The organism is Pseudomonas lundensis (assembly GCF_001042985.1).
Lineage (GTDB): Bacteria > Pseudomonadota > Gammaproteobacteria > Pseudomonadales > Pseudomonadaceae > Aquipseudomonas > Aquipseudomonas lundensis.
Genome location: NZ_JYKY01000033.1, coordinates 1 through 42936, shown reverse-complemented (window position 1 = coordinate 42936; position 42936 = coordinate 1). Strand labels below are relative to the sequence as shown.

At 54.2% G+C, this 42936-nt stretch carries 48 protein-coding genes, 5 pseudogenes and 1 riboswitch; of the genes and pseudogenes, 28 read left to right on the top strand and 25 right to left on the bottom strand.

What is annotated here, in order from left to right; genetic code table 11:
• From TU74_RS20420 to TU74_RS20400, 5 genes are all read right to left on the bottom strand, one after another.
• Positions 1 to 1169, bottom strand: a 1169-nt coding sequence (locus tag TU74_RS20420; protein ID WP_193790973.1) for a hypothetical protein, incomplete at its 3' end; no start/stop codon positions are given.
• A 16-nt stretch (positions 1170 to 1185) separates the two neighbouring features.
• Positions 1186 to 1455, bottom strand: coding sequence for a WXG100 family type VII secretion target (locus TU74_RS20415; protein ID WP_048377498.1), 270 nt, complete (start codon positions 1453 to 1455; stop codon positions 1186 to 1188).
• Positions 1455 to 2192, bottom strand: coding sequence for a vWA domain-containing protein (locus TU74_RS20410; RefSeq protein ID WP_048377497.1), 738 nt, complete (start codon positions 2190 to 2192; stop codon positions 1455 to 1457). The genes TU74_RS20415 and TU74_RS20410 overlap by 1 nt, the downstream gene beginning before the upstream one ends.
• Positions 2193 to 2377: 185 nt before the next feature.
• Complete coding sequence (locus TU74_RS20405; RefSeq protein WP_048377502.1) at positions 2378 to 3388, bottom strand: helix-turn-helix transcriptional regulator; 1011 nt, start codon at positions 3386 to 3388, stop codon at positions 2378 to 2380.
• A gap of 873 nt (positions 3389 to 4261) precedes the next feature.
• Positions 4262 to 5716 (bottom strand): tyrosine-type recombinase/integrase, encoded by a 1455-nt coding sequence (locus tag TU74_RS20400; protein ID WP_048377496.1) that lies wholly within the window; start codon positions 5714 to 5716, stop codon positions 4262 to 4264.
• A gap of 442 nt (positions 5717 to 6158) precedes the next feature.
• Between TU74_RS20400 and TU74_RS20395 the strand changes: the two genes are divergently transcribed.
• Together TU74_RS20395 and TU74_RS20390 are read left to right on the top strand one after the other, a co-directional pair.
• Positions 6159 to 6509: an ArsR/SmtB family transcription factor gene (locus TU74_RS20395; RefSeq protein WP_048377495.1), complete on the top strand. Its 351-nt coding sequence runs from the start codon at positions 6159 to 6161 to the stop codon at positions 6507 to 6509.
• A 36-nt stretch (positions 6510 to 6545) separates the two neighbouring features.
• Positions 6546 to 7604 (top strand): flavin-containing monooxygenase, encoded by a 1059-nt coding sequence (locus tag TU74_RS20390; protein WP_048377494.1) that lies wholly within the window; start codon positions 6546 to 6548, stop codon positions 7602 to 7604.
• 41 nt (positions 7605 to 7645) lie between these two features.
• On the opposite strand, the gene TU74_RS20385 is transcribed toward TU74_RS20390, so the two are convergent.
• Positions 7646 to 8848: an MFS transporter gene (locus TU74_RS20385; RefSeq protein WP_048377493.1), complete on the bottom strand. Its 1203-nt coding sequence runs from the start codon at positions 8846 to 8848 to the stop codon at positions 7646 to 7648.
• A 138-nt stretch (positions 8849 to 8986) separates the two neighbouring features.
• Here TU74_RS20385 and TU74_RS20380 point away from each other — a divergent pair, with 138 nt between their 5' ends.
• The 14 genes and pseudogenes from TU74_RS20380 to TU74_RS20315 form a co-directional block, all read left to right on the top strand.
• Positions 8987 to 9484, top strand: coding sequence for a MarR family winged helix-turn-helix transcriptional regulator (locus TU74_RS20380; RefSeq protein WP_048377492.1), 498 nt, complete (start codon positions 8987 to 8989; stop codon positions 9482 to 9484).
• 64 nt (positions 9485 to 9548) lie between these two features.
• Complete coding sequence (locus TU74_RS20375; RefSeq protein WP_048377491.1) at positions 9549 to 10052, top strand: arsinothricin resistance N-acetyltransferase ArsN1 family A; 504 nt, start codon at positions 9549 to 9551, stop codon at positions 10050 to 10052.
• A gap of 11 nt (positions 10053 to 10063) precedes the next feature.
• Positions 10064 to 11419: an FAD-dependent oxidoreductase gene (locus TU74_RS20370; RefSeq protein ID WP_048377490.1), complete on the top strand. Its 1356-nt coding sequence runs from the start codon at positions 10064 to 10066 to the stop codon at positions 11417 to 11419.
• 321 nt (positions 11420 to 11740) lie between these two features.
• Positions 11741 to 12154, top strand: a complete 414-nt coding sequence (locus TU74_RS24810; RefSeq protein ID WP_046056646.1) for an arsenate reductase ArsC — start codon at positions 11741 to 11743, stop codon at positions 12152 to 12154.
• 9 nt (positions 12155 to 12163) lie between these two features.
• Entirely contained in the window at positions 12164 to 12535 is a 372-nt protein-coding gene (locus TU74_RS24805) for a metalloregulator ArsR/SmtB family transcription factor (protein WP_048377489.1), read from the top strand.
• 27 nt (positions 12536 to 12562) lie between these two features.
• Complete coding sequence (locus TU74_RS20355; protein ID WP_048377488.1) at positions 12563 to 13033, top strand: arsenate reductase ArsC; 471 nt, start codon at positions 12563 to 12565, stop codon at positions 13031 to 13033.
• Between the two features lie 17 nt (positions 13034 to 13050).
• Positions 13051 to 14124, top strand: coding sequence for an ACR3 family arsenite efflux transporter (gene arsB, locus TU74_RS20350; protein WP_048377487.1), 1074 nt, complete (start codon positions 13051 to 13053; stop codon positions 14122 to 14124).
• A complete protein-coding gene (gene arsH / locus TU74_RS20345) occupies positions 14117 to 14833 on the top strand; it encodes an arsenical resistance protein ArsH (protein WP_048377486.1) in 717 nt (238 codons plus the stop codon). The genes arsB and arsH overlap by 8 nt, the downstream gene beginning before the upstream one ends.
• A 12-nt stretch (positions 14834 to 14845) precedes the next feature.
• Positions 14846 to 15358: a phosphatase domain-containing putative toxin gene (locus tag TU74_RS20340; protein WP_048377485.1), complete on the top strand. Its 513-nt coding sequence runs from the start codon at positions 14846 to 14848 to the stop codon at positions 15356 to 15358.
• Between the two features lie 23 nt (positions 15359 to 15381).
• The gene (locus TU74_RS20335) at positions 15382 to 16386 is read left to right on the top strand and encodes an ArsJ-associated glyceraldehyde-3-phosphate dehydrogenase (protein ID WP_048377484.1); all 1005 of its coding nucleotides are present in this window, start codon (positions 15382 to 15384) and stop codon (positions 16384 to 16386) included.
• 9 nt (positions 16387 to 16395) lie between these two features.
• Positions 16396 to 17616 carry an organoarsenical effux MFS transporter ArsJ gene (gene arsJ / locus TU74_RS20330; protein ID WP_048377483.1) on the top strand — a complete coding sequence of 407 codons (1221 nt, stop codon included), beginning with the start codon at positions 16396 to 16398 and terminating at the stop codon, positions 17614 to 17616.
• Between the two features lie 81 nt (positions 17617 to 17697).
• On the top strand, positions 17698 to 18153 hold the full coding sequence (locus TU74_RS20325) for a hypothetical protein (protein ID WP_048377482.1): 456 nt from the start codon (positions 17698 to 17700) through the stop codon (positions 18151 to 18153).
• A gap of 178 nt (positions 18154 to 18331) precedes the next feature.
• Positions 18332 to 18393, top strand: a riboswitch (Fluoride riboswitch).
• A gap of 140 nt (positions 18394 to 18533) precedes the next feature.
• Positions 18534 to 18917, top strand: coding sequence for a fluoride efflux transporter CrcB (gene crcB, locus TU74_RS20320; RefSeq protein ID WP_048377481.1), 384 nt, complete (start codon positions 18534 to 18536; stop codon positions 18915 to 18917).
• 10 nt (positions 18918 to 18927) lie between these two features.
• Positions 18928 to 19122 (top strand): annotated as a pseudogene (locus tag TU74_RS20315) (DUF190 domain-containing protein); the annotation flags it as partial.
• On the opposite strand, the pseudogene TU74_RS24800 reads toward TU74_RS20315, so the two are convergent.
• From TU74_RS24800 to TU74_RS20300, 5 genes and pseudogenes are all read right to left on the bottom strand, one after another.
• A pseudogene (locus TU74_RS24800) lies at positions 19117 to 19236 on the bottom strand (LysR family transcriptional regulator); the annotation flags it as partial. The pseudogenes TU74_RS20315 and TU74_RS24800 overlap by 6 nt on opposite strands.
• A 43-nt stretch (positions 19237 to 19279) precedes the next feature.
• Positions 19280 to 19462: pseudogene (locus TU74_RS24955) on the bottom strand (YHS domain-containing protein); the annotation flags it as partial.
• 3 nt (positions 19463 to 19465) lie between these two features.
• The gene (locus tag TU74_RS20310) at positions 19466 to 19717 is read right to left on the bottom strand and encodes a DUF2933 domain-containing protein (protein ID WP_048377480.1); all 252 of its coding nucleotides are present in this window, start codon (positions 19715 to 19717) and stop codon (positions 19466 to 19468) included.
• A gap of 124 nt (positions 19718 to 19841) precedes the next feature.
• Entirely contained in the window at positions 19842 to 20240 is a 399-nt protein-coding gene (locus TU74_RS20305; protein WP_048377479.1) for a hypothetical protein, read from the bottom strand.
• Positions 20241 to 20339: 99 nt separating this feature from the next.
• Positions 20340 to 20732 carry a hypothetical protein gene (locus tag TU74_RS20300; protein ID WP_048377478.1) on the bottom strand — a complete coding sequence of 131 codons (393 nt, stop codon included), beginning with the start codon at positions 20730 to 20732 and terminating at the stop codon, positions 20340 to 20342.
• A 286-nt stretch (positions 20733 to 21018) separates the two neighbouring features.
• On the opposite strand from TU74_RS20300, the pseudogene TU74_RS24790 reads away from it, so the two are divergent.
• Positions 21019 to 21145, top strand: a pseudogene (locus TU74_RS24790) (hypothetical protein); the annotation flags it as partial.
• Between the two features lie 272 nt (positions 21146 to 21417).
• On the opposite strand, the gene TU74_RS20295 reads toward TU74_RS24790, so the two are convergent.
• The gene (locus TU74_RS20295) at positions 21418 to 22065 is read right to left on the bottom strand and encodes a hypothetical protein (protein ID WP_048377477.1); all 648 of its coding nucleotides are present in this window, start codon (positions 22063 to 22065) and stop codon (positions 21418 to 21420) included.
• A gap of 12 nt (positions 22066 to 22077) precedes the next feature.
• Positions 22078 to 22815: a HupE/UreJ family protein gene (locus tag TU74_RS20290; protein ID WP_048377476.1), complete on the bottom strand. Its 738-nt coding sequence runs from the start codon at positions 22813 to 22815 to the stop codon at positions 22078 to 22080.
• A 514-nt stretch (positions 22816 to 23329) separates the two neighbouring features.
• Here TU74_RS20290 and TU74_RS20285 point away from each other — a divergent pair.
• The gene (locus TU74_RS20285) at positions 23330 to 23629 is read left to right on the top strand and encodes a metal-sensing transcriptional repressor (protein ID WP_048377475.1); all 300 of its coding nucleotides are present in this window, start codon (positions 23330 to 23332) and stop codon (positions 23627 to 23629) included.
• A gap of 357 nt (positions 23630 to 23986) precedes the next feature.
• Here TU74_RS20285 and TU74_RS20280 read toward each other — a convergent pair whose 3' ends face one another.
• Positions 23987 to 25294: an MFS transporter gene (locus TU74_RS20280; protein ID WP_048377474.1), complete on the bottom strand. Its 1308-nt coding sequence runs from the start codon at positions 25292 to 25294 to the stop codon at positions 23987 to 23989.
• Positions 25295 to 25653: 359 nt separating this feature from the next.
• Here TU74_RS20280 and TU74_RS20275 point away from each other — a divergent pair, with 359 nt between their 5' ends.
• From TU74_RS20275 to TU74_RS20260, 4 genes are read left to right on the top strand one after another with little or no spacing between them, the layout of a single operon-like run.
• A complete protein-coding gene (locus TU74_RS20275; RefSeq protein WP_028621219.1) occupies positions 25654 to 25929 on the top strand; it encodes a metal/formaldehyde-sensitive transcriptional repressor in 276 nt (91 codons plus the stop codon).
• An 11-nt stretch (positions 25930 to 25940) separates the two neighbouring features.
• The gene (dmeF, locus tag TU74_RS20270) at positions 25941 to 26900 is read left to right on the top strand and encodes a CDF family Co(II)/Ni(II) efflux transporter DmeF (protein WP_048377473.1); all 960 of its coding nucleotides are present in this window, start codon (positions 25941 to 25943) and stop codon (positions 26898 to 26900) included.
• A gap of 43 nt (positions 26901 to 26943) precedes the next feature.
• Entirely contained in the window at positions 26944 to 27315 is a 372-nt protein-coding gene (locus TU74_RS20265; RefSeq protein ID WP_048377472.1) for a hypothetical protein, read from the top strand.
• A gap of 3 nt (positions 27316 to 27318) precedes the next feature.
• Complete coding sequence (locus TU74_RS20260; protein ID WP_048377471.1) at positions 27319 to 27516, top strand: DUF1289 domain-containing protein; 198 nt, start codon at positions 27319 to 27321, stop codon at positions 27514 to 27516.
• Positions 27517 to 27663: 147 nt separating this feature from the next.
• Here the strand turns inward: TU74_RS20260 and TU74_RS20255 are convergent, their stop codons facing one another.
• From TU74_RS20255 to TU74_RS20240, 6 genes are all read right to left on the bottom strand, one after another.
• On the bottom strand, positions 27664 to 28131 hold the full coding sequence (locus TU74_RS20255) for a DUF411 domain-containing protein (RefSeq protein ID WP_048377500.1): 468 nt from the start codon (positions 28129 to 28131) through the stop codon (positions 27664 to 27666).
• Positions 28121 to 28936: a c-type cytochrome gene (locus TU74_RS23720; protein WP_082149907.1), complete on the bottom strand. Its 816-nt coding sequence runs from the start codon at positions 28934 to 28936 to the stop codon at positions 28121 to 28123. Before TU74_RS23720 ends, TU74_RS20255 begins: the two co-directional genes overlap by 11 nt.
• A gap of 9 nt (positions 28937 to 28945) precedes the next feature.
• A complete protein-coding gene (locus TU74_RS20250; protein ID WP_048377470.1) occupies positions 28946 to 29917 on the bottom strand; it encodes a copper resistance protein B in 972 nt (323 codons plus the stop codon).
• Positions 29889 to 30137, bottom strand: a complete 249-nt coding sequence (locus TU74_RS24275; RefSeq protein WP_175441898.1) for a hypothetical protein — start codon at positions 30135 to 30137, stop codon at positions 29889 to 29891. The genes TU74_RS20250 and TU74_RS24275 overlap by 29 nt, the downstream gene beginning before the upstream one ends.
• Before the next feature lie 12 nt (positions 30138 to 30149).
• A complete protein-coding gene (locus TU74_RS20245; protein ID WP_070414634.1) occupies positions 30150 to 32183 on the bottom strand; it encodes a copper resistance system multicopper oxidase in 2034 nt (677 codons plus the stop codon).
• A 218-nt stretch (positions 32184 to 32401) separates the two neighbouring features.
• On the bottom strand, positions 32402 to 32608 hold the full coding sequence (locus TU74_RS20240) for a co-regulatory protein PtrA N-terminal domain-containing protein (protein ID WP_046056971.1): 207 nt from the start codon (positions 32606 to 32608) through the stop codon (positions 32402 to 32404).
• A gap of 383 nt (positions 32609 to 32991) precedes the next feature.
• Between TU74_RS20240 and flgB the strand changes: the two are divergent.
• A pseudogene (gene flgB, locus TU74_RS23715) lies at positions 32992 to 33404 on the top strand (flagellar basal body rod protein FlgB).
• Positions 33405 to 33522: 118 nt separating this feature from the next.
• Here the strand turns inward: flgB and TU74_RS20235 are convergent.
• Positions 33523 to 33723, bottom strand: coding sequence for a heavy-metal-associated domain-containing protein (locus tag TU74_RS20235; RefSeq protein WP_048377469.1), 201 nt, complete (start codon positions 33721 to 33723; stop codon positions 33523 to 33525).
• Between the two features lie 452 nt (positions 33724 to 34175).
• Here TU74_RS20235 and TU74_RS20230 point away from each other — a divergent pair, with 452 nt between their 5' ends.
• The gene (locus TU74_RS20230; RefSeq protein ID WP_048377468.1) at positions 34176 to 34835 is read left to right on the top strand and encodes a carbonic anhydrase; all 660 of its coding nucleotides are present in this window, start codon (positions 34176 to 34178) and stop codon (positions 34833 to 34835) included.
• Between the two features lie 285 nt (positions 34836 to 35120).
• On the opposite strand, the gene TU74_RS20225 is transcribed toward TU74_RS20230, so the two are convergent.
• From TU74_RS20225 to TU74_RS20215, 4 genes are all read right to left on the bottom strand, one after another.
• The gene (locus TU74_RS20225) at positions 35121 to 37478 is read right to left on the bottom strand and encodes a heavy metal translocating P-type ATPase (RefSeq protein ID WP_082149906.1); all 2358 of its coding nucleotides are present in this window, start codon (positions 37476 to 37478) and stop codon (positions 35121 to 35123) included.
• Positions 37479 to 37480: 2 nt separating this feature from the next.
• Complete coding sequence (locus TU74_RS23710) at positions 37481 to 37732, bottom strand: DUF2933 domain-containing protein (protein WP_082149905.1); 252 nt, start codon at positions 37730 to 37732, stop codon at positions 37481 to 37483.
• 93 nt (positions 37733 to 37825) lie between these two features.
• Entirely contained in the window at positions 37826 to 38362 is a 537-nt protein-coding gene (locus TU74_RS20220) for a cupredoxin domain-containing protein (protein WP_048377466.1), read from the bottom strand.
• 161 nt (positions 38363 to 38523) lie between these two features.
• On the bottom strand, positions 38524 to 38877 hold the full coding sequence (locus TU74_RS20215; protein WP_048377465.1) for a co-regulatory protein PtrA N-terminal domain-containing protein: 354 nt from the start codon (positions 38875 to 38877) through the stop codon (positions 38524 to 38526).
• A gap of 205 nt (positions 38878 to 39082) precedes the next feature.
• Between TU74_RS20215 and TU74_RS20210 the strand changes: the two genes are divergently transcribed.
• From TU74_RS20210 to copD, 4 genes are all read left to right on the top strand, one after another.
• Positions 39083 to 39772: a heavy metal response regulator transcription factor gene (locus TU74_RS20210; protein WP_024078225.1), complete on the top strand. Its 690-nt coding sequence runs from the start codon at positions 39083 to 39085 to the stop codon at positions 39770 to 39772.
• Positions 39769 to 41157, top strand: coding sequence for a heavy metal sensor histidine kinase (locus tag TU74_RS20205; protein ID WP_048377464.1), 1389 nt, complete (start codon positions 39769 to 39771; stop codon positions 41155 to 41157). The genes TU74_RS20210 and TU74_RS20205 overlap by 4 nt, the downstream gene beginning before the upstream one ends.
• Positions 41158 to 41526: 369 nt before the next feature.
• Positions 41527 to 41910 carry a copper homeostasis periplasmic binding protein CopC gene (copC, locus tag TU74_RS20200; protein ID WP_019821291.1) on the top strand — a complete coding sequence of 128 codons (384 nt, stop codon included), beginning with the start codon at positions 41527 to 41529 and terminating at the stop codon, positions 41908 to 41910.
• A gap of 3 nt (positions 41911 to 41913) precedes the next feature.
• Positions 41914 to 42864, top strand: a complete 951-nt coding sequence (gene copD / locus TU74_RS20195) for a copper homeostasis membrane protein CopD (protein WP_048377463.1) — start codon at positions 41914 to 41916, stop codon at positions 42862 to 42864.
• Positions 42865 to 42936 lie beyond the last annotated feature (72 nt).

Genomic DNA, 42936 nt, shown 5'->3' with positions numbered 1-42936 from the left:
TGCGATTCTTCATGTACTACAACCGCACCAGGCTCCACAGCTACAACAACTACCTGTCGCCAATAGCCATGGAGCAAAAAGCGGCATAAGCACCGTAAATGGTGTCCGGGATTACTTGACCAGTTCAGCGAGCCTCCCACAGGAGCTCCCATGCCCTCGCCACGTCCCAAAATGATCGGGACTCGTAAGTCGGTTATCAGTAGATCTGTTTTTGTGTAGCGTCCATCGTCGCCAACGAACGTGCGACCTTGTGTCTCGATTCGTCCGCCCAGAGGTGCAAGTGCGTGCCGCGCTATTTGCTCCCCAAATTCACCACTCAGATGTATACGAGCCTTGCGTGCGACGATGTTGCGCTCGGCGTCGCCCTTCGCGTCTGCCCATTGGCCGCGATAGCGGTCAACCAGTTTCCGATACCCAGGGTTGCGGTCGTATAGATAGTCCTGAAGCATCCGTTGATGTTCTGACGACAGGTTCATCCGGTCTCGCAATATGTCCGGTGTGATGGGGCCGCCCTGTTGAGTGGGGTCCCATTTCAGCCAGGCATGAAACTGTCCAGCGGACGGATTCGTCGCCAGGTATGCATTCAGTGCCTGTTGTGCGGCAGTCAACCGAGCAGTGCCAACTTCAACAGCCCGGCCGACAGATGCCAGCCGTGCATTGCATTCCTGTTGAGCCTGTACCAGCGTTTGTTCCGCCATCGCTTGCGCCTGTCTCGCGAGTTCCAGGCGCTGTTCCATCGCTTGACGATTTTCCGTGGCTAGCTCGAAATCTGCTTTTGCTTGTTCCAGCATGCCTTGAGCCTGCTCGACATCGGCTTCGAAGTCAGCAACGCAAGCGTACTCATCGGAGCAGTCGGGATGAGTTTCATCATCATCACTCGGTTGAGAAAGGCAGGCCGACAGCGAATATTGGGCGGAATCGAGCGCACTTTGACTGCTGGCCAACGCCTCCTGAGCGTCATCAACTTCTTGCTGCACTGCCTGCTCTTGCCGGGTGGCACTGTCCAACAAGCTCTCGCTGTTCTGTGTTTCGTCGCGAGCTTCTTCGGATTTCTGTTCCGCAAAAGCGATCTGTTCGCGGCATGAGGATTCCAGTACCTCGAGTACGGACTGCAATCCGCGCACGAGGTCTTCCAGATTCTCCACTTGTCCAATTGAAACCTGTGCCATTGCGACTCCCGCGCCCCTAGCTTTGCAAGTAATCGCGCAGGCGTGAGGCAAGTGCGTTCAAGTACGGAACCTGCTCTGTCACGTTGGCATCGAACTGATGCAGCTGCTGGAGGAGCGCGTTGTACTCTTCTTCAAACTGCGCTCGTTTATCGTCCTGCCAAGTGTCACCGAGCGAAGCGAATGCACCGTTAAGGCTGCTGACGGCATCGTTGAGTGAATCAGTGAACTGTTGCAACGAATACGCAAAGCGCTCGAGTTCGTCCGGGTCTGCGATTGCCTGTGCCATTACCAATATCCTCCATCTTCATCCGAGGATTTCGGTGTCACCGATTTCACATGCTCCTGCCGAGCGTCGATCGTGGCTGGCTGGATATCAATGACGCTCGCATCAGGCAGGATATTCGGCGTCTGTGACTTTGTGCGAATGGTCACCGACATGGTGACGAACTTGAAGAAATCCCGTAGCTGTTTAGCGTTCTCGGAGTAGAAGAGAACGTTCGCAGTACCTTCAATGAATTTTCCGAGTACAGCCTCGTCTGCACCGGCACCGATGGCCATCGCCATGCGGTCGCATTTTGCGGAGCGTCCATCGTTGACGAACGCATTCAACGGGCCTTCCCAATCGTCGCTCGGCTGCCCATCGGAGACCAACACAACCGTGGGGCGATAGGCGCGTGATGGCACGACATCCTTATCCTCAATCATCGCTTTCGCCATCTTGAGGGCGACACCGAGCGGCGTCATCCCACCCGCTGAAAGGTCCTGCCAACGGATGTCGCCAGCACTGATCAGCGGCTGATGCAGCTCGACTTGTGCACCGAAAGTGATGATCGAAACCCAGATTTCAGTCTCACCGCTCTCTGTGTCCTGGAACACATTGAGCATATCGCGTACAGCATCATTCAAACTGTGGATTTTTCCTTCGCTCTCCATGCTGCCGCTGATATCGAGCAACAGAATTACCGGCACCGGTTTGGCTTTCGGTACCGTGAATTTCGACGGATCGAATGGGGTGTTGCTCATAGACAAGACTCCTTGAGAATTAATGAAATGGGTTGGCTGGTCGCCATGCCGCCACGTTGTTCACTGCCAGGCACCCAGAGAAACAAGTAACGGTAGGATTTCCCGAGGCTTATCCATGGGGATTGCTCAGGTGTAATCCTTGAAGCGTTATCGGATGAGCAACGATGGTGTCCAATGCGGGTCAACTAGGCCTCCCGATAGAGCGTCAGCATCGCGCTCACTCGTTGACGGATTTCCTCGACCCAGACCTGCGGGGCATGGACACGAATGTTGTCGTTCAAGCCGAAGATCCACCACAGCGTTTCGCGATCCAGTGGTACCCACGCGTGCAGGCGTTTCCAGGTGTTGGAAGGAATATCGCTGAGCGTCTGTCTGTGACTCAGTGGTGTCTCGTCGAGGAGGAAGGCAATCTGCGGATGAACATCCGCAACCAACTCCACCTGGGTGTCGGTCTGGCGATGGCTGAATATGCCACTCGCGATGTAATCGTCGACATCGAAGCCAGCGTGCAGCACCGCGGGTTCGTCGAGCACGTGCATATGCTGGATACGATGCAGCGCGAATTGACGCAGGTCGTCATAGCCATCCACGGATGCCAGCAAGTAGCTGATGGCATGCCGCGATACCAAACCGGCGGGATGCAAGCGAAACTGCTTGAGTTCGCTTTTGCTTCGGCTCCGATAGGAAACCTCCAGTTGCCTTCGCTCCAGTAAGGCAGCAGACACCTGCGCCCACACCTCGGGAGCAATCGCAGCAGGCAGTAAGGTTTTTCCGTTGGGGATCGCTCGAACCCGTCGCGCCCAATCGGCCAATCCGTTGTGGCCGAGATCACCAAGGAAATTACGCGCTCGTCTGAACTGTGGACCTAGCTGGGCCAAAACAGTCTGGGGCAGCAGGTTGTTCAAATGACTTTCCGAGAGATACAGCGCCAATGCCGTGGAGGCATCCATGTCTTCCAGCTTCAATGGCGCATCACGGGTGAAGCTCCAGCGGAAAGGAACCTCGCTGTCGTTGCACTGTAACGAGAAGGGGATCGACAACCGGTTCAAGTCGCGCTGAATTGAACGCAGGGTCACGGAAAAGCCCCGTTCTCGAAGCTTTTCGAGCAGGGTAGGTGTTGCAATACGCTGCGGCTCGGTGGGGATCAGGCGCAATAATGCGAATAGCCTGAGTAGCGTGTCTTTCGCTTGGGACATGATGACTTCCTTGTTCTGCATCTCCATTGACGAACATCAAACTGGCGTCGATGCTACTCACTTGGATAGCTATGTGCCATCTATATATGGGTTGCATAAGACCAAAGTCTTTCAGCAGCGGCGTATGGAACTTGAGAATGATCGTGGCCCGGTGCCTTGACTCAAGAGGCCGAAGACGGGGCCGTTGCCTGTCGCGCTTGAGTTCGCTGTACTCCCGGTAAAATTCGTAGCTTTTCTTCAGCACCACACACAATCCGATGACAGCAAACAGGTTTTTCATAGTCGGCTTCCCCTAGGCTTTTTTGCTCATTTTCCACGATGGAGCGAAAATCTGTGTCGCGACATTCAAGCTTCACTTGTTGAGGATGAGAAATTCATCGAGGCGGGTTCTGAGAACTTCATGACGGCTCGCCTCTCGGCGCTCAAGCGAAGGGTTGCGGCACTCGGGGCAACTCATACATGTGTCTTGGCTGAGCGCTGCCAAATGGCTATGAGGCAGGATAGTTTCCTTCCAAGAGCAGCAAGCACAGACGAGGGTGAACGGACGCGGAGAGACTGGCATAGCGTTATCCTGCTGGTGACCAATAGCGCTAGGTTGCCGAGTGGGTGCGTCAAAGTGTGTCGCTTGGATTGACTTTCAGTGGGTAGATTGTCGGTGCCGACGCCAAATTGGCCTGGTTGCCGAGATTCACTGACCCAGTCTGATTCCTCGCACCGTTACCTCTTCCAGATTAATGCTGATTTTGAGGTGGGTTCGTCTCACATAGCCACGTGGGGCAATTCGGCATTGGCGTCAACAGGCCGGGATCGATCTGAAGAAAACGCTCGGCGATTTCCACGAAACTATAAGGACTCAGCACTAAAGACACCGACTTATGAAGGCGGTAGGGATCCGGTCGCGGTACACGCTGGAAAAGACATCATCGACACGATCGGTGGGTGCTCGTAGGTTGAGGAAAGAACGGCACTGAGTCGATCGCCCAACAGGTTCCAGGCGAGCTTCTTCTCTTCGGCATAATCGTGATGCAGATAGTGGCGTCTCACCCGGGAGCCAGCCAGCACATGGTTTTGACAGCGATCGATAACATCCAAGCTAACGCCCAAGGCCTGCATCATGGTCGCGCCGGTGCGGCGCAGGTCATGCGGCGTCCAGTCACCGTTCTGGCCGTCGGCTAGCACCAGCGTATCGTCATGGCGCCGTCTTGAAAGGGCTTTGCGGTTTTTAAACCGGGCCTGGCGGTCGCCCACCTGCTTGCTCACCACTTTCACGTCCACATGCCCATCATCCTGCTTGTTGGGAAAGCACCACTGTGAATGTCCTGTCAGGGTCTTGAGTTCCTGAAAGAAATGCAGGGCGAAGGGCGAGAGGAAGACATGGTGGTCTTGTTTCTTGCCTCGGGTACCTTTGACGTTTTCACTGGGTAGGAACCAGGTCTGCTGGTCCAGATCGACATTTTTCCATTCGGCTTGTAGCAACTCACCAATCCGGCACAACGTGCCCAGGCTAATCCAGAGCGCGAGCTGCGTTTCCTTCTTTAGCGGTCGAATGCCGTCGTATTTTTGGCCCGCGGGGAGGGCGTCGTAATCGGCGGTCATTTGCTGGAAGCGGTTGTGCAGTTCCAACAGCTCAGCCGGGGAAAGGATGCGGCTTCTTTCCGCTTCGTAGCTGGCAGGGATCAATGGGGAGATGTCGACCAGCTCAGTCGGATCGCCCTCGATCAATAAGGCCCTCCAGGGCTGACGCTTTCTGGCCCAGTTGAACATCTGAGTGAGGTCGGCGAAGAAACTGATGGCTTGCCGGTGAGCGCCGCGGTTGACCACGGCGCGGATCAGCGCCCGAACATCGTGTTCGGAGACGCTGCTCACCGCGGTCTTGCCGAGTGCTGGCAAAAGGTCCTTGTTAAAGCGTCGTTGCAACTCGGCATTGCCGTCTTTCCGCGCCACGCCATCCAACAGCCAGGCCTTGACCAGATCCTGGACGGTCAGCGTTTGCACCTTCGTCGTTTTTACTTGTTCGGCCTCTACGTTAGCAGCGGCGTATGCCTGTGCCTTGGCGGTTTTCTTTTGCTCGTTGGGATTGACCTGCTCATCAATGAGCGCCCTGGCCTGGTTACGCGCCTTGCGGATGTCCGTCAGGGATTTGCGCGGCCAGGTTCCGCAGGCGTACTCTTTGTTCTGGTCGCCCCAGCGATAACGATAGAAAAAGCTGACCGACACACCGTCCTTGCGGGCTGAGATTCGACCGGCCAGATTGCCATCCTCCCGGAGGATTCGGCCGGCATCGTTGGGAGTCAGCGACTCGAGTTCTTTGATGGTAATTTTGGCCATGAAACGGACTCCCCCTACTTTTACCCCCACAAAAACGTCGGCTCTTGATGGACGTTACTGGATTCTCGTAGCGCAGAACACCGCTGGAGCTCAAGTAAATACTAGCTTAGAAAAATCCAGAGTAAAATTTTGGAAGCTTTCAAGAAGTATGAAAAAGGAGATGGGGTGCTAGGGGTCGAGTGTTCGAATCACTCCGTCCCGACCATATAAATCAAGGGGTTGCGAGACTTTATCTCGCGACCCCTTTTTATTTTCGAGCGTTTTTACCCCTACAAAACGACTGGCTCTCGGTGGAATCTTTACCAACACCACCTGGGGTTACACCCTAAATTGTTGGCTTTCTCGGTGAGTTGGTTACCTTCACGGCACAGCTTTTAGCCTTAGGAGAGGTGCAATTGCAGAGTGTTGACGTGTGCATGGATATGCACATATAGTCGGTTGCATGACTAATCGAATCCTTAACCGAACCCGCGCAATTGACGCTGCAATCGAGTCTCTCGATGGCGCTTTCTTCAAGGCGCTTTGCGAGCCTTCGCGTGTAGCTGTGCTCAAGCGCGTGATGCAACTGGGGCGCGCCGACATCGGAGAGATTGCGGAAGCACTGCCCCAGGAACGCTCAGTTGTTTCCCGGCATCTGCAAGTACTGTTAGAGGCAGGTATCGTCCGCGGTACCAAGGTCAGCAGGCAGATGTTCTACGAGGTGGATGGTCCGGCAGTGGTGACACGCCTCGAAGCCATTCTTCAGCATATGAAAAGCCTCGCCCCATTCTGCTGCCCAGGTACGTCCGGATAGTTTTTTTTGCTCTGTAGTGTGCATGAGTGTGCATATATGAATGTAATAAATGAAATCTTGGATGTCATTGTGATCGGTGCAGGCCAGGCAGGATTAGCGTGCGGTTGGCACTTACAGCAGCAAAACCTTAGGTTCCTGATTTTGGATGCTGAGCGGTCACCGGGAGGGAATTGGCGCAATTACTACGACAGTCTGAAGCTTTTTTCTCCAGCTGCTTACTCGTCATTGCCAGGCATGCGCTTCCCGGCAGAACCTGATCATTACCCGCTTCGTGATGATGTCGTACGCTATCTGGAAGACTATGCAAAGGCATTCAGATTGCCAGTTCGTCAGTACACCCGCGTGCAGCATGTACGAAGAGCGCGCGGGCTGTTTCAGCTTCAAACGGACGATGGAGAAATTTTCTGCTCCAGGGCGCTGGTCGTGTGTACGGGGGGATTCAATCAGCCGTTCATTCCAGATATTCAAGGGCTTCAGGGCTTTCTCGGGCGCAGTTTGCACAGCGCGGAATATCGAAATGCCGAAGGCTTTGGTGATCAACGAGTGGTTGTGGTCGGTGCTGCGAACTCGGCTGTTCAAATTGCTTATGAACTGGCCCATGTGAGCAAAGTCGTGCTGGCAAGCAGGGAGCCAATTCGGTTTTTTCCACAAAAGATACTGGGTCTGGATTTTCATGCGTGGTTGAAATGGTCGGGGTTGGAAAAGACCCGTTGGTTGAATGACCAAAGTACGCCGGTGCTTGATGACGGGATCTATCGTCGAGCCCTTAAGAAAAAGTTGTTCGAGCGTAAGCCGATGTTCGAGGCGATAACACCAACCGGCGTGATCTGGGCTGATGGGCAGCACACTGAAGCCGATAGCCTGGTGTTTGCTACCGGATTTCGCCCGAACTTGGAATTTTTGAGCGGGTTGGAATGCCCAGGCGATGAATATTGGGCTCATCGTAACGGGCAGGCCGAGCACCTACCTGGGCTGTATTTTGTCGGTCTGCCGAAGCAACGGAACTTTGCTTCAGCGACCCTCAGAGGTGTCGGCCAGGATGCGTCTTACATCATGCCCAGCTTGATGCGATTTGTCCGCGGTATGCCTGTTTAGAAGACAACTTGGCAGTTGACGAATCTCAACCGCAGCAACGTTTAGTCAGTGCGTCGAGTCGTTGGAAGGCGCCAGCTGGCGATGAAGCACAGCAAAACCAAACCGCACATAACGACAAGCAGTGCCGAGGCTCCAAAGTTCTGCAAAACAAATGCGGCGGCTATCGGGCCGCCGGCCTGGGCCACGAGTACCGGCCTGGCGAGAAGCCCCATTCTCGCTCCGTAGCCTTGCGGGGCAAACAGCGCCAAGGGGAGGGTGCCGCGAGCGATCGTTAGGATGCCGTTGCCTGCGCCGTAGAGTGCGATCGCCACGAAGGCCATCCAGGGCATCCCTGAGATCAATAATCCCAACCCGACCAGGCATAGAAACACACCGACCCGCGCTGACCAGGTCGGGTGGAGATTTCTGCCTATGGAAAACTCTGCCACCCGTGCCAAGACTTGCGAGGGACCAATCACCATGCCGATGGCCAAGGCCACAGCGGTCGCGATTCCCAGCTGCTTGAGGACATTAAGCAGGTGTACTGAGATACCTGATACGACCAGCGCTAGAACCGTCAGCATGGCGCCAATCAATAAGAATAGATAATTGGTGGTCTTGGGGTGAAGCTCGGACGCGCTGGGTGATTCTGTTATGACGGGGTGGGGTGGTTGTTTTGTGCTTCCAGGAATCAACAGCGAGTGGATGGGTAGCCCAATCAAGAGATGAGCAGCCGCGAGAACAAAGCAGGCGTTTCTCCAGCCGATCCAACTTTCCAGTCCTGCGATCACCGGCCAACCTATGGTACTGGCGAACCCACCTAACAAGGTCAGCCCGGTAATTGACGTTCGAGCCCCTTCGCCGAACAGTCGTCCCAGGGTTGAGAAGGCTGCGTCGTATAAACCCGCCGCCATGGCAACACCGATCAACGTCCAGGCGACATAGTAAGTGGCAACGTTGCCCGCCAGTCCCATTAGTAGCATGCCGAGAGCCAGCAGCAGTGAACTGGCCGCTAGGACAGAGCGTCCGCCGTGGCGGTCAATCTGACGACCAACGGCCGGCGAGGAGGCTCCCGCTACCAAAAGTCCCCAGGACAGACCGCCCACCACATTGGTGATGGACCATCCCGTCTCTTTGGCTATCGGAGACGCAAGCACTGCGGGCAAGTAGTAGGTCGAACCCCAGGCGAGAATTTGAGTAAAACCCATCGCCCATACGAGTCTGGAGCGATTGATCGGGGGATGGATCTGTTCTGGAAGTGTCATGACCGACGTGCTCATTTTTTTGTTGTCAGTAACAACAAGCTATCGCCTTCCTTTGGTTATCGTCAACCGAGAGATCGGTGTTGACGCTTTCGGGATACCAGGATTATTGTTGCAGCTAACAACTAATTTGTGACGGTTATGACGAAGCGTAAAAACGATCAGTTGACTCAGGATTCCGAGGACCTATACGAAGCGTTGAATCAGTTGGTTCGCGTCCATCAGTTCCGTGATCGTGATCGGATTTGCTGTTACGACGTATCGGTCACCCAATGCTATGCCGTCGAGACGCTGGTCAAAAGGGGCGCACTGCGCCTTCAGGTTTTGGCCGAAGAAATGTTCTTGGACAAGAGCACGGCGAGTCGAGTGATCGATACCCTGGAACGCAAGGGGTATGTGTCACGTGTTGAGGATGATGAAGATCGGCGTGCAGTACGAATCCAGGCAACGGATGCTGGGCGTGAGCTATACGCGAAAATCAGAGCTGACCTGATTGCAGAGGAGCGAGCGATGATCGAGAACCTCTCAGCTGAGGCTAGGCAGGGAGCGCTGAGTTTACTCAGACAGATTACGCGGGCCACGGAGATTCGCTGCGGGCTCGTGAATGAGTGCTGCCCAGCCGTGAAGAGCAAGGAATGAAAGGGAAGAACTTCCCTTTTTTTGCCAATAATGTTGTTACTACCAACGTAATGGGGCTCCAACAATGCGAGTTCGTTTAGCTGAAACTAAAGACACTGTTTCAATAGCCGCCATCTACAACCAGGGGATCGAGGAGCGTAGCTCTACGTTTGAAACGACTCCTCGAAGCCCGGCAGACATGCTTGATCGCATCAAATCAATGGAGCGCTATCCAGTGTTGGTCATGGTCGATGAGACGGATCAGGTTGTTGGATGGGCAGGACTCAGTAGTTATCGCGCTCGTGCCTGTTACGACGGCATTGCGGATTTTTCCATTTACCTAGATCGCAGTGTTCGCGGCCAGGGGCTAGGCAAACAGTTACTTCAGGCACTGCTGAAAGAAGCCGAAGCTCGCGGATTCTGGAAAGTCCTTTCACGCATTTTTACCTTCAATCACTCCAGCCTCGCATTGTGCGAAGCCTGCGGTTTCCGCCAAGTGGGGGTATATGAAAAACACGCCTGCCTAGAAGGACGTTGGCTCGACTGCGCGATTGTCGAGCGCCTGTTCGCGAACAATCAGCCAACCTGAAGGAGTCGATCATGGATAACACTCACCTTCCCGTCGCCATAATCGGTGCAGGCCCAGTGGGCCTCGCCACAGCCGCTCACCTGCTGGCCAGAGGTATCACTCCGCTGATCCTGGAAGCTGGTCCGGAGGCTGGGGCCAGCATTGAAGAATGGGCGCATGTGAAGATGTTCTCTCCGTGGCAGTTCAATGTGGACAAGGAGGCGGCCAATCTTCTGCTGGCCGATGGTTGGACTCCACCACCGGAGAACGAGTATCCAACGGGTCGTGAACTGCTGGACCGGTTTGTTCGACCTTTCGCCGACCTCGAACAGATCAAGCGTCACTTGCAGTTCAATACCCGTGTTCTGGCAGCCACTCGCGTCGGTCAGGATGTGATGAAGACCCAGGGCAGATCGGCAGCTCCTTTTTTACTGCGTGTCGCAGGGCCGGCGGGTGAACAGGATGTGCTTGCCAGTGCTGTCATTGATGCCTCGGGCACCTACCTGACACCAAACTGGATGGGCGCCCATGGCATCCCTGCATTGGGCGAGATCGAGCATGCAGCGCACATTGCGTACGGCATTCCGGAGGTGCTGGGTCGTGCGCGGAATCGCTATGCCAACAAAAGAGTGCTGGTGGTGGGTGGTGGTCACTCCGCGTTTAACGCCCTACAGGATCTGGTGCGTCTGATTCAGGAGGCACCGCAAACCAAAGTGCTATGGGCGATCCGGGGTAATTCTCTTGAGCGCATTCTGGGTGGTGGTGCGAATGATCAATTGGAAGAGCGCGGAAAGCTCGGCCTGAAGATTCGCCAATTGCTGAATGACGGCGTGATCGAGCTGTTCAAAAACGTCGCTATTGATCAGGTTGTAGGCAATGGCCAAGGGTTGGTTGTGAAGGCGGGAGACCAGATACTTCCACCTGTGGACCAAATCATTGTGGCGACCGGATTCCGACCTGACATGAGCCTGCTCGCCGAGTTGCGTATCGCACTTGATCCCGCAACTCAAAGCGCAGTGTTGCTCGCTCCAATGATCGATCCCAACGAGCACAGCTGCGGTACGGTCAGACCTCATGGCGCGATAGAACTTGCCCATCCTGAGGAAGGTTTGTTCATTGTTGGGATGAAGAGCTATGGTCGGGCGCCTACGTTCTTGTTGATGACTGGGTATGAGCAAGTTCGCTCTGTCGTCGCGGCGCTGGCGGGTGATTGGGATGCGGCCAAAAGGGTTGAGCTGATCCTCCCGGAAACGGGCATTTGCAACTCGGATTTCGATGAAGTCGATGATCGCTTGAAGGCTTCGGCAAGTCAGACGTCTTGTTGTGGCACCGGAGAGACAATCCTTGAGGCCGCGCCTCGTACCTCGCCGGGTTGTTGCAAAGCCTAGTGCGCAGTAACCGAACCCGCCCTCGATGACCGGGGCGGGTTAGGGGCGACCTTCTTATTTTCTTTTGCACGTCCAGGTAGTCCTTGAACCAAGGAGCGACCTATTTCTGGGTGAGTAACAGATTCATTACAGAAACCATATATGCACCGCCGCAGATATTTGAAGAGACACGGAAGGCTGGCTAGCGCCTTAATACACAGCTTTCATTGAAGGTGCTCGGCGGAGTCCAATCGTTTTGATGGATTAATGGGTCGTTGACTCTTTATCTTGCATGCGGAAAAACATATATTCGTTAAACCGCATATGAGCTGAGGCTTCACAATGACCAGCAAAGCCCGTGTCCTGTTCGTCTGTACTGCCAACGCTGCACGCTCCCAGTTGGCCCAAGCGTTGCTGAGGCATACCGATTCGGAGCATTTCGAGGCGTTCAGCGCCGGCACAACTCCAACTCAGGTAGATCCGCGCACCTTCGAGGCGCTTTCACACATCGGTGTGAGCACCGAAGGATTACGTAGCAAGTCGATAGACGAATTCCGTGGTGAGCGTTTCGATTACGTCATCACCTTGTGTGATAAAGCCGCAGCGGAATGCCTGTCTTTACCTGGAGCGGGTGAGGCATTGGCCTGGAGTTTTGAAGACCCGGTCACCAGCACCAAACCCGATGCCTTCCGTCACACCCTTCACGAAATTCATGAGCGCATCAAGATGTTCGTCTTGGTCAAAAACAAACACTGAGAAAACGATATGGCTGACCATCTGACACCGACCACTGTTTTCAAATGCCTTGCTGACGACACTCGGGTCCGCACGATGATGCTCATCACCCGTGAAGGAGAGTTTTGTGTTTGCGAGCTGACCTGCGCGTTGAACGAGAGTCAGCCGAAAATCTCCAGGCACCTAGCGCAACTGCGTACTTGCGGCCTGTTGTCGGACCGTCGGCAAGGCCAATGGGTGTATTACCGACTGCACCCGAATCTCCCTGATTGGGTTCATCAAGTGCTGACCACCGTGCTGGAAAGCAACAAGCACTGGTTGAGCCCTGATGCCAAACGCCTTGATGAAATGGGTGACCGTCCTGAACGGGCAGCCGTGTGCTGTGAAAGCAAAATCGCCTGATTCCGCCTTCGACTACGAGATCGCTCGATGAAAATCCTGTTCCTCTGCACTGCCAATAGCTGTCGCAGCATCCTTTGTGAGGCGGTTTTCAATCACTTGGCACCGGAAGGCATGAAAGCCTACAGCGCTGGCAGTCAGCCCAAAGGGGGAGTGCATCCGCTGAGTCTAAAAACGTTGGAGAAAGCAGTTATTTCGACAGACGGATTGTTCAGTAAGTCCAGCGATGTCCATGTGAACCTGGCTCCCGATTTTGTCATCACGGTGTGCGACAAGGCTGCCGGTGAGGCCTGCCCGGTATTTTTCGGACCGGCCACCAAGGCCCACTGGGGGCTGGCTGACCCTTCGGAATACCACGGAACTCAAGCAGAGATCGAGGCGGCTTTTGAAGCCACGTTGGAGCAGATCAGAACCCGTATTGAAGCCTTCCTGGCTTTACCGCATTCCCAACTGAATGCCGAACAGCTCAAGGCAGAGCTGGCCCTGATTAGCACGCTGTAACCACAGGAGCAATGATCATGAGTAAAAGCCGCCTTTCCTTCCTGGACCGATACCTGACCCTGTGGATTTTTCTCGCCATGGCCTTGGGCATCGGTTTGGGGAGCCTGTTCGAAGGCAGGCCGCAGTGGCTCAACAGTCTTTCCGTGGGCACAACCAACATACCCATCGCTATTGGCTTGATCGTGATGATGTATCCGCCTCTGGCCAAGGTTCGTTATGAGGAGCTGCCGGAAGTCTTCAAGGACAAGCGCATCCTCGTTTTGTCCTTGGTCCAGAACTGGGTCATCGGCCCGGTGTTGATGTTCGCGCTGGCGATCATCTTCTTGCGGGACCAGCCGGAATACATGACCGGCCTGATCCTGATCGGCTTGGCTCGTTGCATCGCGATGGTGCTGGTCTGGAATCAGATCGCAGGTGGCAACAATCAGTACGTCGCCGGATTGGTGGCGTTCAACAGCATCTTCCAGATCCTGTTTTTCAGCGTGTATGCCTGGATCTTTCTGGGGCTATTGCCGCCGCTGTTCGGGCTGGAAGGCAGTGTGATCGAGACCAGCTTTGTCACCATTGCCGAGTCGGTTCTGATCTATCTGGGTGTGCCGTTCCTGGCGGGATTTCTTACCCGCAAGATTCTCATCGCCCGTAAAGGCGAGGCTTGGTTCCAGGAACGCTTCATTCCCAAGATCAGCCCGCTGACGCTGGTGGCGCTGCTGTTGACCATCGTGGCCATGTTCAGCCTCAAGGGGGATGTGGTGCTGCAATTGCCGTTGGATGTATTGCGCATCGCGATCCCTCTGACGATCTACTTCGTGGTGATGTTTTTCATTAGCTTCTGGATGGGCAAGCTGCTCAAGGCTGACTACCCGCGCACCACCGCATTGGCTTTCACAGCCGCGAGCAACAACTTCGAACTGGCAATTGCCGTGGCCATTGCCACCTTCGGCCTGGCTTCTCCGGTCGCTTTTGCCACGGTGATTGGTCCGCTGGTGGAAGTACCGGTACTTATTTCTCTGGTCGGTGTGGCCCTTTGGTTGAAACGCCGCTGGTTCGATGAATCCAAGAGCGCCATTGCGCAGGACAAAGACTATGTTTGATGACCCTATCCCCCAACTCGATACCGAACTGGTTGATCTCCCATCGACAGACAAACTCGGTATCGAAAAGACCTCCATCCACAAGCCGCGCATTTTGCTGCTGTACGGATCGACCCGTGAGCGCTCCTTCAGTCGCCTTTTGGTAGAGGAAGCGGCTCGACTGCTGGAGCATTTCGGCGCCGAGGCGCGGATTTTCAATCCGTCAGGTTTGCCGCTGCCAGATGACGCACCCGACGATCATCTACGTGTGAAGGTGCTGCGCGAGCTGATGCTGTGGTCCGAGGGGCAGGTCTGGTGCTCTCCAGAGCGTCACGGTTCCATGAGCGCAGTGTTCAAAGCGCAGATTGATTGGGTGCCACTGGCGATGGGCGCGGTACGCCCGACCCAGGGAAAAACCCTCGCGGTCATGCAGGTATGCGGTGGCTCGCAGTCGTTCAACGTGGTCAATCAGCTGCGAGTGCTGGGACGTTGGATGCGCATGTTCACCATCCCCAACCAGTCCTCCGTGCCGAAGGCCTATATGGAGTTCGACGATAACGGCCGGATGAAACCTTCTCCGTTCTACGACCGTGTCGTTGATGTGATGGAAGAGTTGGTGAAATTCACGCTGCTGCTTCGCGACCGCCAGGACTATCTGGTGGATCGTTATTCCGAGCGCAAAGAGTCGGCGGAAGAACTTATGAAACGTGTCAATCAGCGCTCCATCTGAGGATTTTTAGCCGTGCAACAACACCCATATTCCGTACTGTCGCTGGCACAGTTCAATGGTCAATTGATCTTCACCCCGTGTCCAGGCACGAAGGGCACCAAGCCTTTCGAGGCGCTGCAAACCCTCAAGGAAGCGGGGGCCTCGGCCTTGCTGACGCTGATGCCGACCGAAGAGTTGCTTCAAAACGAGATCGACCTGCTGCCGGAAGAATGCCAAATGCTAGGCATCGAGTGGTTTCACCTGCCAGTAGAAGACGATCAAGCGCCTGGCGAAGCATTCAAAGCCGCATGGGAACAGCATCATCCGCGACTCCAGCAGTTGCTGACCGAAGGGAAAACCATTGCCATCCATTGCAAGGGCGGCTCGGGCCGTACCGGTTTGATCGCGGCTCAACTGTTGATCGAAAGCGGTGTGCCATTCAGCGATGCCATCCGCGATGTTCAGTCGTTGCGTCCGCGGGCCATCCAGCATCCAGCCCACATTGAATACATCGGCCAGTTCGACACTCAGTCGAACTCTCACTGACAACAGATACAGAGCACAACAACATGACTATCAAAGTTGGCATCAATGGTTTTGGCCGGATCGGTCGCCTCGCTCTGCGAGCCGCCTGGAACTGGCCGGAGTTTGAGTTCGTGCAGATCAACGATCCGGCAGGCGATGCAGTAACCCATGCGCACCTGATCAATTTCGACTCGGTGCATGGTCGTTGGCACAACGAAGCCAGCGCTGAAGGCGATCAGGTGGTCATTGGCGGCAAGCGCATCAAGGTCACCGCGAACAAAGCGATTGCGGACACCGACTGGTCGGGCTGCGATCTGGTGATCGAGGCCAGCGGCAAGATGAAAACCGTGGCGGTGTTGCAGGCTTACCTCGACCAAGGCGTGAAGCGTGTGGTGGTCTGCGCTCCGGTGAAGGAAAAAGGGGCATTGAACGTCGTCATGGGCGTCAACCATCAGCTGTTCAAGCCGGCTGAACATCGAATCGTCACCGCTGCTTCTTGCACCACAAACTGTCTGGCGCCAGTGGTGAAAGTGATCCACGAAAAGCTGGGCATTCGCCACGGTTCGATCACCACCATCCACGACCTGACCAACACCCAAAGCATTCTCGATCAGCCGCACAAGGATCTGCGTCGTGCGCGTGCTTCGGGGATGAGTTTGATTCCGACCAGCACCGGCTCGGCCACCGCCATCGCCGAAATTTTCCCGGAGCTGCGTGGACGACTGAATGGTCACGCCGTACGCGTGCCGCTAGCCAACGCTTCGCTGACTGACTGTGTCTTCGAGGTCGAGCGCGCCACGACCGTCGAAGAAGTGAATCAACTCCTCAAGCACGCTGCCGAGAACGAGCTGAAAGACATCCTCGGTTTCGAGACGCGTCCGTTGGTGTCCATCGACTACCGTACTGACCCGCGCTCATCGATCATCGATGCGCTGTCGACCATGGTTATCAATGGCACCCAGGTCAAACTTTACGCCTGGTACGACAACGAGTGGGGCTATGCCAACCGTACCGTCGAACTGGCCAAAATGGTTGGTCTGGCAGTCTAAGGAGCGGTCATGAAAGCGTTGTCAGCCCTCGCTCCGGAAGTGCGGCAGTACCTGCTCGTGACGGGCAACTACTGGGCATTCACCCTCACCGACGGCGCCTTGCGCATGTTGGTGGTGCTGCATTTTCACGCGTTGGGCTACAGCCCACTACAAATCGCGGCGTTGTTTCTGTTCTACGAACTCTTTGGCGTGATCACCAACCTGGTGGGTGGCTACCTAGGCGCTCGGTTGGGGCTGAACCGAACCATGAACATCGGGCTGGGCATCCAGGTCGCGGCGCTGCTGATGCTGACGGTTCCGGTAGCCTGGCTGACCATCCCATGGGTGATGGGCGCTCAGGCGCTGTCGGGGATTGCCAAAGACCTTAACAAGATGAGTGCCAAAAGCTCCATCAAGCTTCTGGTCCCTGATGGGCAGCAGGGCAAGCTCTACCAGTGGGTGGCGATCCTCACCGGCTCGAAGAACGCACTCAAGGGTGTCGGCTTCTTTCTCGGCGGAGCCTTGCTGGCACTCATCGGCTTCAAAGGCGCCTTGCTGGCCATGGCGGGTGTCTTGGCGCTGATCTGGATCAGCAGCTTGATTCTGTTGAAGAAGGACTTGGGCAAAGCCAAAGCCAAGCCAAAGTTTCGCGACATTCTGTCCAAAAGCCGGGCGATCAATATCCTCTCAGCGGCGCGGATGTTCCTGTTCGGCGCCCGCGATGTCTGGTTTGTAGTGGCCTTGCCGGTGTACCTGAGCAGTGTCTTCGGCTGGGACTTCTGGAAGGTCGGTGGATTTCTGGCGGTCTGGGTGATTGGCTACGGCATCGTGCAGTCCTTCGCGCCCAACATCACTGGAAAGAAACGGGGGCACGTACCGGATGGTCGTGCGGCGTTTTTGTGGGCACTTGCACTGGCGGGCCTGCCCGCGGCCATTGCTCTCGCTCTGAACACCGGGCTGTCGCAACAGGTGGTGTTGCTCGGCGGACTGATGGTTTTTGGCGCTCTGTTTGCGGTGAACTCGTCGTTGCACAGCTACCTGATCGTGTCCTACGCCAAGGAAGATGGCGTGTCGCTGGATGTGGGTTTTTATTACATGTCCAACGCCATGGGACGGTTGATCGGCACGGTACTCTCCGGCTGGGTTTATCAGGTGTATGGGTTAGGCGCGTGCTTGTGGATATCGAGCGCCTTTGTGCTGCTCGCAGCACTGATTTCTATCGGGTTACCGAGGCATGCCGAGGCGATGTGAAGCCGCTCTGAAAGGCTTGCAGCCAATCGCTACCAGCAGCCAGGCATTTGAGGTAAGGCAGGCAAGTGTTGGAGGCAAGTCATGAACCGGTTCACAAGTGTCTTAACTGTTTCACCCGTTTTGCTCGCAGTGTTGCTAGGCAGTGGCTGCGATCAAAAAGAGTCATCCCCTAAGCAATCGTTTGAAATGGATAAAACGGTTGTTGGGACTTGGGCTGAAGGTGAATGGACCACCTCCGAATCTCAGAATCAGGCGCCCCTTGCCTTCAAGATTTCAGGGGAAAAGCTGATTCTGAGTGGGTGTTCCTTCTCCACCCAGAGCCTGCTAAGCCCAATTGAAAAACATGCGTACCTTGTACTCAAGCAAGAGGGCTCTTGTTCGGTAAGCCCAGTGCCTCACAGCATAACCCTGAACCGAAAAGGAAATTGTCAGGCACAGGTCGAGTTGTACGCCTCATTGTCGAGTGTCAACAAAGGTGTCCCGGAGCAGTCGGGTGTATACACCAAAGCGGGTTGTATTGATGCCTCGACTCAATGATCAATTGGAAAACGATCCATTTCTTGAACGGCAATGCGAGGGGCGTGGGGTATTCTGGTCGGCGTTGTGGATGCGAAACCTGTTCAGTCGATAACCGCCTGGTCACAACTGCTAGTCTTGAAAAGTACGTGCCTATCAACATTTGGTGGCTTGAAAGTCTTAGCGCCGCTGCTATAGGATAAAAACAGGAGATGGCATTCCTCCTTTAATCGCCTTCGTGCTGATGATGCCTACGTGAACCCTGGACAGGGTGCGTAGGTGTGTCCCTGTCCTCCAATTTAGGACAGGATCGTGACTTCAAATCTCATATCAGCCCCCTCTCGTACTGTGCGGTTATCAGCACCTCCTCGGCTAAATCAGCCCAGAGGAGACATGCAACCATGATGAAATCACTACTAGTTATCGCTATCGGCGCATCGCTTGGTGCCTGGTTACGTTGGCTCCTAGGTATAAAGCTAAACGCGTTGTTCCCGACAATTCCCCCTGGGACTGTGGTGGCAAACATGGTCGGGGGCTACATCATTGGCTTGGCCCTCGCATTCTTGGCCGCATCCCCCTCCCTAAGCCCTGAGTGGCGCCTGCTGATCATCACGGGGTTCTGTGGGGGGCTTACTACTATCTCCACGTTTTCAGCCGAAACAGTTGCCCTGATTCAGGAGGGCAGACTGCTCTGGGCGTTCGGCTCAATTTCATTACACGTCGTAGGCTCGTTGGTAATGACCGCTGCCGGGCTTTTGTCCTATCAAATGATTGGCACGCGCTGAGGAGATGAACATGAAAGGTTTTCTAGTGGTTTTCTTTACTCAACAGAATCGTCGCTATCAAGGGAAGATGCTCGGCGAATGGATTGTTGATTTGGCCAAAGAAATGGGCCTGCGTGGTGCGACCCTGTCTACGGGTATCGAGGGTTTTGGACACACCGGTAGGCTGCATTCCGCGCACTTTTTTGAGCTGGCGGATCAACCAACTCCCCAGTTCCAAGGGTTTGAAAATGACATTGGCGGGCAGCGCCCGCCCGGCATGGGCGGGTAGTAACCCGACGCCGAGTCCGGCGGAAACCAGCGCGAGCATCGTGGTGAATTTGGACTTGTTCGATTTTCAGTTGAGATATTCGATAACGCTTGGGCGCTGCCCTGATGGTCGTTTGGCATTTCTGGCTGCAGAACCGGTAGTTTTGCCCCTCATATTCCGTGCTGAACTGGCTGTCGTTACTGACGGTCATGCCACATACCGGATCATGGGAGCCGGTGAGTTGGGGTTCAGACTTCTGTAATGGGTCGTGCTCTGAACGAAGCTCAGGGGTGGGCATGAGCTAACTCCTGTTCGCATCCTTGGTTGAGGCTGAGGTTTCGCCGTGATGACGGTGACCACCGTGGTGGTGCCCGAAAAAATGCATCAGCGGGCACAACAGCAAAATCATGTAAGGCAGTAAGCCCAGCATATGGCCGTAGTGTTCTCTTGCCAGATAGAACAGCACGATCACCAGCAGCATGCCGAGTGCTATGCCGGGTTTGCTCCTCCAAAATGTTGGGGAGGTGTTAGCGGAATGTGGTGAATTCATCATGGTTCTGTACTCCTGAGGGAAGTGCTGTTAGTGATGCGTCGTATAGGTCAACGGGCGGCAGTTTTACCCTTGGCATATTGGCAAAGGTAAAACCGCCGTTGCATTGCCTACAGGCTTGTACGCGTCACTTGCTCATCGGCATCTTCATCATGCTCGATTGCTGATCCATCATTTTCATCATCATGTTCATCATTCCCATCTCCATGCCGTCTTTGTTGCCGGCCATGCCCATGCCATGACAGTTCTTATGCATCATGGCCATGCTGTCCTTCATCGTCTTCATGCTCTCCTGCATGGCGGCGTGTCGCTCGGCAGGGGTCTTGGCGGCGGCTGCCTTGTCATGTGCAGCCTGCATTTTTTGCATTTGCTCGGTCATGACATTGTTTTGCATCGGTGTAGCTGCTTCGCTTGTCTGGGCGGGCGTGGTCGGCGCCTGCTCCGGGTGATGCTCATCGACTGCCGAGGCCATGAGTGGGCTGCTCACGAGCAGGGTGGCGAGGATAAATTTCAATGAGGCATGCATGGCAATCTCCAAAGGGTGAGGACAACTCAGGTAATACCAAGCCGCACCGGGTTGGCGCAGTCAGACAGTGCGCCGAAGATCGGCGCGCAGAAGGTCGGATTAATCGTTGGAACGGACGAAAATCAAGCGGGCAGGCGGTCTGGCCGGTACAGGGCGCCGTAATGCAAGAAAGGCAAAAGCGGAGGGGTTGGCGGGATACGAAATCAGCAACGCCGGGATCAGGAACAGAAACGTCCAACTGGACAGGTTAAATATTTGAAGATGGAGCGAAGGACTTACAGCTATCGCCGCATCGGCGCAGTGCTGAAGGCAACCGAGGGCATGGGTGTCGTGGCTATCGTGATCTTGCGCGGTGTTCAGCGAGACATGAGTTGCCGGATTGTGGCTGGGCTGTACCAGACATCCCTGGGTCGCTGCCAGACCAAACGCTAACACCCACAGCACGATGGCGAGGCGTATGAACGTTGGTTGACGATGGCGAAACCAGAACATGGAGAATCTCCGGTACTGATTAGCGGGTTTTGATTTTTCAACATTACAGCACATCGAAGTGCCACGGTTGATCCACATCAATTTATGCAGCCGGGTGTCGGCTCTTGTGGTGTGGTCAAATTGTAAGGTCTACGTCGACCTTTCAAAGGTTTACCCCTCTTTGCCGTTCTTTACTAGCAGCTTGTGGGGCACCGCCTCTTCATTGCCCTTTTTATTAATGGTGAGTTGAGTGCAAGCGGTCGCAGTGACTGAAGCTGCTTTTTGAATCAAATAATCTGAGCTGACCTCAACTGATGACTATCAGACGCTCGCGGGGTTGGTCATGAGTTGGGGATAAGCTCAAGTGGCAGGAGTGGAGCATGACGGTTGTAGAGGTTGAAGAGTACCGGGTGAGGAGGGTGTTGTTGAGTTAAGAATAAATGTAGAAACGAAGGCCGCATTTGCGGCCTTGTTTTTTAGGGTGTTACTCGTGTGAATGGCCGTGCTCAGCGCTTTCGGAGGTTGCGCCTTTCTCTCCACCACCGCATGCCGTCATCAGACCAAGGAAGCAGATCAGGACCATCGAACGAATCAGCGTTGTTGGGGGGGGGCATGGGAAGACTCTTCAAAAATGGATGAAATAAATGGGCTGTGGTAAGGCTGAGCGCTGCATTTTCGGCAGTAAAACAGCCATCGCCGCTTCGAGTTACTGTTTGACGCTCAAGTAATCGCCGGTCGTTTTCAGTGAGATGGTCACATCGTTGTTGCTGCGATTACGCCAAAACCAGCCGTGGGTGCCGTCAAAAATGGCGGTGAATTCACCTTTATCACTTTTGACCTGCTTGCCCTTGTTGTAGCTGTGGAAGTAACCCTTTTCTCCGTTGTAGGGCTCGCCATGCGTGTCGTAGTTCACAGGCCCACCAACCGCTGTCCATTCATAGCTAACAGTCTTGTTCTTCAGCACTTCCAGTTTGATTTCTGTCCCTTCACCTGGCTTGAGCGTGACGGTCATTTGATTGGTCTTCAAAGCTGGGGCAGTTGCCGCCGCTGGTTGGGTCGCAGGTAACGCAGCAGGTTGTATTTGCGCAATCTGCGGAGCTGGAGCTGGAGCTGGAGCTATTGCTTGCGGCGGCGCTGCATCTGCCAGCGCCTCTTGCGCGAGGATGATCTTCAACTCGCCCATTTGGGTCAGACCCAGTGCGCGGCCCACGCCTGTAGGATCAACGGCATATTCCGAAGGCATGACCACGGTTACCAGCAGGCCGATCGCAGTCAGCAGTGCAATGACAGTCGAGCGCACCAGTTTGCGAGTGCTGGGCAATTCATTAACAGTTGGAAGCGGAGTATTGAACATGGTCAGAATTCCTTACGCGGAGACAAATAGGCCGGTGATCTGGTAACCCATCAGGAGGAAACCGGCACTCATCATGGCGACGTTGACGGTATAGGCGTGGCGCCAGAAACTGCCGGTGCGCCGCCAATACCCCATCAGAATGAGAATCGCGCTGAGGGCCAGCAATTGGCCGATCTCGACACCAACGTTGAAGGCGACCAGGTTCGGAATCAGGCCGTCAGGCGAGATTTCGTACTCCTGGATCTTGGTGGCCAAACCGAAACCATGGAGCAGACCGAAGATCAGCGTGGCCACCTTGGTGTTGGGTTGGAAACCGAACCAGCGCTGGAATGCGCCCAGATTATCGAGCGCCTTGTACACCACCGAAAAACCGATGATGGCGTCGATGATGTAAGAACTGATGCTGATCTCAGTCAGTACACCCAGCAGCAGCGTGACCGAGTGGCCTATGGCGAATAGCGTGACGTAGAGCCCAACATCTTTCAGGCGGTAGAGGAAGAAGATCACCCCGAACAGAAACAGCAAGTGGTCGTAGCCCGTCATCATGTGCTTGGCGCCCATGTAGATGAAGGGCAGCAACATGACGCCGGAGCTTTCCTGGATGAATCCCTTGTCACCTTCGGCGACGGCATGAGCCATCGCCTCGGGCATTGCAAGGAAAAGTGATGCGACAAATAAAAACAGCAGCGGTAGCAGGCGACGCGAAGGCGCAGTAAATGCGTCAACGCCGCTCATCGAGTGCGAATACATAGATCAATCCTACGTTGCAGGAATCAAAGGCCGCAGTGCGGCCATGGTCAGGATGCGAACGAAGGACGGGGCGGCCGCTCGATCAAGAAAATCGGCGGGCGGGGAACGGAATAGCGTGGTGCATCGACTTGCATAGAGAGCTTCGGTTGCGCGGCCAAACTCAACGCGGAAGTGAGCTGTGGCGTTTCGTGCTGATGGTCAGGGGTCAACGGGGAGTGATAGTGATCCGAGCAGCTCGCACACGACATCTCGGCTTGCTCTTCATGGGAGTGATAGGCGTCTTGTGCGATCTCCCAGGCAGGCGGTTTCGTCGTTACCGACAACGTATAGGTATGCCCAGCCCAGGCCACAAACATGGCGAGAACAAGTGCGAATACCACTGTCGTTGTCAGGGATCTGTTGAGCATAGTGTCCGGGGTTCTAACTCGTTTGTTGTGGCCGCAATACGTTTGACCATATCCCCCTAGGGGGGATAGGATGCCAGCGTAATTCATTGAGGCCTGAGGCTCAAGTCATGAGTGAACAAGAACACGAACATAGCCATCCCCACACCCACCAAAGTCACGAGGCGATCATCAAGCGCCTCAAGCGGGCGGATGGCCATTTACGCGGCATCATCACCATGATTGAAGAAGGTCGTCAGTGCGTCGATATTGCTCAGCAGCTGCATGCAGTGGAAAAGGCGGTGTGCCAAGCCAAACGCACGCTCATCCAGGATCACATTGATCATTGCCTGGAGGACACCGTCTCGGCGTTGAACAATGGCGAGCGCGCACCACTGGAAGCCTTCAAGCAAATCACCAAGTATCTCTAGGTCTGAAATGCCCAGCTTCGCTGAACTGCTGCAACAGGGCAGGGCACATGCCTGTCTTGTTAGCGATCAAGAGGTCTGGTGTTCTTTGGTTGCTACCAGCGGTTTTATGTCTGCTGGGCAGCACTCGTAGCGGCATCGTAACCAGGGCATTGGGTTTGGAAGTCTATTCATCTCTGGTCTTAAGCGCTGCGTTCGTTGCGCCGCTGATCAGACTCTGGCCTCTGTGTCAGACGTTCACCTACACGTTTTGGCCTGTGCGGCAGTGGGGCTAAAGATTCTATTCGGGCCATCTTGTCGCTCTGCAAGCTTTACGGTTTCTGGTCTGAGGTTTGGCAAATCTTTGAAACTAAAGACCCCTCAACTTGGCCAGCGGCGATGCTGATCGTCGATCACATAGGGGTGTTCGTGATCTGCACCATCTTGGCCGTCGAGGTGAATGTGATCATCCGGCAGGTTCTCATGGGTGTGTTTGATCGACTCTTGGTCATGAGCTGGACGCCAGATCACTATACTGACCGCCAATGCGCTACCAGCCACGACAACGAGCCCAACAAACGAGGCCGTGAGGCTGATATTGGCACCCAGCCATCCCGCCAATGGGTAGGTAATCAACCAGCAGGCATGGGATAGCGCAAATTGGGCGGCAAACAGCGCCGGGCGATCTTCGGCATGTGCTGAGCGACGCAACAGCCGACCGCTTGGGGTCTGAGCCAAGGAATAGCCCACGCCCAGTACCATCCACAGCGGCAGCAGGAAGTTGTAGGTGCTCAGGTTGATGCCAACGGCCAAACCTGCAACCAGTATTCCTCCACCAAACAGCATGGCCGTTCGGTCTTTGATGTTTTCCAACAGGCGTGGCAAGGCCAGGGCCGCGATCATGGAGCCACCACCAAACGCGGCCAGCGCCAATGCCGTAGAACTCTGAGGCAGAGCGAAGCGCGACTGCACCAGCACCACCGTATTGACGATGACCATGGCACTGGCAGCAGCTACTGTCAGATTAAGAGCCAGCAGCCCCCGTAGGCGAGGGGTGGCCAGGAATATGCGCATGCCACGGGTAGTTCGTTCGTAGATGCTGCGTCGTGGCGTCGGCTTCGCCTTTGGCAGCAGTACTGTGGCGACCAGGGCCGCTGAAGCGAGGAAACCGATGACAGTGCCGGCGAACAGGTTATGGAAGCTGATAACGGTCAGCAACGCGGCGGCGAGCATAGGGCTGGCGACACTTTCAAGATCATAGGCGAGACGTGATAGCGACAAGGCGCGGGTATAGTCGTCTTCATCCGGCAGGATGTCTGGAATGGTTGCCTGAAATGTCGGTGTGAACGCCGCCGAGGCTGACTGGAGAACAAAAATCAGCACGTAGATCTGCCAGACTTCCGTCACAAACGGCAGAGCGAGCGCGACCAGTGCTCGCACCAGATCCAGCGAGACCAGCATCGCTCGACGGGGTAGACGTTCAGCAAAAGCCGCTGCGATTGGTGCAACGGCAATGTAGGCCGTCATTTTGATCGCCAGCGCTGTACCGAGGACAGCACCTGCTTGGGCGCCCGCAAGGTCGAACGCCAGCAGGCCCAGCGCGACAGTGGCGAGTCCAGTCCCTACGAGCGCGATTACTTGGGCGAGAAAGAGATGACGGTAGGTTCGGCTGGCTAGGATTTTCAGCATGGAAGATCTCAGGTGGCGACGTGCGTGACCAGGCGGTTACCTAACTTTTCACGAAGAGACGCAATCAGCTGGTTTCGTCTCTGTTCAGTGCGAATATCCCCCCAGGGGGGATATGGTTCGATCCTAAATCATAGTCCATGGCAGCTCAAGAAATAGGTGCTACGCCATCTATCGAATTACTGAAGTGCGGGCCCGCCCGCCGGCTTGTATTGGTTCTGCACGGCGAGGCGACGGGCTCAATGTTTCGATTGCAGCATTCAAATGCTGCGACGCTGCCGGTCGGATGTATTCCCTCCCTGGCTTGTATGGCTTGTTGGAACGTGTGATCATACTTTCATTATAGGTAGGGGGGGTATGGTATGGGTCATGTGAGATCGAGCAAAGACAATCTTCTTAAGCGTGTAAAGCGAATCGCTGGGCAAATCCAGGCGATTGAGCGAGCACTCGACTCTGATGATGACTGCTCGAAAACCTTGCTATTGGTCGCTTCGACCCGTGGCGCGATCAATGGGCTGATGGATGAAATCATTGAAGACCACGCTCGTGAACATGTCGCGAATCCGACACTCAGCAACGAAGAAAGAGCGAAAGGCGTCGATGAGCTGCTCGAAGCCATTCGCCGCTATTCCAAATAGGATTTGCCCAGATGAGTAATTCGTACGCCGACTATTCCCACGACCATATGTTCCTGGGGAAATCACATGAAGAAAACGCTAAGCGAACGTTGTGGGTGGTGGCTCTGACCGTCGTAATGATGGTTGCTGAAATCACCGCAGGTTATCTCACTGGCTCCATGGCGTTGCTTGCCGATGGTTTTCACATGGCAACGCACGCTGGAGCACTTGGCATAGCCGCAGCTGCTTACGGTTACGCAAAAAGACATGCCTCAAGTGCTCGCTACAGTTTTGGAACTGGCAAGGTGGGAGACTTGGGTGGCTTCGCCTCTGCTCTGATTTTGGGACTGGTCTCCTTGGGAATTGCTGGAGAATCGCTATTCCGTCTCTTTCAACCGACTCAAGTGCAATTCGGGACAGCGACTCTTATCGCAGTTGTCGGATTAGCAGTGAATGTCGTGAGCGCGCTTTTGCTTTCTGGCGGACATGATCATCACCATGGGCATGGCCACGATCAATCTCACCATGCACATGGTCACGACAATAATTTGCGCTCTGCTTACGTTCACGTCATTGCAGATGCCCTGACCTCGGTTCTGGCCATCGCTGCTCTGCTTGCTGGCCGATACCTTGGTTGGGTATGGCTCGACCCTGCAATGGGGATTTTGGGTGCAATTGTCATTGCACGCTGGGCTTGGTCGTTGATGCGGGTGACTGCGGGTGTATTGCTCGACCAGACAGATGATCATGTCGCCCAAGAAATTCGTGAACTGGTTGAAACGCCTGGAGATGCTTCGATCATTGATCTTCATGTCTGGCAGGTAGGGCCTCAGGCCCGAGCCGCGATTGTGAGTGTTCTGGGCAGCCCCGCAGTGAATGCCGAAGACATACGAGAACGGCTTGCTACGGTTCATGAAGTCACGCATCTGACTGTTGAATACCGCACGAAGCTGGGAGCTGACTCACCGGTACAAGTCTCCGTTCCGGCATAGAAATGAACGCATAGTCGACTGAAATGAAAATAAGGATCGAGATATGCTTGTGAGCAAACGGGATCAGGCGCAAATCGAACGTCGTCTGATTGCTGCCCTGACCAAGACCTGCGAGACGGCCAAAGCGGAGATAGTAGGCTTCTCTTGGTTGACTCACGATGTGGGTTACGCGCGATTTCCCTCCAGTCTGATGGTTGTTTGGGTCTTCGACACCGATGCCAACAGGGATGTGGTGCTTGCCAATGGGCAAGACAAGCGGATGCTCGAATTGACGACCCTGGCATTAAGTGAAGCGAATGTTCACGTCAGTCAGGTGTCGGCCAACGTGCATTTCGATACTGAAGAGCAATGTCAGCGGTCGAATGCCGGTGACTGGCGGCAGCGTTTAACACGTACACGATCCACGCGGAGTTAAACCATGGCCAAGGACATCGAAAACCCATGTATTTCCGTTTGCCAGCTGAACAGCGAACTATGTTTGAGCTGCGGTCGCACCAAGGAAGACATCAGAAAATGGAAGCGGATGAAGCGTCCAGAAAAGATGGCCGCTGTACAACGTGCGACCCAGCGCCTGAAAAGCTTGCAAAAAAAAACACAATTGAACGCCGCAGTTTAGGCCACAGTTGTACTGCGTCCTCCCTTGTTGCTGTCCTCGGCCCCCTTACGACTTCTTCTACTGCTTGAACACGTAATGGAAAAAGCATTTCTCGCTGCATGGCCATGGTGGACGGTAGCCATGCAGTGTTAGATGGACAGGGCCAGATTAATTGCCGGGGTATTCAGCAAGGACCTGATCCGCGCCGGCTTTGGTCAGGCCGATTATCTGATAAGCATCACGTTTTCCGTTGACTTCCATGCCTGGAGATCCAACTGGCATGCCAGGAACGGCGATCCCAAGAAGGTCGTCACGTTTGCTCATCGCAATGATTTGCTCGGCGGGCACGTGACCTTCAACAAACTTTCCATTGATCATTGCTGTGTGGCAGGACGAGAGTCGTGGAGCAACACCGAGATCCTGCTTGACCGCGCTCATGTTGGTTTCTACATGATCAACGACGGTGAAGCCGTTAGCTTCAAGGTGCTGGATCCACTTCTTGCAGCATCCACAGTTAGCGTCACGATGGACGTCGATCGTCAGCGACTCTGCTGCATGACCAGCTGAACTGATAAACAGAGCCGCGTATGCAGCGAGGCGAAGTGCTCGACCGGGACGAAGAAAGTTATTTCGCATGGGTATGCTCCTTCCCATCAGCGTGGGTATGAGTTTTTGGCTGAACGGCCGGAGTTGCAGGAGCGTCATGTGAAGCCTCCACAACCTGAGGATGGGCGTGTTCGGTACTTTCATCCTGAGAAGGCGCTGAGGCCGCCTCATGGGCATGGGCGCTGTTTCTCTCGCCATGATGGTCGCCTGCTTCGGCTATCTCTTCGGCTGCACCCGCATCATGATGCCCAGCGGCAGCCCCTTTTTGGCCCTCATGCTGGCCTTCATGGTTATGCATTTTGCTCTCGCCGCCACCGTGTTGATGACCATCGCTGCTGGTTGCTAGAGCGTTGTATTGCTCTGCATCCAATGAAGGCAACTGCTGGAGAAAAGCGACCATTCCCCAGATGTAGGGATCGGCCATGCTTTTACCCCAAGCGGGCATGCCTGTGGATTTGATTCCATGCTTGATGATCCAGAAAGCTGCGGCAGGGTTTCCATCAACGCCCAGTTTTGAAAGATTCGGAGGTGCAGGGTAAAGGCTATTACTTAACTCGGTTCCTGCAATACCCGGAGCCAGATGGCAACCGATGCACATAGCGTTGTAGTTGCCAGCACCTGCGCGGATGAGAGCTTCTTCGCTCAGGTCGGGGACTTTAATATCGCGTGAGCGCACAGCAATCGAGCGATCCCGAGCAGTGGAAAGAAGTGAGTGAACGGGGCCGAAATGCGGATCATCCGCCCCAACATTGATCACACCAAAATACACCACGCCGGCACCTACTATTGCGGCGACCACCCCGGCAGCAGTCAATGTTTTCAATGTTCTTTTCATGTCAGGCCCTCAAAACCACATCCGAATACCGGCGACAAATCGCGCCTCGTTCGCATCCTCTCCTTCATCGCTGGCCAGGTCTGCCGTATTGCCGTATGAGCGGCTCCAGCTAACCCCAATGTAAGGGGCAAATTGGCGAACAATCTCATAGCGCAATCGGAGCCCTACTTCGGTGTTTGCCAATCCAGACCCAATGCCGCGCTGAGGATCATTTTTTCCGTAAAAATTGGCTTCGGCCGTCGGCTGCAAGATCAGGCGATTGGTCAGCAGAATGTCGTAGTCGCCTTCCAATCGAGCAGCGGTTTGACCGTTCTCACCGATGTAGGCAGTCGCTTCGGCTTCAAAGTTATAGAGGGCCATGCCCTGAATACCGAGCGCTCCCCAAGTCTGTGGTGAACCGGGCTTGAAGTCTTGTCGTACGCCGGTGACGACATCCCACCATGGACCGATGGAGTGCCCCCAAAGTGCTGAGAGTTCAGCGTTTTCCGTTACGCCATTGGTACGTTCGCCTTCCGAGCGCAACCACAGTCGGTCAACGTCACCGCCGATCCATCCTTTTGCATCCCAGGCCAATGCACTACCGTTGTCAGCATCCTGATACTCAAACTTATCCAGCAGCATGAAGGAGTTGACCTTCTTGTCGTGAACCCCATGACCAGCCACATCTGGAAAGGCGGCAGCACGGTCAGTGTCGGTCAGTACAGGGATTGGAGTTCGGCTGGTGGTAGCCCCTCCATCCATACTTTCCATTCCGTCCATTTGCCCGTCACCCATACTCATCTTGCTGTGATCCATAGCCCCCATCTTGCTATGGTCCATAGCTCCCATTGAGCCGTGGTCCATCTTGGAGTGATCCATCTCTTCAGCGGCGTGAGCCACGACAAAGAAAGCAGGACTGGTAGAGACTGCCAGTGCCATCAACGTTGGGCGTAGAAACTTACTGGTCATGATCTCAATCTGCCTTTTTGGTTTTTTGGTCATGATCCATCGACTCATGGCTCATCTTGCTGTGGTCCATTGACCCGTGATCGGGCTTTGACTCGTTTGTCGTAGTTGCAGGCTTGTTCGTTGTTTTTGCAGGAGTAGCAGGTGAATGATCACTACTATCTTCGACTGCCAGCGCCACGGACGAGAGTTCACCCATCAAGCCGACGGCAAAGAGGCAACCGACCAGCGATTTACGATTTAGGTATGTGCTCACAGATCGTCTCCTTTACTCATCAACCCGTACTTCTCGGAACATGCCCATTTCCATATGGAAAAGCAGGTGGCAGTGATAAGCCCAGCGACCTAAGGCATCAGCGGTAACTCGATAGCTGCGCTTGGTACCTGGTGGCATGTCGATTGTGTGCTTGCGCACCATGAACTTGCCGTTCTCATCCTCAAGGTCGCTCCACATGCCGTGAAGGTGGATGGGATGGGTCATCATGGTGTCGTTCACCAGGGTGATGCGAAGACGCTCCCCATACTTCAGACGAAGCGGCTCGGCGTCAGAAAATTTGATGCCGTTGAAGGACCACGAAAATTTCTCCATGTGACCGGTCAGATGAAGCTCAATGGTGCGATTGGGTTCGCGACCGTCAGGGTCTTGGAACGTGCTTTTCAGGTCTGAGTAGGTGAGTACTCGACGACCATTGTTCCGCAAGCCGATGCCTGGATCGTTTAGCTTGGGCGTTGGGTTCATGGCTTGCATATCAACCAAGGGGTTGTTGGTTTCGGACGCTGGGTGAGTCTGCATTTCGCCCCCCATACCGCCCATTCCTGCCATCTTGCTGTGGTCCATGCCGGCCATGTTGGACATGTCGCCTTTGTCCATTCCCGCCATCTTGCTGTGGTCCATGCCGGCCATGTTGGACATGTCGCCTTTGTCCATTCCCGCCATCTTGCTGTGGTCCATACCGGCCATGTTGGACATGTCGCCTTTGTCCTTGCCCGACATCTTGCTGTGGTCCATGCCGGCCATGTTAGTCATGTCACCGCTGTCCATGCCGGTCATCCCGGTCATGTCACTTTGGTCCATTCCCGCCATCTTGCTGTGGTCCATGCCAGCCATGCCTGACATGTCACCTTGTTTCATATCGCCGCCGCCCATACCAGCCATGCTGCCATGGTCCATGCCCGCCATACCGCCCATACCCATGTCATCCATGGTCAAAAGCGGCCGAGGATCGATCGCCGGTATCTGTGCCTTTAATCCTTCGCGAACTGCCAAGGTTCCACGTGCAAAACCGGTTCTATCCATGGACTGGGCGAAGATTGTGTAAGCCTCTTCGCTGGCAGGTTCTACGATCACGTCATACGTTTCTGCCACGGCGATGCGAAACTCATCGACGCTGACTGGTTTGACATGTTGGCCGTCAGCCGCCACCACGGTCATTTTCAAACCGGGGATGCGGACGTCGAAATAGCTCATAGCTGAGCCGTTGATAAAGCGCAGGCGCAGCTTTTCACCCGGTTTGAAAATACCGGTCCAGTTACCGTTAGGGGCCTGGCCATTCATGAGATAGGTGTAAGTATCCCCACTGACGTCTGCGAGATCAGTGGGGTTCATTTTCATTTCAGCCCACATCTTCCGATCGGCCACGGCAGCAGACCAACCTTGCTTGCTGACGTCGTCGATAAAGTCACCCACGGTACGTTTGTGGTGGTTGTAGTAGTCCGATTGCTTCTTGAGCTTGGCCATGACGCGACTAGGATCTTCATCGGTCCAGTCAGTCAACATCACCACATAGTCGCGGTTGTATTGAAAAGGCTCAGGCTCTTTCGAGTCGATGACGATTGGACCGTAAACGCCTGCCTGCTCCTGCAAACCAGAGTGGCTGTGGTACCAGTACGTACCGTTCTGATGCACCTTGAATTTGTACTCGTACATGCCATCGGGCGCGATGCCATGGAAACTCAAACCCGGCACACCGTCCATGTTGGCGGGCAGAATGATCCCGTGCCAATGAATGGAGGTGTCTTGGTCTAGGCGATTTTTCACACGCAGTGTGACCGTCTCGCCTTCGCGCCAGCGCAGCAAAGGTCCGGGCAACGAACCATTGATGGTCATGGCTGTACGCGGCGAGCCAGTTATGTTTACAGGGGTTTCACCAATAAACAGATCAAATTCGTTACCGGTGAGAACGCTCGGCAGACCAGGACTGGTCACTGCCCATACAGGAGTGCGCCACAGACCAAGGCCGCCGAGAATGCCACCAGCGGCCAGGCCTTTAACGAATGTCCGCCTAGAGGTTTTGGAATGCATGCCGTTTATGTCCGATCAGTCAAAAGGGAAGCCGTGCGAAACAACCAATGAGTTGCTCAAACAGGTGAAGGCACTCTTTCGGGGGGGTGTAATGAGCCCGAATGAGCTCGCTCGCCGTCACTAAAAACGAGTTCTTACGGCAAGCGAGCTTAGAAATTGCCACATTTGAACCACCACAGTGATTACATTTCTGTCAGCTTGGGAACGCAGCAAGCTATTCAGCAATTCTTGTGGTCCATCGCTTTGGCTTGGCTTTCTGCGATGGGAGGTTGGGTGCTTTGCTTTTGGGCTACTTGATACGATTCCATTGAATTATTCCTAGCCGCTTCCATACGTGCGAACGCCCGGTCACCACCGCCTTCAGCCATTGCCAAAGAAGAGACGGTCAGGGCTGCGATGACGAACAAAGTTTTGATGGGGTTCATTTGAATTTCCTCTGATGAGTATTGGTAATCCCCCGGATCCACATCAAGTGATGATTCTTAGGGGAGAGCTTAAGGCTCAATAGGACTATAAGACTCATCCCCTGTCAGGAGCCTTAGGTGAATATTACAGTTGTGTCAGGTTGCGATATTTCTCTTGAGGAACACGCTATTTAATCCGTAAGTTTTCGATCTTCCAGCGTCACACCGCTATTTACTGAGTATCAGTTTGAGGTGCGTAACTTTGTAAGTTTCCGTTAATTTTCAAGGTGAAGACTTTTTTAGTTTCTTCACTGGAACTGCATATGTGAACCTGGATGCACCGTGTCAACACTTAAGTGTTCGATGTTCATGGGGAATAGTAGCGCTGCTGAGGGTGATTGAGTGTGAGTATTAATTTTGAGAAAGCGCTTGGCTCCGCAGAAAGGGCGTTAATTTATCGTAGTCAAAGAGCTGAGATCCTGAGTGACAATATCACAAACGCTGATACGCCGAACTTCAAGGCCCGAGATTTAGATTTTTCTACTGTGCTTGCAAGCCAGACAAAAAAACACCTGCTACTCCGTTTTCTTTGAAAGCAACAAATGAAAAACACATTGCCGGAAAAGAATCAGCAAGTGATATTTATGGAGGTGATTTGCTTTACAGCACACCGGCTCAACCTGCCATTGATCAAAATACTGTCGATCAGCAGATCGAGGTCGCAAAGTACGCAGAAAATGGAATACGTTTCGACGCCGCTTTTACTCGGTTGAATGGAGCATTCAAAGGTTTGCTCAAAGCTCTGCGAGGTGATTAGCAGCGCAGGGGCTTGCGAGCGGTAATTGTGGCCGACGCGGCTGCTTCGGTACTCCCTGAGGGTTCACCAAGGGGAGCCCTCTGCATACGGGGCTCTGACCAGGGGCAGGTGTCAGCATTCAAGCGCTGATCTGGGAAGGAAAACCTAACGCCTCGACAGCTTTACGAATCTGCTCTGGGCTTTCGCTGCTTTCAACACTCACCTTACTGGCTGACCGGTCCACGGAAACCGTAGCTTCGTTGTCCAGTGACTGAATCGCTTTGGTGATTTTGCTGACGCAACTGCCGCATCCAATGCCTGATACATCTAAGACGAACATGGTTATTCCTCTCGTGCTGAGCGGTCTCTTTTCACCGCACCGACAGCATCAACGTTCACACGATAGTAAGGTCAACAGTTATCTGTTTCGAGTTGCAAGCGTCATTGATGGATAATTGCACAGACGTGACCACCCGTTTGCATTTGACCTGACCAACCATTTGCATCGTATTCGACCAGTACGCTTCTTGGCCATGGCCGGCAGAGAACGGCCAGAAGCAATGGGATGTCTATAAAAAACGGGGCAATTCACTCGCCTTGCAGGCCAGCGATAGATAAATGGTGGCTGCCGGGGTGCATCGGACATCCGCCGCGCTGGTCGCGGCTCGAAGTCCATCGTTGATCGAGTACAGCCAAGGCGCGGGAGGTCTGCGATAATGACGACCACAGCGGCGCGATGGCATATCGAGGGCTCGTGCCAGCATCCGGCATCCGGCAGGTTTGGAGGACTCCATGCGTGACATTATTGACGGCTTTCTGCGCTTTCAGCGCGAGGTTTATCCGCAACGCGTCGAGCTTTTTAGGCAGCTCGCGACGACACAAAATCCGAAGGTGTTGTTCGTCACCTGCTCGGACAGTCGTGTTGTACCTGAACTCCTTACACAGCGCGAACCGGGCGAGCTGTTCGTAATTCGCAACGCCGGTAACATTGTGCCGTCGTATGGTCCCGAACCGGGCGGCGTCTCGGCTACCGTCGAATATGCGGTCGCAGTGCTGGGCGTACAGGACATCGTGATCTGCGGCCACTCGGACTGCGGAGCGATGGGCGCGATTTCACGCTGCACGTGTCTGGACCATCTTCCGGCGGTCGCTAACTGGCTACGTCACTCGGACGCCGCGAAAGCGATTAACGGGGCGCATGAGTTCGACACGCCTCGCGCGAAGCTCGACGGCCTCGTGCGCGAAAACGTGATCGCGCAACTGGCGAATCTGCGTACGCACCCATCGGTGGCACTCGCGCTCGAGCAGGGGCGTATGAATCTGCACGGCTGGGTCTACGACATCGAGGCGGGTTGCATCGATGCGCTTGATGGGGCGACACGACAATTCGTTTCACTTGCTGATTCGCCGACCACCGTTGCGATCGCTGCCCGCAATGGCAGACAGATGTAATGGCGACAGACAAGTGAGGTTGGTCGCATTACTTCCGGAATGTTTTCGCCCCAGCTAAGGTCAGCGAAACGGCATTGTCTCTACCGGGCAAGTTTCGGAGCGGATCAGCCGTTGGAATGACTGCTCGACGGGACTGGCGAACGACCGGAACTGGCCGTTATGAGTCCCTCAGCTTTGATGTCTGGTTGGTCAAATCCTCTGCAATCGGTGGTCAGTCAAATGCAAATGACTGGTCAGGTCGTATGCAAACGCATGGCAAGTGCGCTGCAATTTCGCAATTGAAGCTCAGTCAATTCGGGTATTCCTCAGTCTCAATGCATTGAAAACTACAGATGCAGAACTGACGCTCATGGCTATGGCAGCGATCATCGGCGACAGGAGATGCCCAGTCAGTGGATAGAGCAGGCCTGCGGCTAGAGGGATACCCATCGAGTTGTAAAGAAAGGCGAAACCTAAGTTTTGCCGCATGTTTTTTACTGTTGCGACCGAAAGAGCCCTTGCTCGTAAAATCCCCATCAGGTCGCCTTTTACCAGCGTGAGTTGCGCGCTATTCATCGCAACGTCAGTCCCTGTCCCCATGGCAATGCCCACATCTGCTCGCGCCAGGGCCGGAGCATCGTTGATACCGTCACCAGCCATAGCGACCTTCCGGCCGTATTGCTGGAGGTCTGCGACCAGACGCTCCTTATCCTGAGGTTTCACTTCACCGTGGACTTCTTCAATCCCCATCTCCCTGGCGACAGCCCGAGCGGTGGTGAGCCCGTCGCCAGTAGCCATGATGATTTTGATGTCGTCAGCCTTGAGCTTGGTGACTGCTTCTTTGGAGGTCGGCTTAATTGGATCTGATACTGCCAACAACCCTGCCAATACCCCGTCGACTGCGAGGTAGATGATGCTGATGCCATCAAGACGCAAAAGCTCTGCACGCTCTTGTAAGGGCTTGGTCCTCACGCCTGCGGCTTCCATTAACGCGGTGTTCCCCAGCTGGATCTTCTTGCCATCAACAATGCCACTGACCCCGATACCTGAACCAGACTCAAAGGATTCTGGTTTGATGAGCTTAATGTTCTCGGTTCGGGCGTGATCGACGATTGCATGAGCCAAGGGATGTTCGCTGCCCTGATCAAGGCTGGCAGCCAGCTGAAGAACATCGTGGGGATTGAAACTGGGTGTGGCCTCCACACTGTGAAACACTGGCCGTCCCTCTGTCAGGGTGCCTGTCTTATCGACAATCAGCGTGTCGATCTTGCAAAGGTTTTCGATGGCACTGGCATCCCTGAACAGCACGCCCATGCTGGCTGCTTTGCCTGTCGAAACCATGATCGACATGGGCGTAGCAAGACCCAACGCACAGGGACAAGCGATGATCAGCACGGCGACAGCGTTGATCAGACCAAACACCCAACTGGGCTCAGGGCCAAAAAGCCCCCAACCGACAAATGTCAGTATCGCAATCGCGATAACACCCATCACAAAGTAGCCGGCAATCGAGTCGGCCATTCGTTGCATTGGTGCTTTGGAGCGCTGAGCCCGAGCGACCATCTGTACGATCTGTGACAGCATAGTCTCGGCGCCGACCTTCTGCGCCTCCATTACCAAGCTCCCATGTGTATTCAGCGTGGCGCCGATCAGGCTATCTCCAGCTCTCTTCATTAGCGGAACTGGCTCGCCAGTGAGCATGGACTCATCCACCGCACTTTCACCCTCTATTACTGAACCATCAACGGGTACCTTTTCACCTGGTCTGACCCGCAAGTGGTCTCCTAGGTGAACATGGGTGAGAGGAATGTCTTCCTCCTGGCCATCGGCATTGATCCGGCGTGCGGTTTTGGGCGACAGGCCGAGTAGGGACTTAATGGCGGCGGAAGTTTGCGATCGGGCTTTGAGCTCAAGAATCTGCCCAAGCAAGGTGAGCGAGATGATGACCGCGGCGGCTTCGAAGTAGACGCCGATACGTCCATCTTGCATGAAGGTGGCGGGAAAGCTTTGGGGTAAGAGCGTTGCCATGACGCTGTAAAGGTAAGCTGCGGCGGTACCCAAACCAATCAAAGTCCACATGTTTGGACTGCGATTTCTAATAGAGGCTATGCCCCTTACAAAAAAGGGCCAACCTGCCCATAAAGTCACCGGTGTCGCCAGAGCGAACTCGATCCAGTTTTGGATCGAGCCATGGAGGAGTTGTAACGAGTGTCCCGCCATAGCGAGCACGGTCACTATCACGGTTAATGGCAGCGACCACCAAAAGCGGCGGGCGAAATCCCGGAGTTCAGGATTTTCTTCTTCATCGAGCGCGGGCATGACCGGCTCTAATGTCATGCCACATTTAGGGCAGTTGCCGGGTCTGGGCTGGCGTATTTCCGGGTGCATCGGACAGGTAAACTCAGTGCCTGTTTGTACCGCAGACTCTGGAGTGGTGACGCGGGATTCGGCGCTCGAAACATTACCGCTGAAGCGTTCAGGATCAGCTCGAAACTTCTCCTGGCATTTCAGGCTACAAAATTGATATGTCTGTCCCTGATAAGACTCACCAAATTTACTTGATGAAGTGACTGCCATTCCGCACACCGGGTCACGTAGATCATCGTCATTGAGCGGAGCAGCATGGGCGTGACTGTGGTCGTGGTGGCTCGATATGGTAGGCATGGCTATTTCCCTTTTTCGTCCTTGTGGGTTGCTGCCTGATCGCCATGGCTATGTCCGCCATGTCCATGTCCAAAAAAATGCATCAATGGACAGATCAACAGAATCAGATAAGGCCAAAATGGATAAACGTGGCTGAAATGCTCCCGCAACACGTAGAAGGCACCAATCGCAATGAGCATGATTAGTAAAACGCCTGTTTTGCGCCTCCAAAATGGTGCGGTGGTGTTTCCATCCGGATGCTGATGGTTATTCATGATCTAAACCCCACTGTGCGAGCGTTGCTGTGATCTCTGCGACAGAGCGTAGCTAACTCGTGCGTCGAAGCGGTGTTAGCAGCCAGTTCCGGCTTACTTCAGGTCAAACGGACCAACCATCCCTGACTGATAATGCCCCGGCACGTTGCAGGCAAACTGAAGGCCTGTGCTGTTGTTGAAGGTCCAGATCAGCTCTTGGGTTGCGCCAGGCTCAATCAGGACGCTGTTCGGGTCGTTGTGCTCCATTCCGACCATCTTCATTCCACCCATGCTGTGGCTCATACCGCTCATCGTTTTCCCGGTACCGGTGGGGTTAAGCGTCCCGTTCTGGAACATGCTTGCCATTTCTTTTTGGTGTGCTGCATGAGCAGCGGCTTTGCCGATGTTGAACTCGTGCAGCAGCGAACCCTCATTGCGAAGTACAAATCGAATAGTTTCACCAGGCTTTACGTCGATGCTTTCAGGTTTGAAGAAAACATCGCCCATCTCGACGTCCACCGTACGGGTAACCTCAGAGGCGACTCCGGGCTGGCCGATGTCCTCTTTTCCATGCCCTGCGCTGGCCATAGCCGTAGCACCGAAGAGTAGAGTGATTACTGCGATGACAGGGGAAACGAGATTAGCTTTCATAGTGACCTCGAGAGTAAGAGTGGGAGCACTGGCTATGCTAAAGACACGGAGCTGCCAGTTAACTGACCTGAACACTACATTTCTGTCAGTTTTCAAAAAAACACGGCGTTCAGGTGACGCCGTGTTAATCAGCTCTAACCAAGAAATGCGTCGAGCACTTATTACTGATGGCACTCTGAAAGCATCAATTTGTGCTCGCGCTGCATTTGGCTCAAAACGTCATCGACGATTTTGTCGTGCTTTTCCATCCAGGCGAGGTGCTGCTGAGGTGGCATTGATGCGTCTGGATGATCTTTATGGAGTTGGCTCATGATGTCGCCGAGCATCTTCATATGCTCGGCCATGTGGACATGACGCTGTCCTTCAGGGGCTTTTTCAGCTTGAATCAGTACGGCTTCAGCCCTGTCGCGCAGGCCTTCCATACGCTCTATCACCCGGTCTCCGCCACTTTCAGCCCATACAGAAGCTGAGACGAGTATCGAGCTCACAAAAAACAGCATTTTCAGGCGATTCATGGGGCAACTCCTTATGGAATTGTTTTCCGGCTCCCAAACGTTTCATGCTGAAGAGTCGGTCGAGCACCAGGAAGTACTCATGCTTGAACCCTAGACAGCGCTCGCTGACATCTACCTGAAGCCAATATTACTTTTCTGTCAGTTGCTGGTTGGCTGGCGTGTTTCGTTGCAGACTGCGCTTCATCATTATCCGAGAGCCACCCTCATGAGACTTCTGGTTGCTGAAGACGAACCCAAAATAGGTATCTATTTGCAGCAAGGACTCACGGAGGCGGGGTTCAATGTGGATCGCTTTACCAATGGCAAAGTGGCGCTTCAGCACGCTTTGAGCGAGGCCTATGACCTGCTGATTCTAGACGTCATGATGCCTGGGCTGGATGGCTGGGAAGTACTTCAGAAGGTTCGTGCATCCGGAAAAGATGTTCCCGTGCTCTTCCTCACGGCGCGAGACCGCGTTGAAGATCGAGTGAAAGGACTTGAACTCGGGGCAGATGATTACCTGATCAAACCCTTCGCATTTTCTGAATTGCTGGCCCGTGTCAGAACGTTGCTGCGTCGGGGTAACGGCGCTCCCTCGCAAACCTATATGAAATTGGCTGATCTGGAGGTGGACCTGCTCAAGCGTCGGGCCATTCGTGGAGGTAAGCGCATAGACCTTACGGCCAAAGAGTTTGCGTTGCTTGAGCTGTTGCTACGACGTCGAGGGGAGGTGCTGCCAAAGTCACTTATCGCCTCCCAGGTTTGGGATATGAACTTCGACAGCGATACCAACGTTATCGAGGTTGCAGTGAGAAGGTTGAGGGCCAAGATAGATGACGACTTTGAGGTCAAGTTGATTCATACCTCAAGGGGAATGGGTTACATGCTCGACGCGCCTGATTCGGAATCGGAATGAACCGAATGTCCCTGACGACCCGCATGAGTCTGATGTTCATGCTCGCGGTAACGGCCGTGCTCACGGTCGCCGGACTCAGTTTCAATAACCTCAGCCGGCATCACTTTAAGATGCTGGATCAGCAGGCATTGAACGAAAAGCTCCACTCGACCCAGAGAATTTTGTCCGGGTTGAACAGCATCGATCAATTCAGCGAATTTAAGCCTGAGCTGGAGGCGCTGCTGGGGGCTCACCGTGATTTGACTGCCCTAATAATCGATAGTGACGGCAAGCTGCTGTTTGCTGATCCCGGTCCGGTAGATATTCCGAAGGAGTTCCGCACAACCACAAACAACAACGTCTGGGAGTGGCGGGAGCAAGGGCAGATGTTCCGTGGAGTGACGGCACAAGCCGTTGTGACGGGGCAAAACAAGCCGTTGACAGTCATTTTGATCTTTGACGTTACTCAGCATATGTCCTTTTTCGAGACGCTTGAACGATGGTTTTGGATAGGGTTGGTGATCAGCGCATTGGTCAGTGCTGCACTCGGCTGGATGGTAGCAAGCAGTGGCATGCGGCCCATTCGCCAGGTCACGCGGGTCGCTGCCTCAATGTCAGCAAAATCACTCAAAGAGCGCATCCCCTTAGCACCCGTTCCGAAAGAACTTCAGCAAATGGTGCTGTCGTTTAACGCAATGTTGTCCAGGCTCGACGATGCATTTGTCCGGTTATCGAACTTTTCCGCAGACATTGCCCACGAGCTACGGACCCCCGTGAGCAACTTGATGACCCACACCGAAGTGGTGCTTTCAAGAAAAAGGAATATTGAGGACTACGAAGACAACCTGTACTCAAATCTTGATGACTTGAAGCGTATGAGTCGGATGATTGATGACATGCTTTTTCTGGCGAAATCTGACAACGGTCTGATCACACACGAGAACAAACCAATAGACCTGGTGGAAGTCGTGGAAAAATTGCTTGAGTACTACCGCCTTTTGGCTGATGAGCGGGGGATTGAACTCAAGGTTTCAGGAAGGGGCAGCGTCCGAGGCGATGTTCTTATGCTCCACAGAGCGATTTCTAACCTGCTCTCTAACGCGCTTCGCTACACCTCTGAAGGGAAGACGATCAGTGTCGAAATCCTCCAGAAGGAGATGTCGGTATTGGTCGTCGTGGAGAACCACGGAGAACCCATTGCCCCCGAACATCTTGAGAAGCTTTTCGATCGTTTTTATCGCGTGGACCCAGCGCGGCGAGAAGGGAGTCCAAGCAACGCAGGGCTAGGGCTGTCGATTACCCGATCAATTGTTGAGGCGCATGATGGCAAAATCTGGTGTACATCATGTGACGGGAAAACGGCCTTTCATCTAGAGTTTCCTAGTGTTGACTTGAAGGTCAGCTGATCAACGGCGCATTTGTGATCAACGGCGATCTCTCAGCCTGCGCCCAGCGTCCACTTTCGTTATTTTTGAATGAGTGAGAACCCTAGTATCTGGGGCACGCGGTCTCGTCTTTAAGTCTCGCTACGCCCGCCAATTCGAGGCCAAACACCGCGTCAAGCTGACTGAAATGTAATCGAACAGTTTGCGTTCGTGTGGCATCGTGTTCTTGCACTGTGACGTTGGGGTCTAGTGAGTTTCTCGTGTTCAACCTGACCTAGAACACGGAGGCTACTAGCTAATCATCAGTGGTTTTAACAAGAATCGAAAAGTAAAAATTAGATATTCCCAAACAAACCTCGAATCAACAGCTCTTGCTGTGAGGAGTCTTGCATGTCATTCCTTAAAACTACGACCGTAGCTGTTGCACTTACCGCTGGTTTGCTTCTGAGTGCAGTTGCTCAAGCACATCCAAAGCTCCTTTCTTCTACTCCGGCAGAAGGCTCGAATGCGGCGGCCCCTTCGAAAATTGAACTGCACTTTTCTGAGAATCTCACCACTCAGTTTTCCGGTGCAAAACTGATCATGACCGATATGCCTGGCATGCCGAACTCCCCAATGGGTGTTAAGGCCGCCGTCGCTGGTGGCGGTGATCCGAAAACGATGGTGATTACACCGGCAGCACCTCTGACCACCGGTACCTACAAAGTCGAATGGCGTGCTGTTTCCTCGGACACTCACCCGATCACCGGCAACTTCTCATTTAAAGTGAAATGATTTATGAGCGACTCAATAAATATTGTGGTTCGCTTTGCTCTTTATTTCGACCTGATGTTGTTATTCGGATTGGCAATTTTCGGCTTGTACAGCCTCAGGGGAAAGGAAAGAGTATCGGGCACGGCCTTGAATTTTGAGTCGCTTCTTTACGGTACTTCTGTTGCAGGTGTAGCTCTATCCCTTGTCGCCATGTTGTTGCTTGCGAAAGCAATGAGCGGTGTGTCGGAGCTTATGGAGCTACATCACCATATTTTTGAAATGGTCCTCATGGGGACCGACGTCGGGTTGACCTGGATGGTCCGAATAGCTGTCTTGGTGATGGCAATTATTGGCGTCGCGTTGAATAAGCGATTTCCGACACCCAGTCTCTGGATCGTCACCGTATGCGGAGCGATTGCGTTGGCGACGTTGGCATGGACAGGGCACGGCGCCATGGATGAAGGCAGCCGACGCTACTGGCATTTCATCACCGATATATTCCATCTTTTAGCCGCCGGTGGCTGGTTGGGTGCTCTATTGGCATTCGCTCTACTGCTGCGGTTGAAATCGCTAAAGGGCGAACAGGAAGCTCGAATTCTTGCACGGGTGCTGACTGGTTTTGAATCGGCCGGCGCTGTAATCGTAGTGATCATAAGCATCACAGGCGTAGTGAATTACCTGTTTGTCATTGGTCCAAATCTCGATGAAGTGATGCTCAGTACTTATGGCCAGCTGCTGTTTTTGAAAATATTGCTCTTTGCTGGGATGATCGTTTTAGCCACGCTGAACCGCTTTCACCTAAGTCCGGTATTGGAGCGGTCAGTTCGAAATGGAGAATACTCTGCCGCAGTCAATGCCTTGCGCCGCAGCATGACACTCGAGTTTTTAATGGCAGTCGTCATAATTTGTCTTGTCGCATGGTTAGGGAATCTCCGAACAAGCCTTCAGTTATGCGAGAATCCCCGCAACACCTGATCCGAGCCGCCCATGAGCCAGATGAGCTTTTCCGACTTTGAGTACGCCGGCAAGCGCAAGCAAACCCGCCGA

Bases quoted from the DNA above. Each gene is read 5' to 3' on its own strand.
- TU74_RS20415 (WP_048377498.1), bottom strand. From the start codon at position 1,455: ATGGCACAGGCAATCGCAGACCCGGACGAACTCGAGCGCTTTGCGTAT.
- TU74_RS20325 (WP_048377482.1), top strand. From the start codon at position 17,698: ATGAACCGGTTCACAAGTGTCTTAACTGTTTCACCCGTTTTGCTCGCA.
- TU74_RS20205 (WP_048377464.1), top strand. From the start codon at position 39,769: ATGAACCGAATGTCCCTGACGACCCGCATGAGTCTGATGTTCATGCTC.
- arsB (WP_048377487.1), top strand. From the start codon at position 13,051: ATGAGTAAAAGCCGCCTTTCCTTCCTGGACCGATACCTGACCCTGTGG.
- TU74_RS20285 (WP_048377475.1), top strand. From the start codon at position 23,330: ATGAGTGAACAAGAACACGAACATAGCCATCCCCACACCCACCAAAGT.
- TU74_RS20410 (WP_048377497.1), bottom strand. From the start codon at position 2,192: ATGAGCAACACCCCATTCGATCCGTCGAAATTCACGGTACCGAAAGCC.
- arsJ (WP_048377483.1), top strand. From the start codon at position 16,396: ATGAAAGCGTTGTCAGCCCTCGCTCCGGAAGTGCGGCAGTACCTGCTC.
- TU74_RS20335 (WP_048377484.1), top strand. From the start codon at position 15,382: ATGACTATCAAAGTTGGCATCAATGGTTTTGGCCGGATCGGTCGCCTC.
- TU74_RS20210 (WP_024078225.1), top strand. From the start codon at position 39,083: ATGAGACTTCTGGTTGCTGAAGACGAACCCAAAATAGGTATCTATTTG.
- TU74_RS20290 (WP_048377476.1), bottom strand. From the start codon at position 22,815: ATGTATTCGCACTCGATGAGCGGCGTTGACGCATTTACTGCGCCTTCG.
- TU74_RS24810 (WP_046056646.1), top strand. From the start codon at position 11,741: ATGACCAGCAAAGCCCGTGTCCTGTTCGTCTGTACTGCCAACGCTGCA.
- TU74_RS20390 (WP_048377494.1), top strand. From the start codon at position 6,546: ATGAATGTAATAAATGAAATCTTGGATGTCATTGTGATCGGTGCAGGC.
- TU74_RS20310 (WP_048377480.1), bottom strand. From the start codon at position 19,717: ATGATGAATTCACCACATTCCGCTAACACCTCCCCAACATTTTGGAGG.
- TU74_RS20375 (WP_048377491.1), top strand. From the start codon at position 9,549: ATGCGAGTTCGTTTAGCTGAAACTAAAGACACTGTTTCAATAGCCGCC.
- TU74_RS20255 (WP_048377500.1), bottom strand. From the start codon at position 28,131: ATGCGAAATAACTTTCTTCGTCCCGGTCGAGCACTTCGCCTCGCTGCA.
- TU74_RS20230 (WP_048377468.1), top strand. From the start codon at position 34,176: ATGCGTGACATTATTGACGGCTTTCTGCGCTTTCAGCGCGAGGTTTAT.
- TU74_RS23720 (WP_082149907.1), bottom strand. From the start codon at position 28,936: ATGAAAAGAACATTGAAAACATTGACTGCTGCCGGGGTGGTCGCCGCA.
- TU74_RS20380 (WP_048377492.1), top strand. From the start codon at position 8,987: ATGACGAAGCGTAAAAACGATCAGTTGACTCAGGATTCCGAGGACCTA.
- TU74_RS20250 (WP_048377470.1), bottom strand. From the start codon at position 29,917: ATGACCAAAAAACCAAAAAGGCAGATTGAGATCATGACCAGTAAGTTT.
- TU74_RS20275 (WP_028621219.1), top strand. From the start codon at position 25,654: ATGGGTCATGTGAGATCGAGCAAAGACAATCTTCTTAAGCGTGTAAAG.
- copC (WP_019821291.1), top strand. From the start codon at position 41,527: ATGTCATTCCTTAAAACTACGACCGTAGCTGTTGCACTTACCGCTGGT.
- TU74_RS20215 (WP_048377465.1), bottom strand. From the start codon at position 38,877: ATGAATCGCCTGAAAATGCTGTTTTTTGTGAGCTCGATACTCGTCTCA.
- TU74_RS20220 (WP_048377466.1), bottom strand. From the start codon at position 38,362: ATGAAAGCTAATCTCGTTTCCCCTGTCATCGCAGTAATCACTCTACTC.
- TU74_RS20245 (WP_070414634.1), bottom strand. From the start codon at position 32,183: ATGCATTCCAAAACCTCTAGGCGGACATTCGTTAAAGGCCTGGCCGCT.
- TU74_RS24805 (WP_048377489.1), top strand. From the start codon at position 12,164: ATGGCTGACCATCTGACACCGACCACTGTTTTCAAATGCCTTGCTGAC.
- dmeF (WP_048377473.1), top strand. From the start codon at position 25,941: ATGAGTAATTCGTACGCCGACTATTCCCACGACCATATGTTCCTGGGG.
- TU74_RS20300 (WP_048377478.1), bottom strand. From the start codon at position 20,732: ATGTTCTGGTTTCGCCATCGTCAACCAACGTTCATACGCCTCGCCATC.
- TU74_RS20265 (WP_048377472.1), top strand. From the start codon at position 26,944: ATGCTTGTGAGCAAACGGGATCAGGCGCAAATCGAACGTCGTCTGATT.
- TU74_RS20305 (WP_048377479.1), bottom strand. From the start codon at position 20,240: ATGCATGCCTCATTGAAATTTATCCTCGCCACCCTGCTCGTGAGCAGC.
- TU74_RS20370 (WP_048377490.1), top strand. From the start codon at position 10,064: ATGGATAACACTCACCTTCCCGTCGCCATAATCGGTGCAGGCCCAGTG.
- TU74_RS20240 (WP_046056971.1), bottom strand. From the start codon at position 32,608: ATGAACCCCATCAAAACTTTGTTCGTCATCGCAGCCCTGACCGTCTCT.
- TU74_RS20385 (WP_048377493.1), bottom strand. From the start codon at position 8,848: ATGACACTTCCAGAACAGATCCATCCCCCGATCAATCGCTCCAGACTC.
- TU74_RS20260 (WP_048377471.1), top strand. From the start codon at position 27,319: ATGGCCAAGGACATCGAAAACCCATGTATTTCCGTTTGCCAGCTGAAC.
- TU74_RS20355 (WP_048377488.1), top strand. From the start codon at position 12,563: ATGAAAATCCTGTTCCTCTGCACTGCCAATAGCTGTCGCAGCATCCTT.
- TU74_RS20235 (WP_048377469.1), bottom strand. From the start codon at position 33,723: ATGTTCGTCTTAGATGTATCAGGCATTGGATGCGGCAGTTGCGTCAGC.
- TU74_RS20295 (WP_048377477.1), bottom strand. From the start codon at position 22,065: ATGTTCAATACTCCGCTTCCAACTGTTAATGAATTGCCCAGCACTCGC.
- TU74_RS23710 (WP_082149905.1), bottom strand. From the start codon at position 37,732: ATGAATAACCATCAGCATCCGGATGGAAACACCACCGCACCATTTTGG.
- TU74_RS20395 (WP_048377495.1), top strand. From the start codon at position 6,159: ATGACTAATCGAATCCTTAACCGAACCCGCGCAATTGACGCTGCAATC.
- TU74_RS20280 (WP_048377474.1), bottom strand. From the start codon at position 25,294: ATGCTGAAAATCCTAGCCAGCCGAACCTACCGTCATCTCTTTCTCGCC.
- TU74_RS20400 (WP_048377496.1), bottom strand. From the start codon at position 5,716: ATGGCCAAAATTACCATCAAAGAACTCGAGTCGCTGACTCCCAACGAT.
- TU74_RS20405 (WP_048377502.1), bottom strand. From the start codon at position 3,388: ATGTCCCAAGCGAAAGACACGCTACTCAGGCTATTCGCATTATTGCGC.
- crcB (WP_048377481.1), top strand. From the start codon at position 18,534: ATGATGAAATCACTACTAGTTATCGCTATCGGCGCATCGCTTGGTGCC.
- copD (WP_048377463.1), top strand. From the start codon at position 41,914: ATGAGCGACTCAATAAATATTGTGGTTCGCTTTGCTCTTTATTTCGAC.
- TU74_RS20225 (WP_082149906.1), bottom strand. From the start codon at position 37,478: ATGCCTACCATATCGAGCCACCACGACCACAGTCACGCCCATGCTGCT.
- arsH (WP_048377486.1), top strand. From the start codon at position 14,117: ATGTTTGATGACCCTATCCCCCAACTCGATACCGAACTGGTTGATCTC.